41 protein-coding genes and 2 pseudogenes (1 of these 43 only partly in view) are annotated in these 51,693 nt (G+C 61.5%); 21 read left to right on the top strand and 22 right to left on the bottom strand.

Features of this window, described 5'->3' with window-relative positions; genetic code table 11:
• From J7E82_RS05850 to J7E82_RS21155, 3 genes and pseudogenes are all read left to right on the top strand, one after another.
• Window positions 1-315 (top strand): annotated as a pseudogene (locus tag J7E82_RS05850) (magnesium chelatase domain-containing protein) (its annotated part extends 369 nt beyond the left edge of the window); the annotation flags it as partial.
• Between the two features lie 562 nt (window positions 316-877).
• On the top strand, window positions 878-3,817 hold the full coding sequence (locus J7E82_RS05855; protein ID WP_214861421.1) for a CHAT domain-containing protein: 2,940 nt from the start codon (window positions 878-880) through the stop codon (window positions 3,815-3,817).
• Complete coding sequence (locus J7E82_RS21155; RefSeq protein WP_214861423.1) at window positions 3,814-5,283, top strand: alpha/beta hydrolase; 1,470 nt, start codon at window positions 3,814-3,816, stop codon at window positions 5,281-5,283. Before J7E82_RS05855 ends, J7E82_RS21155 begins: the two co-directional genes overlap by 4 nt.
• A gap of 97 nt (window positions 5,284-5,380) precedes the next feature.
• Here J7E82_RS21155 and J7E82_RS20980 read toward each other — a convergent pair whose 3' ends face one another.
• Both J7E82_RS20980 and J7E82_RS05870 read right to left on the bottom strand, forming a co-directional pair.
• On the bottom strand, window positions 5,381-6,064 hold the full coding sequence (locus J7E82_RS20980; RefSeq protein WP_308113636.1) for a Mov34/MPN/PAD-1 family protein: 684 nt from the start codon (window positions 6,062-6,064) through the stop codon (window positions 5,381-5,383).
• Window positions 6,013-7,806 (bottom strand): E2/UBC family protein, encoded by a 1,794-nt coding sequence (locus J7E82_RS05870; protein ID WP_214861427.1) that lies wholly within the window; start codon window positions 7,804-7,806, stop codon window positions 6,013-6,015. Before J7E82_RS05870 ends, J7E82_RS20980 begins: the two co-directional genes overlap by 52 nt.
• Window positions 7,807-8,436: 630 nt before the next feature.
• Here J7E82_RS05870 and J7E82_RS05875 point away from each other — a divergent pair.
• Entirely contained in the window at window positions 8,437-8,985 is a 549-nt protein-coding gene (locus J7E82_RS05875) for a hypothetical protein (protein ID WP_214861429.1), read from the top strand.
• A gap of 192 nt (window positions 8,986-9,177) precedes the next feature.
• Here J7E82_RS05875 and J7E82_RS05880 read toward each other — a convergent pair whose 3' ends face one another.
• From J7E82_RS05880 to J7E82_RS05895, 4 genes are all read right to left on the bottom strand, one after another.
• Window positions 9,178-10,476, bottom strand: a complete 1,299-nt coding sequence (locus J7E82_RS05880; RefSeq protein ID WP_214861431.1) for a hypothetical protein — start codon at window positions 10,474-10,476, stop codon at window positions 9,178-9,180.
• Window positions 10,477-10,581: 105 nt separating this feature from the next.
• The gene (locus J7E82_RS05885; RefSeq protein WP_214861434.1) at window positions 10,582-11,142 is read right to left on the bottom strand and encodes a hypothetical protein; all 561 of its coding nucleotides are present in this window, start codon (window positions 11,140-11,142) and stop codon (window positions 10,582-10,584) included.
• 198 nt (window positions 11,143-11,340) lie between these two features.
• The gene (locus J7E82_RS05890; RefSeq protein WP_214861436.1) at window positions 11,341-12,348 is read right to left on the bottom strand and encodes a GTP pyrophosphokinase family protein; all 1,008 of its coding nucleotides are present in this window, start codon (window positions 12,346-12,348) and stop codon (window positions 11,341-11,343) included.
• Window positions 12,345-13,406 (bottom strand): hypothetical protein, encoded by a 1,062-nt coding sequence (locus J7E82_RS05895; protein ID WP_214861443.1) that lies wholly within the window; start codon window positions 13,404-13,406, stop codon window positions 12,345-12,347. Before J7E82_RS05895 ends, J7E82_RS05890 begins: the two co-directional genes overlap by 4 nt.
• Before the next feature lie 861 nt (window positions 13,407-14,267).
• Here J7E82_RS05895 and J7E82_RS05900 point away from each other — a divergent pair.
• A complete protein-coding gene (locus tag J7E82_RS05900) occupies window positions 14,268-14,864 on the top strand; it encodes a hypothetical protein (protein ID WP_214861446.1) in 597 nt (198 codons plus the stop codon).
• Window positions 14,865-14,963: 99 nt separating this feature from the next.
• Here the strand turns inward: J7E82_RS05900 and J7E82_RS05905 are convergent, their stop codons facing one another.
• Window positions 14,964-15,956 (bottom strand): DUF4238 domain-containing protein, encoded by a 993-nt coding sequence (locus J7E82_RS05905; RefSeq protein WP_214861448.1) that lies wholly within the window; start codon window positions 15,954-15,956, stop codon window positions 14,964-14,966.
• 838 nt (window positions 15,957-16,794) lie between these two features.
• Window positions 16,795-17,532, bottom strand: a complete 738-nt coding sequence (locus tag J7E82_RS05910; RefSeq protein WP_214861449.1) for a hypothetical protein — start codon at window positions 17,530-17,532, stop codon at window positions 16,795-16,797.
• Between the two features lie 142 nt (window positions 17,533-17,674).
• On the opposite strand from J7E82_RS05910, the gene J7E82_RS21160 reads away from it, so the two are divergent.
• The 3 genes from J7E82_RS21160 to J7E82_RS05925 all read left to right on the top strand — a co-directional run bounded on the left by J7E82_RS21160 (window position 17,675) and on the right by J7E82_RS05925 (window position 22,897).
• Window positions 17,675-18,610 (top strand): TIGR02391 family protein, encoded by a 936-nt coding sequence (locus tag J7E82_RS21160; protein ID WP_214861451.1) that lies wholly within the window; start codon window positions 17,675-17,677, stop codon window positions 18,608-18,610.
• 6 nt (window positions 18,611-18,616) lie between these two features.
• The gene (locus J7E82_RS05920) at window positions 18,617-19,888 is read left to right on the top strand and encodes a hypothetical protein (RefSeq protein WP_214861458.1); all 1,272 of its coding nucleotides are present in this window, start codon (window positions 18,617-18,619) and stop codon (window positions 19,886-19,888) included.
• Window positions 19,889-20,101: 213 nt separating this feature from the next.
• Entirely contained in the window at window positions 20,102-22,897 is a 2,796-nt protein-coding gene (locus tag J7E82_RS05925) for a DUF4365 domain-containing protein (protein WP_214861460.1), read from the top strand.
• A 1,158-nt stretch (window positions 22,898-24,055) separates the two neighbouring features.
• On the opposite strand, the gene nhaA is transcribed toward J7E82_RS05925, so the two are convergent.
• From nhaA to J7E82_RS05950, 5 genes are all read right to left on the bottom strand, one after another.
• Window positions 24,056-25,390: a Na+/H+ antiporter NhaA gene (nhaA, locus tag J7E82_RS05930; protein WP_214861462.1), complete on the bottom strand. Its 1,335-nt coding sequence runs from the start codon at window positions 25,388-25,390 to the stop codon at window positions 24,056-24,058.
• A 73-nt stretch (window positions 25,391-25,463) separates the two neighbouring features.
• Window positions 25,464-25,853: a CBS domain-containing protein gene (locus tag J7E82_RS05935; protein ID WP_214861468.1), complete on the bottom strand. Its 390-nt coding sequence runs from the start codon at window positions 25,851-25,853 to the stop codon at window positions 25,464-25,466.
• Window positions 25,854-25,884: 31 nt separating this feature from the next.
• Window positions 25,885-26,235: a P-II family nitrogen regulator gene (locus J7E82_RS05940; protein ID WP_214861470.1), complete on the bottom strand. Its 351-nt coding sequence runs from the start codon at window positions 26,233-26,235 to the stop codon at window positions 25,885-25,887.
• Window positions 26,232-27,716, bottom strand: coding sequence for a DUF1538 domain-containing protein (locus J7E82_RS05945; protein ID WP_214861471.1), 1,485 nt, complete (start codon window positions 27,714-27,716; stop codon window positions 26,232-26,234). The genes J7E82_RS05940 and J7E82_RS05945 overlap by 4 nt, the downstream gene beginning before the upstream one ends.
• Window positions 27,717-27,836: 120 nt before the next feature.
• Window positions 27,837-28,109, bottom strand: a complete 273-nt coding sequence (locus J7E82_RS05950) for a hypothetical protein (protein ID WP_214861473.1) — start codon at window positions 28,107-28,109, stop codon at window positions 27,837-27,839.
• Window positions 28,110-28,279: 170 nt separating this feature from the next.
• On the opposite strand from J7E82_RS05950, the gene J7E82_RS05955 reads away from it, so the two are divergent.
• The 3 genes from J7E82_RS05955 to J7E82_RS05965 all read left to right on the top strand — a co-directional run bounded on the left by J7E82_RS05955 (window position 28,280) and on the right by J7E82_RS05965 (window position 31,313).
• Window positions 28,280-29,299 (top strand): sensor histidine kinase, encoded by a 1,020-nt coding sequence (locus tag J7E82_RS05955; protein WP_214861475.1) that lies wholly within the window; start codon window positions 28,280-28,282, stop codon window positions 29,297-29,299.
• Between the two features lie 4 nt (window positions 29,300-29,303).
• Window positions 29,304-29,957: a response regulator transcription factor gene (locus J7E82_RS05960; RefSeq protein WP_214861477.1), complete on the top strand. Its 654-nt coding sequence runs from the start codon at window positions 29,304-29,306 to the stop codon at window positions 29,955-29,957.
• A gap of 507 nt (window positions 29,958-30,464) precedes the next feature.
• Window positions 30,465-31,313 carry a hypothetical protein gene (locus tag J7E82_RS05965; RefSeq protein ID WP_214861479.1) on the top strand — a complete coding sequence of 283 codons (849 nt, stop codon included), beginning with the start codon at window positions 30,465-30,467 and terminating at the stop codon, window positions 31,311-31,313.
• A gap of 19 nt (window positions 31,314-31,332) precedes the next feature.
• Here the strand turns inward: J7E82_RS05965 and J7E82_RS05970 are convergent, their stop codons facing one another.
• A complete protein-coding gene (locus tag J7E82_RS05970) occupies window positions 31,333-32,661 on the bottom strand; it encodes a hypothetical protein (RefSeq protein ID WP_214861481.1) in 1,329 nt (442 codons plus the stop codon).
• A gap of 278 nt (window positions 32,662-32,939) precedes the next feature.
• Here J7E82_RS05970 and J7E82_RS05975 point away from each other — a divergent pair, with 278 nt between their 5' ends.
• A complete protein-coding gene (locus J7E82_RS05975) occupies window positions 32,940-33,851 on the top strand; it encodes a hypothetical protein (RefSeq protein ID WP_214861483.1) in 912 nt (303 codons plus the stop codon).
• A 227-nt stretch (window positions 33,852-34,078) separates the two neighbouring features.
• Here the strand turns inward: J7E82_RS05975 and J7E82_RS05980 are convergent, their stop codons facing one another.
• Window positions 34,079-35,602, bottom strand: a complete 1,524-nt coding sequence (locus J7E82_RS05980) for a SulP family inorganic anion transporter (RefSeq protein ID WP_214861484.1) — start codon at window positions 35,600-35,602, stop codon at window positions 34,079-34,081.
• Between the two features lie 178 nt (window positions 35,603-35,780).
• Here J7E82_RS05980 and J7E82_RS05985 point away from each other — a divergent pair, with 178 nt between their 5' ends.
• On the top strand, window positions 35,781-36,161 hold the full coding sequence (locus J7E82_RS05985) for a MerR family transcriptional regulator (protein ID WP_214861486.1): 381 nt from the start codon (window positions 35,781-35,783) through the stop codon (window positions 36,159-36,161).
• A 241-nt stretch (window positions 36,162-36,402) separates the two neighbouring features.
• On the opposite strand, the gene J7E82_RS05990 is transcribed toward J7E82_RS05985, so the two are convergent.
• On the bottom strand, window positions 36,403-36,558 hold the full coding sequence (locus tag J7E82_RS05990) for a hypothetical protein (RefSeq protein ID WP_214861488.1): 156 nt from the start codon (window positions 36,556-36,558) through the stop codon (window positions 36,403-36,405).
• Window positions 36,559-37,308: 750 nt separating this feature from the next.
• Here J7E82_RS05990 and J7E82_RS05995 point away from each other — a divergent pair.
• From J7E82_RS05995 to J7E82_RS06010, 4 genes are all read left to right on the top strand, one after another.
• A complete protein-coding gene (locus J7E82_RS05995; protein WP_214861490.1) occupies window positions 37,309-38,835 on the top strand; it encodes a hypothetical protein in 1,527 nt (508 codons plus the stop codon).
• A 5-nt stretch (window positions 38,836-38,840) separates the two neighbouring features.
• Window positions 38,841-39,290 (top strand): hypothetical protein, encoded by a 450-nt coding sequence (locus J7E82_RS06000; RefSeq protein ID WP_214861492.1) that lies wholly within the window; start codon window positions 38,841-38,843, stop codon window positions 39,288-39,290.
• Window positions 39,291-39,344: 54 nt separating this feature from the next.
• Window positions 39,345-39,995: a hypothetical protein gene (locus J7E82_RS06005; RefSeq protein ID WP_214861494.1), complete on the top strand. Its 651-nt coding sequence runs from the start codon at window positions 39,345-39,347 to the stop codon at window positions 39,993-39,995.
• A gap of 128 nt (window positions 39,996-40,123) precedes the next feature.
• Window positions 40,124-40,330, top strand: a complete 207-nt coding sequence (locus tag J7E82_RS06010) for a hypothetical protein (protein WP_214861496.1) — start codon at window positions 40,124-40,126, stop codon at window positions 40,328-40,330.
• Between the two features lie 107 nt (window positions 40,331-40,437).
• Here the strand turns inward: J7E82_RS06010 and J7E82_RS06015 are convergent, their stop codons facing one another.
• On the bottom strand, window positions 40,438-41,709 hold the full coding sequence (locus tag J7E82_RS06015; protein ID WP_214861498.1) for a hypothetical protein: 1,272 nt from the start codon (window positions 41,707-41,709) through the stop codon (window positions 40,438-40,440).
• 510 nt (window positions 41,710-42,219) lie between these two features.
• On the opposite strand from J7E82_RS06015, the pseudogene J7E82_RS06020 reads away from it, so the two are divergent.
• The 4 genes and pseudogenes from J7E82_RS06020 to J7E82_RS06035 all read left to right on the top strand — a co-directional run.
• Window positions 42,220-43,092: pseudogene (locus J7E82_RS06020) on the top strand (YifB family Mg chelatase-like AAA ATPase); the annotation flags it as partial.
• A gap of 47 nt (window positions 43,093-43,139) precedes the next feature.
• A complete protein-coding gene (gene dprA / locus J7E82_RS06025) occupies window positions 43,140-44,363 on the top strand; it encodes a DNA-processing protein DprA (RefSeq protein ID WP_214861505.1) in 1,224 nt (407 codons plus the stop codon).
• A 59-nt stretch (window positions 44,364-44,422) separates the two neighbouring features.
• Window positions 44,423-45,364, top strand: a complete 942-nt coding sequence (locus J7E82_RS06030; protein ID WP_308113638.1) for a tyrosine recombinase XerC — start codon at window positions 44,423-44,425, stop codon at window positions 45,362-45,364.
• A 246-nt stretch (window positions 45,365-45,610) separates the two neighbouring features.
• The gene (locus J7E82_RS06035) at window positions 45,611-46,114 is read left to right on the top strand and encodes a DUF3145 domain-containing protein (RefSeq protein WP_214861507.1); all 504 of its coding nucleotides are present in this window, start codon (window positions 45,611-45,613) and stop codon (window positions 46,112-46,114) included.
• Between the two features lie 152 nt (window positions 46,115-46,266).
• On the opposite strand, the gene J7E82_RS06040 is transcribed toward J7E82_RS06035, so the two are convergent.
• The 5 genes from J7E82_RS06040 to J7E82_RS06060 form a co-directional block, all read right to left on the bottom strand.
• Window positions 46,267-47,502: a beta-ketoacyl synthase gene (locus J7E82_RS06040; protein ID WP_214861508.1), complete on the bottom strand. Its 1,236-nt coding sequence runs from the start codon at window positions 47,500-47,502 to the stop codon at window positions 46,267-46,269.
• 138 nt (window positions 47,503-47,640) lie between these two features.
• Window positions 47,641-47,886: an acyl carrier protein gene (locus J7E82_RS06045; RefSeq protein WP_208748976.1), complete on the bottom strand. Its 246-nt coding sequence runs from the start codon at window positions 47,884-47,886 to the stop codon at window positions 47,641-47,643.
• A 166-nt stretch (window positions 47,887-48,052) separates the two neighbouring features.
• On the bottom strand, window positions 48,053-49,102 hold the full coding sequence (locus J7E82_RS06050) for a beta-ketoacyl-ACP synthase III (protein WP_214861510.1): 1,050 nt from the start codon (window positions 49,100-49,102) through the stop codon (window positions 48,053-48,055).
• A complete protein-coding gene (locus J7E82_RS06055) occupies window positions 49,099-50,028 on the bottom strand; it encodes an ACP S-malonyltransferase (RefSeq protein ID WP_214861512.1) in 930 nt (309 codons plus the stop codon). Before J7E82_RS06055 ends, J7E82_RS06050 begins: the two co-directional genes overlap by 4 nt.
• Window positions 50,029-50,116: 88 nt before the next feature.
• Window positions 50,117-51,361 carry a CdaR family transcriptional regulator gene (locus tag J7E82_RS06060; protein ID WP_214861514.1) on the bottom strand — a complete coding sequence of 415 codons (1,245 nt, stop codon included), beginning with the start codon at window positions 51,359-51,361 and terminating at the stop codon, window positions 50,117-50,119.
• Between the last annotated feature and the right edge of the window lie 332 nt (window positions 51,362-51,693).

The raw sequence follows: 51,693 nt of genomic DNA on the forward strand, positions 1-51,693 counted from the left end.
GTAATGGCCGCGGTCCGTGCAGGCTATCCCGAAATCATCGTGGCTCAGGCCAATGCCGCGGAAGCCTGCCTTGTCCCGGGGGCGCGAGTGCGCGGATACAGGACACTGGCGCGCCTGGCCTTCGACTTCGGGGCTGATCCTATGGAGCTCGCACTTGACTACGAGCCGGAGGACGACGTTCCGGTGGACGAGGAAGGTGTCGGACAACTTGCCGTCCCCGATCTCTGCGACGTCTCCGGCCAGGCAGAAGCACGACGAGCATTGGAGGTTGCCGCGGCGGGAGCACACCACGTCCTGCTGACCGGTCCTCCGGGAGTGTGTCCTTAAGTGTTCTGGTGATGTGTTCCCTGCAATGACGTGAATTTGACCTGTTGGGAAGCAGGGCTGACCACAAAACGCAGCGCGTCCCGAGACAACTCGAAAGGCTGTCGGCACCCGCCATGGGCGAGGAGGGTATGCACATTCTGCAGTTTCGCCTCAGGAGCCGCGACACGCGCACACATATGACGATGAGTACAAACCGTTTACGCGTTTCGTGACTATCGATCATGTATCTACGGAACTGGACAAAGGCCGATCTTTGGTTCGCAGCCCGCTGAATAGCGGCAACTTCGCGCCTTTAGGTTGGCTGGAACGTACACGCGTCGGTGCCAGCGACTCGCCCTTGCTATGGCGAACCTGTCACCCTGATGGCCCGCTTCGAGGGTGTGGCAATTGCGTGTGGGCGTGACCCTTGCCGTCATGATTGAGGACTCGTCAAAGTGCGGCCGGAAAGGTGTATTACGCTGGGCTCGACATGTCATCCCGTGAGGACTGACACCTGCATGGTTCCGGAGAAGCGGCCGCTTAGATCGCTTTGGCAGGATCTCACAAAGATGTGGAGAAACTTTTTGTGGATGACTTTGAGCGCGGCGTGAGCGCGTGGGATGAATTCGAACTGACCGGTGAGGTTGCCCTGCTTGTCGAGGCTGTGGGCTTGCTGCGTCGTGCGGTCGGCGCCGCCACGGCTGACCGGGTCCAAGAGCGAACGGGCCAGCTGGGCTTGGCCCTGGGGCGGCTGTATGACCAGACCTACGACCTCGGGGCACTTCGGGAGTCCGTGGCGTTGCTTGAGACGCGAACGGGACCCTTCGTGCCCGACGAGTGCGAATACGGCTACGCCTGCGCGCTGCAGAAACTCGCCGCCGAGACTGAAGATCTGGAGGTTCTTGACCGGGCGATCGGCCGGCTTCGATCCCTTTCGTTGCATCTGGACACGGATCAGCCTTTGCGGGCCAGGGCGCTGTCGGCCCTCAGCACGGCCTTGCAGGACCGTTATGAATACGCCTCGGACGAAGAAGCGCTGGTGCTGGCGGTGGAGCGGGCACGTGAAGCGGTGGAGATAACACCACCTGATTCCCCTCGCCAGGGCCCGCATTTGTCCCATCTGGGTCTTGCCTTGCGGATGACGTTTGAGAGCACGGGCAGCATCGACGCCTTGGATGAAGCCATAAGCGTCAGCCATGCCGCGGTTGATGCCATCGAAGACGAAGTGCCAAGCAAAGACATCGAGATGAGCATGCTGGCGCTGGCGCTTCGGTTCCGCTATGAAGCCTTGGGAGATCTGGAGGCACTTGAGGATTCTTTTGTATGGCAGCGCCGGGCCATAGACCATCTTCCCGTAGGTCACGGACGACTCGCCCCGCATCAATCAAATCTTGCCCTTGCCCTCTGGACCCGCGCTGAACGAACCGGCGACATGGCAACAGTCGACGAAGCGATCCAGGTCGCGAAGAAGGCGGTGGCATCAACCTCCCTAGAGTCATCCGATCGACAGCTCTATGCCAACAACCTTGGCCTGGCGCTCATGACCGCTGCGCGGGTTCGGACCGAATCCAACGAGCTCGATGAAGCGATCCGGATCTTTGAGGGAATCATCTCGAGCACCACCACTGACCGGGCCTTGGTGCACGAAGCTGCATCCAACCTCGCTGTTGCCCTGCGCCAGCGTGGACGCGACACCCAGGACCTGCGTGAAGCGCTCGTCGCAGCAGAAGCGGCCGACCAGGCGGCACCTGAGGGGCATGTAGCGCGGGTACGCTACCGGACGTTGGCAGGAATTCTCCACCGGGAAACAGCCGCGCACGAACCTGACCCCGGGGCCGGGCTAGCAGCTTCTGTCACGGCACTGCGCAACGCAGTTGCGGCAGCGGGCATGGAAAACCCGGACAGGGCCACGGCGCAATTCGAGCTTGCCACCTCGCTGCTGGCGGGCCCGGACACTCCGGCGGTCCAGGCCGAGGCCCTGCGACTTGTCACCGAAGCGTCCGCGATGGCCACGGCCGCGCCCCGCACAACCATCGACGCAGCACGGACCGCCGCACGGCTTCTGGCCCAAGAGGGCAGGCTTGAGGAGGCTGTGGAGTTCTATGAACAGGCCATCCACGGGCTCTCCCGTGTAGCCCCGCAAACCGCGGACCTGGTCGATCGCGGCAATCAACTGGAAAGCTTCCTTGGCATCGCCTCGGAGGCGGCCTCAGCTGCCGTTGAACTGGGGGACCCCGTGCGAGCCTTGAGGCTGCTCGAACGTGGGCGGACGCTCCTGTTCGGTGCCTTGCTCGATGATGTGTCCCTGTTCGCCGAGCTCAAACTGAAGCACCCGGAACTCGCAGATGAATTCCAGGGCCTGCGGCGGTTGATCGACATCGGCGGGGTGGACACCTTGTCCGTCCCTGACGTTGAGGACCGGCAACGGCACCGACGGAAATGGGACGACGTCATTGCACGCATCCGCGCGCACGAAGGCTTCGAGGACTTTCTGGTGCCAATTGTGGAGGTGGAGAAGGTCCCCGGTGAGGACCCTGTCGTGGTTCTGCTGGTCGGGCCGGAGCGCTGCGACGCGCTCGTCCTGATCCGGGGAACGGTGACCCCGGTCCGGTTGGCCGGCATCGACCCGGACGAAGTGCGAGCTCGGGCCCATTCCTTGCGGGACTGCATGGATGACGTCGCTGACGCGACCAGCGCCGGACGGACAGCGGCCGAACGACGGTTCACGGACTTGTTCACCCAGACTTCAGCATGGATTCGTGATGAGATCATCGGCCCGGTCCTTCCTCACATCCCGGGCGAAACCAGGATCACCTGGGTCCCTACCGGCCCGTTCTCCGGGATTCCTCTGCACGCCGCCGGAGACGGCAGGGCAGGGGAGGGCTTCGTGTCCAACTACGCGGCAACCCTTGCTTCCCTTTCACATCCCGATTGGAACTCCGCCCGCACCTCAGTGGCCGTCATCGGCGGGGAAGACCTGTCCCTGCAAGGGGCTGACCGCGAAGCAGTCCACGTGGCCGAACGCCTCGGCGCTGAGGCCCGGCTGAGCTCGGTCGAGGCAACGGCAGAGGCTGTGCTGGCGAAGTTCCGGTGCAACAGCGTCGTCCATGTCGCAGTGCATGGCTTCACCAACCCCCGGAAGCGCTTTGAGGGCGGCCTCGCCCTGGCTGACCGTGACGCGCACACCATCGAGGTTGCACGCGCAGGGGCCGGGCTGAAACTGGCGTACCTCTCGGCCTGCGACACAGCCTCCGCAGACGACCAGCTCAGCGATGAACCGCTCCACCTGGCCGCGGCCTTGCGGGCTGCCGGTTGCGCCCGTGTGGTCGCGGCGCTCTGGCCACTTGACGACAGGGCCGGGGCACTTCTCGCCGAGGAATTCTACGCCGAGGGGGTTGTCCCCTCCGACACCGCAGCAGCCCTGCATCGGGCGCAGCAACGCCTGCGGGATCTCCACCCCGACCGTCCTTCGACTTGGGCAGCACTGACGCACTGGGGACCGGTCAGGTGAAGATTCGACGCATTGTCCTGGACAATGACACCCCCGCAGTCGGCGAGCCTGGCGGGCCGGCTGCAATTGGCTCGGACGCTGCTGGGGCACCGACTTCGACCGGTGAGCATGAAGCAGCACCGGTGTCGGTACTGCATGTCGTGGGGGAGGACACCGAATTGCGCGCACTCGAAGGATTGCGGGCCGATGAATGCGAACGCCTCATACAGCAGCTGGACGAGTTCCCCATCGAGACGATCGTGCTGGATTCATGCTGGACCCCGGCCGTTGGGAAGCTGTTGGCCACCCGGTTCCAAACCGTGATTGGTATTCCTGCCAGGATCGGCAGTTCCGACGCCGAAGAGTTCATCTCAAACTGGTCCGACGCAATAGCTGCCGGCGCCGCGGGCGTTGAGGCTTTCGAACGTGCCTTCTCGGCCATCGCGGCCGAGGAGCTTCCCGAGGACATCCAACCAGTCTTCATCCATGACGAAGCCGAGGTTCTTGGCTTCCGGGCACCGCGCCGCAGCAGCACCGTGGAAGTGGCATTCGGTACCAACCGCACAATCGATACCGGGAGCGGGAGGTTCACCTCCGGCACCGGCAAGACACTGACAGGGACCTGCGAGGTCACCGTTTTCTCCGACGCGCCGGTCGGCCGGCGCCGAAGAACCCTGGGCCGGGACGACGCACCCGTGCTCATGAACCATACGATGCTGGACGGCCGGGCCTTCGCTGCGGCCATGACATCAGCTCTGGATGCCGACACGTCAAACCGGCGCGCCGTCCTGGTCTACGTTCACGGCTTCAATACCAGTTTCCGTGAGGCTGCCCAGCATGCCGCGCAGTTCCACGTTGACCTGAACATACCCGGGGCAACCCTGCTATTCAGCTGGCCCTCCCGCGGAAGCGGCCACCAACTCGCCTATCATGCCGACGAAGACTCCATCATCGCCGCCGAACGCCCCCTCTACGACTTCCTGACCACCCTGCACGACCTACCAGATGTCGGACCGGTTCATGTGTTGGCACACAGCATGGGCTGCAGAGCTGCTCTCCGGGCCGTGGTGAGGGCAGCCGACAACGGCACGGCACCGTTCGAACTGGGTGAGCTGATCCTCGCTGCGCCCGATGTCTCCGAGACTTATTTCGCTCAAATCGCACCGGCCCTACCGGGCATCGCCCGGCGCACCACCATCTACACGTCCCGACGCGACCGTGCCCTGCGCGTCTCCGAACTCCTGCACAGCACCGCACGCATAGGAAGCGGCAAACCCGTCGTGCGCATTCCGGAGGTTCCTGACCGGATGACGTTCGTCGACGCCGGAAAGGTTGACATTTCATTCCTCGGCCACGGTTACTACGCGGCGGCAGCCCCGGTGCTCCGGGACATCCACTGGCTGGTGTACGGGCTGCCGGCCGGATCGCGTTTCGGCATGGAACGCCACAATGATCCGGGAAGGCTCACGCTGCGCGCCAGCACCTGACCCCGAAGCCACAAGATGCCGATCGGGCTTATGCATGCAATTGTCCCCAAATTCAGGGCTGTGAGATGTCCGCCCTTGGCCAATCCTGCGCGGATTACTATCCCTGTTGCTTAGCTTCGCTGCTCGACATCGAACAGCCGTGATGTTGGGTCGGATGCGGAACGCGGCCGGCGGTGACGGCCCCAGAGCGTGGGCGGGCTTGGCTGTGTTCGCAGTCAATAATGGGCGCTGCCTGCTCTTGGGACGCTTCGGGCATGAGGTGCGGGGCGATTTGCCGGATCTGCCCGGCGGCCACGTGTTGGCAGACCGCGATTTTCCAGTTTTGGCCGGGCGCTTCCTTGCCCAGGATGGCCATCAGAGGCTCCGGGCAGCGCGCAGGGGAGTAAGCAGCTATCACTCCGAGGGTTTCCAGGTCGCGGAAGCTTGGAATTGGTTGAGCGGTAGGATGCGTGTGCCAATCTCCCAAATAGGACACACGGCGGTCCCGCTCGGCATAGATTCTGGCGAGCTCGGTTGCTTGCCAGGCCGTATCAGGTTCAAAAGAAACCCGGGACCTGGTGGCCGCAGGTCCGGGCCCTATGACGTCTGTGATGACAGCATCGCGCGTTCCGTTGCTCTTGGTCACCGTGTAATGGCCAACAAGGATCCCTCCGGTCTCCTCGGGCTCGTGCAACCGCCCTTCGTCTGCCAGAGCAGAAAGCAGGGACCTGGGAAACCAGACGAATTCGGTTAGGGGTGCGCCGTGCATTCGGCGTGCCGGGTGAGGTTGTAGCCGTTCCATGTTGGTAATGTCCGTTCACCTGCTTCGTTCCGGAGTTCCATAACAGCGACATCAAAACCGGGCGTAGCAGCGGAACCGTCACCGGCTGACAGCTGCGTCGCAGCTGTTCTTACTGCCTGAAGGCTGACCTCTTCGAGGTCGAACGACGCGCCGGTGAAAGTCGGTTGGGCGCATCCCACTGGCTGCGTGTAGGCCACTGGTGAATTGGCGGGATCGGGAATGGTTTTATCAAAACGGAACCATTCAAGACACGAATGACACCACGATGAGTCCTGGCCGATATAGGCAACCATTCCTCCCCAGGCTCCATTCGTGGCTTCAAGAGACAGGTACGGGATGCCTATCTCCCTGGCGATCGTGGCCAAGATCCGTTGGGTGCCCCGGTCGGCGCTGGCATCGATCAGCAAATGGTAGGAACGAAGCTCTTCGCTGATCTGCCGAAGGGGATCCGGTTCTCCTTGTGGACGGGATCCCCCGACATAAGCCGGGTTGAATACGACCTGGGTGTAGGGAGCAACGGATCGGACCAGCCTGGCAACGGCAGCTGCCTTGAGCAGTCCGACACCATCAAAGGAAGCAGAGTGTCGGACAAGGTTTCCGGGTTCCAGAACGTCTGCGTCAATAACAAATAAATGACCTACGCCGGCCCGGCCAAGATGGACGGCGACAGCACTTCCGATGGCCCCCGCACCGATTATCGCCACTTTCTTCGTTGCCAAGGGCAGGTGCTCCGGGACTCGGGCACGGATGTCGGATCGGCCCGCTCGGCCTGTTCGAAGCAGATGATACTGATCTGCGCCACCGGAAACAGACACGGGCCGCGGGGCGCCGCCGCGGCGGTTCTTGTTCTTGTTGTTTTGCTGTTGTGCGCCCCGGACTTTCAGGACAAAAGCCCACCCGTCAGAGACCTTCCTTGGACCGGTCTCTTCTGGGAAGAGCACCGCACGGACTTGTATCCGACACCCCTGGTAGGACTCCTCTCGGGTGCTGCCGCTGCTGTCTGCTTTTTGTCCTGCGTCCCATATGGCCCGGGCGTCATCGACGTTCACCGCGGACGTCAACCTCGACCAGCGGCCGTGAACCAACTGGCCCTCCAGGAGCTCTTGCAGCTGGTTGTCCAGGGTCGCATACGTTTGGCCCGTATCAGACCCGACGGCAACGACACCGCCCAACGTCCTCGCGGCGGTCACATCAGGGCCGGGCAGCGGCCCGGCCAACCGAATTTCGATTGGTCCGTGGACAGCGTCCTCTGGAATGGACCAGGAGCCGTCGACAAGGACCATAGCTGCACTGGCGTAGGTGGTGTAGTAAGCACCGTATGGTTCCGCCTGCGGCTTCTCGTTCCACTCCGCGCCCTCATGGTCGTCGGATAAGCCTGCCCTGATGGCTTCCGGTAGCTGGTCCCGTAGAAGCTGCGCCAGTGAGCCATTTGTGCCCCACTCTTCCGAGGGAGTGCCCAGGAGGCACACCTCCTTGCTGAACGGATTCAGGTGATGCGGCATCTCAAGGTCCGCGGCGAAGACCTTCGGGGGAACGAGCGGATAATAATCCGGAAAGACCGCTGTCATGTTCAGCTCGGCCGTTCCGGTCAGCACTCCTGGTACAGAGAGTTCCATGACCACGGTCTGGTTTTCCGTACGTTTTTCTTCGTCGACACGGCAGACCACTCCGAGCGCCTGCAGCTCGGAAATCTCCCACTGCAGGCGCTCGGGGTAGCGTTGCCACCAGGGCAGGAATGACATTGACTCAGCCGACCGGCCGAGGACCGGGAGGAACCGGCGGGTTAGGGGGACCTTGTGGGGTGTTCGGGTGTTCGGGATGCTCCGGGTGTTCCGGGTGTTCCGGGTGTTCGGGATGTTCCGGCTTTTCAGGCTTAGGCGCCATTTCTGCCTCCTTGTTGTTAAGCGGCCGCGATTTTCACGTCCTCGGAAAGTGTGCCATGACGGTCGGACACTTTTAGGGATGGCTAGCTGGATGCCTTCTGCGTCGCTGCATCCATCGGCGTTAGTCAGCAGCCTGACCGTAGGATGTGGAGAGCGCTTAGGTCGCCCGCACAATCCAATGCGATTGGACGTGCGAAATGTTTTGGCCCGGAGCCGCTGAATGCCTGGGCTCGCCGCACCAGTACCGACCCTCCTTCTGGAACCGGCACGCGTTCTGTTGCTCACCGAGCAAAGTGATGTCTTTGTCTTCGAAGCTGAGAATGGACCGTTGCATCATCAGCGCCGGGAATCTTCTCCGAGAGAGACATCATCGGGCAGATTTCAATCGGGGAGTACATTCAAACCATGGATGGATCTACGTGTGACCCTTCGCCGACGCATCAACGACCTGGGTCATTCTCTCCGGATACGCCGGGGCAGAGGTTGGAGATGTTCCTGGCCCTGTCCGGTCAGTTCATCGAGTCTGTAGATCTATTTGGGCCTATGCCAACCATTCCTAGAGGCGCGCACGGAACTCCAGATTATCGGCGGCATCTATGGTTGACTCGATTCAAATTAATTTTGCTGAGGAAGTTTTTTGCACCGCAGGATCAGGTTCACATCCCTCGAGTGGTCAAGGCCCTGCGAGAACTCAATCAGGATTATCAGTTCGAATCTGTTGAGACCGTGGCCCGGTACATTGAGGAAGCTTGGAACTCACGAAACCCGGAAGATCTTTGGAAGGACCTTCAGTCGGTCCTCCCCAGAATAGATGGAAAGGATCCCTTGGAAGTTCTGTTGTACGGGGAGCTGGTTCACGCTGACGCCGACAAATTTTATGCGCTCAAGGAACTCGATGACCGTGACTGGTTCATCCTCCAGCTCATCTCCGGCGCGCAGCTTGAACAAGTCGTCAGGCTGGCTCGCCTGAACATCTCGGGTTGCTTCGATCCGGTCACCCACGAACTTCACGGAAGCATTGATTTTCCCTCGGCGTAGGTCGGCTCTTGCTGAACTCCGACCGGCAAGCGCGTCGCATATCGGCGTGCCGCGTTCAGAGCGGCCGGAGCGTCTACGTGGCCACTGACTCACACGAGTCCGCACGGCGGCGGCACGTTGTTCGTCAAGTGCGGTGCCTTGGAAGGCTTCGTAGCCGGCACGAAACAGCCCCTACTCAAAGGTACGACGCTTCTACCTCATCCCATGGGGGCCGTGGGGGCTCCAGCCGTCGAGAAACGGCACAAGGTCTTCGTCGCGATAGTCTGCCAGGACGGGAACCTCGATGGCGCGAAGCAGTGGATCCTTGGCGTTGATGTAGTCGCGAGCCCATGTCAGCCAGTCCAGCCCGCGATTGACCAGTGCTGCGTCGCGTTCTGAGGACAGTCTTGCCTCGAGGGCGTCCACGTACTGGCGCAGCATGGTGGCTTCCGCCCATGCATCTGCCTGGCTCTTTAGCTGCTGGGCCTTGTGGTGGTCCTGGATTCGTACCCGGGCGCGCTCCATGGCCTCTTCCCATCGTCGCTGGGTTTCCTCCTCCTTGAGGCATGCTTGCTCGCGCTTCCACTCGTTTTCCAGATGCTGAATTTCGATCTCGCGAAGTATGGCGGGCAGGGCGGTGTCGAGTTGCTGTCGCTTGCCGTCGCGGAACCGCTCCTGGCGCCCGTTGGGTGAGTATTTTTGTGTCAACTCCAGTTGGAGTCGCCCTGTTGATACGAAAGCGGTGTTGTTGACAAGTGTCCAGGACTGGTTGCGGGAGTTGTATTTGGGGATGTATGGCCTTGCGGCGCCCCCGTTCGGCGGGAGCTCCCGAATTTCCAATGCAACGGTGGTTGTGCCAATCGTGATGGCGATGTCGCCGTCGAGAGTTGTGGGTCTCCGAGTGTCGGTGCGTTTGTGGCTCGACGGCAGCGTGACCTCATAGCCGCGGGCTGTAGCTTCCGTGGCCAGTGCGTGGAGCAGTTTGGCTGCACGCGCGACGTGCTCATTCGACACGCCCTTTGTACTGTCTCGGAACACTTTGGCGATCGGGTGATATTTGCCCACCGAGTCTGGTACCGGGACCGGCCGCTCGTCGACATCATCGGGGAAATGACGGGCCCAACGTGCCTCGTATCGTGGCCGCTGCCACGACCCAACGCTCGCTATTTCAAGCTTGTAGCCCCTCGGGCGCAGAGCTGACTTCATGACGCCACGGACCAGGGCATCGTTGGCAGCGGCGTGCGAATATCCGCCCTCGACCTCAAGGACTCCACCAGCGGCAGTGAGCCTCTGTATAAAGTTGTCCGCTTCAGATTCGTGGGTGTCGTTGTTGGTATCGAAGCCATCGATACCCTCGAGGAGCTCCTTACCCTGCTTGGTGATCCTGGCAGTCCAGCTCGGACCTTTGCCTGTGATGGTGATGTAGCGATCGTCTGCCAAGGCTCTTGCGGCTATCCGATGTGAGTAGCCTTCGAAGGTGTCGCCCGGGCAGCCGTCGTTGACCCATTTCAAGACTTTGGACTGTAAATCGCTGAGTGGCTTAGGTTGCTGTGGCAAAGGATTGTCCAATCCGAGTCCGTCCATGGCGCATAGTAACGTCCAGAACCAATGATCGACTCAGTCTTCAATGCGTGCGACTGCCGGCTTTTGAGAATAGCCGGCTCTGGCAGCGTCGTCTTCGTCGCGCCGCCAGAGATAGTACGGATGAAGCCGCATCTGGCGGTTGCGGCGGTCGTCTATCAGCCAAGTACCCAGGCAATTCCTTGCGTGTTCCAGATACGTGGTGCCGATGTCCCACCAATATCTGTCGAAAGGACGCACCGGCTTTTCTGCAGCAGTCGGGTCGATGGCTCCGCATGCAGGAGGACCGAAAAAATGGGCCATCGCTTGCCGCACACTGACTCGGAGGTGCCTCGCACCGGTGGGGAGCATGGGTTCCCAACGTAGGCATTCACGCTCGAAGTTCTGCATGACAGCGCTAATCTCGGGGCTCGGCGGCATCTTGGTGTCAGCATGCTCGATGAGGGCCACGACGGCACCTAGGGCTTCCGCCGCGTTCTCCACGGCACGTCGCCGGGCAGCCTCAGGCCCTCCACGGCGCTGGAGAATCTCCCCGCGGATCAACGCAACTACCGACATGACGACAGCGGCCACCGCAACCCAGAACCCAGCATCCATGAGGCGACTGTAATGTACGAAGGGCTACGGGCCGTGGACGCGCCCAGAAATCCGCGCAGAGCTTTAGGTAGCGATAGATTCGAGGACATCAGGAACTTTGCGATCCGTTCCGCCGAATCCTTGATTGGAATCGGCGCGAGTTCATAGCTGCCAGTGTCAGGTCAGGGCGCACTTCTGACTAGCCACGGGTGGGCCAACCTACTGGAACTGTGAACGCTTCCCCATGACGCGAGCAATCGGGATAATCTGCTGATAGAGATCGCTCTGTTCCATGTCAGTCGCAAGCTTGTAGGCGTTATGGTCCAAAAGCGCCGCGACAAGGAGCGCTTCCGGTTGACCCGCCAAAAGGTGCACTCGGACATCAAAAGATGCCGCCTTTGGGCCAATTTTGCCTTGAAGCGCATCGAGGTGAGCTTTGCTATTGGAGATGAAGCTTGCAGTCATTTGCTCAAGATCTTCAGGAGGAATTGACGTGCGGCGGCATATCTCCTCGACGTTCTGCAGCGATAGATGATGGCTGCCGCGCCCCCAATTCAGGTCGTGAGCTGACTTGGATAGAAACCTGGTTAGCCGCAATATGGAATATGATTCGAGTTCAGACACGCTTTTCACGCCCCTATCGAGTTCGATATCCATCAGTTCAACTAAGGCGAGAACTCTTGCAAACTGCCTTTGGGTTTCTTTGGGTATGAGTCCTGGGCCTTTATATATGTACTCATGCTCGGTTTCGGCCCAAGTATGCTCAGCAACAGTTCGAATCTGAACTTCACATCGTAGCGACTCGGAGAGCGATGTTGAGAGTTCGCCACAGTGAAGGTCGAGATGCAGTCCTGCATATGCGAGCTCGCGATAGTCCCGCTCAAGCTCTTTGTCATCGATTTCTAAGATGTCAAAGTGTTTTGATCGTTCGATGGCGTGGAGAACCTTGGTCTTTTCTGAAGCAAGTTGAACTATTACTCTCACGCCCAACAGGTCGGAACAATCAGCCCAGGGTAGGGGATACTTCTTCTTTTCCTGTTTTACGAAAAGGCTTAGTGGATCCTTGCATCGGGTTTCAATCTTGTGCGGCTTTATCCCGCATTCCGCGAGAGCCGCCTCGATTCGTTTCTGAATCTCTCGAATTGCTGATTCATATTCCTCCTGCGCAGCCAGATATGAAGTGAACGTTCGTTCGGGAGTCCATGTCCCGGTCTCTGGAGCACTCATCGCGGGCGGGAGTTGGTGACGGACTCCAAGGGAACACCTTTAATGGTTACGTCGTATAGTTCGCCATTTGATGAAGATGGATCACGTTCCACGCGAACTTGGCCTTGGCTTCCGATCTGGTGAGGTGGTGCAACCAGCGAGATTTCTGTGCCCAGGTTAATGCGCAAGTTGTTAAGCCGGGCGCTGATTCGCTTAGGATCCTTGGTGAAGCTCATCATGGGCACGCCGCGAGCAGAGGCCGCAGAGCGGATGTCCTGCTGGTGGCTGGGCGGAATATGAGTGCGAATGAAGGCTTCGGCATCTACGAACGATGAATTACTCTTGATGTCGACGGCAAGTGCCGCTTGGGCCTCGATCTTTTCGTCAGCACCAAGGCTGCTCTGATGAATGGCTTCTGTCATCTTGTCCAGGAAGCGCTCTGTAAGTACCTCCGGCTCGTCCGCCAATTTCAGCCCCAAGAATTCACCCAAAAAGTAGTTGGCGAAGCCACCTCCGTTCTGAATATCAGCCAAGAATCCTTGAATGCCTACTGGATTCTTATCAGTCGCCTGCAGCACGGCGATCTTATAAATCCTGGTTTGCTCCCCGAAGACGAGGTCAGGAATTCGCTTTATCGAGATGCTCCTGAGGCCACCTTCGAGAGTTGTCGCTTCGGCCTGCATGGCTTCCTGGTGTTCCACTTTGGCGATAAGCACCCCTGGCGTGCCGTCCAGGACCGCGTCGGCCACGACGAGCAGACCGGTCTTGGCATTCAGTCGTTGGGATTCCACCAGACGTCCAGCGAGAAGTTGACTTAGGGTCTTGAGATCGGCTGTCCGGAGGTGGGAGACAACTGCACCCGGGGAAGGGCTGTCAACGTGCTCGCTGGGAACGACGTTGAGCGCCCGCTTTTCGAGGGCATCACTGAACCTGTCCGTCAGGAATCCCAGATCACGGGCATCCAACTCAACCGGGATATCTGTCAGCAACGCATTGAACTTCTTTTCACCGTTGTGTTCATGGAGCGCAATTTGATGCATGAACACAGATGCCAAACTGAGCGTGCTGTAGTTAGGCAACGCAGTAACCCCCAGAGATGAAGTTGTTTCTGCCTATCTTCACCTACTGTTGACAAGTATCCAACTTGAAGACGGGCTCGTCTCGTAGTACTCGAGACGGGCCCGATGACCAAGGTGCCCTCAAAATTGATGCCGTGCTGCTTATCGCCGCGGCGTCCACATCGCTGGACACATTGCACACGTCGAGCAGGCTCAGGTACAAACATGGTGGCTACAAGAAGATCCTCCGGAAATCTTCGAACCGATCCGGTAGCAACGCCGCATTCGGATGAGATCGCCCACCAGGTTCGCACGCAGGCCGTCCCGCGTCTCATCACGGGCACTAAGCCGCCGAAGCCTGCACTTCCGACGCGCTACGATCCCCGTCGGACATGAGTTCGCACGGCAAGCTATCTCGGGCGGGCTCGACGACGTCGGCCTCGGTACTCGAAACGCAGTGGCACACCCGCCGCTGTCGTCTCCACCAGTACCATTTCCACTCATCTCTTTTACGGCTCTGCCGCGGCAGCCCCGACGGAGTCTCGTCTCTAGCTGAACCTCGAATCCAGCTTGTACAGCACGGCCGTGTAGGCCCCATCTTCCGTCTCTTGCCAACTCCCAGAGCCCCCGTATGCGTAGCCCCTCGGGATCCAAGAAACCACGGAGTTCAGTCCATGACTGTAGAAGGTACCGTCACCCTTCCAAGAGATTGGCCCTCGGTTCTCTACGTTGCCCTGATCGTCAGTGAGACGCACCCACCAGGTTCCGTCTGGTTTCCGGTAGACGGTCATGCTGATTGGTTCGGTTTCATTGTTCATGTCCCCAAGCTACACAGCCGGACTATGCGAAGGTGAGTGAACCATCTACCTGGGGGAGATCACCATGCCAGCTGTGCCCGATGAACTGCAGATGAGATTCGAGAAGTGGAGCGCGAATGGCCGCCCGCCACAGGCCTCGTTTGAGTGGAACAGACAGAATTGGCAAAGGTATCTCGGCGGCCGGAGCGTCCTGGATGCGCTGCCTAACCCTATCGACCGCGCCGGAGTCCTGGAATCGTTCAAGCTCATCCATGACCCCGCCACGACCCTCGACGCCTACATCGCCAGCTACCTCTGGGGCTACGCCAGGACTGGCTTCGGCCCCTACCGCGCCGAAAGAGTCATTCGGCTGAACACGGACCCCGAGAGCGGCAAGGACTTCGCCGCTGATCTGTACAGGCTCGCGCGTATCGCGATGAACGACGGCGGGAACGCTGCGTTCGAGCACATCGTCATCAAGCGCAGCAGCGACCGTCACTTCTTCAAGCAATGGGGACCGGCCTTCGCGACGAAGTTCATCAGCTTCGCCACCAAGGCCTCGGACCAGGTGGCCACGACGCCGATCCTGGACAGCATCGTCGCAACATGGTTCCGCAACCAATGCAAAGAGACCGGCCCGCTCTGGCTGAACTGGAACAGCGCCGGCAGTTACCGCAGGTAAACCGACTGCTTGACCGAATGGGGTGAAGAGCTGGGCAGCGAACCCGAGCAGGTCGAGCAGCTTATCTTCGGAGCAGACTGAGTGCCTGGGCCCGCGCGTCTAGCCCGAGATCACTTCGGACTCCACTTCCTTGTCGCGAGGTCCGGGAAGCTCATCCGGAACCAGAGCTGCGTCATCGGGATGATGGAAGACCCAGTCACGCGCGTTGTTGATCGTCGTAGCGTTGAAGAACCGGACGACCTTCGTCGACGCGTTCAACGTCTGATCCTCCCTGCCGCTGAGAACTTCCTCCAGAAGACTTTCCATGGACCCCTGACCGGAGCCGTCCTCTTTGTACAGCGACATCGGATCGCTCAGAAGAAGACCGATCTCTCTAGTGAGCGGAACCGAGATTCCCCAAGCATTCATTACTCCGACGCCGGCGTAGAATCCCTCCAGTTTCGGATCCCGAATAAGCGCAACCGGGGTATCGCATGTTAGAAGCTTCTGACGGCTGAACCTGACAAGATTCCAGGGGCGCCCGACGAAGAAGCGCACTACGACCGGAACAAGTTCAAGCAGATGATCTATATGTTCTGCCGAAGAAGCATGTGTGGCGATCCCATCCGGCTTTGTGGCCTGTTCCACGAGCTGCAACAGCTTCTCGTCGCTGACCTGTTTCCCGGACGTCGCAAGCATGGATTGAAGACCATCCATCCCCATTTGTCTCACTGCCTTAGACAACACAGTGCTCTGCATTTGGCTCATCATTGCCCTGGTATCAGGGCCCCTGAGGAATTGAAGAGCCAGGAAGGTCCCGAGGATCTCCCTGTCATCACCGGACAGAGGCCAGGTACCTTCCACGATCTTCCTGACTACTGTCGCTGCATCACCTTCAAGATTGGACAGCTCCTTTTCAAAGACATCGTCTCCATCAGGATGGCCAGGCAGCGCATAGAAATTCGTCTGGACCGTCGCATCTTTCGTCGGCAGGACAAAGCGCTTCCCGTCACTGAGACTGACTACGCCTATCTGAGGCTTGCTGTTATCGGAGGCGAAGCCTTTCAGATAGAAGTTCGGAACTGTGTGGTGCCGCTTGCTGACTTCCCCCATGCTTATTGTGTCCTTTCATTCCGTGGTTTGCCGCTCGATGCCTATTCTCCCTCTCCAGAGGGATCAGATTGTCCGTAGCGTCGGCGGGGACTGTGTGTTCTCGTGAGCGAGGGTGATGCACTGAACGCTCCCAGCACGGTCCTGGTCCGGCCTAAACGAAGTAGTCCGGCGCCAGGAAGCATCGGTGTGCAGCGGGACTGGTGCCGGTCAATCCCAGGTCTGGCCGCACCAGCAGCGGCTGTCCTGGTGTTCCTGGCTGACGAGGACTCGTTCCTCTCCGAGCAGGATGACGTCTTCTTAGCTGAGCATGGCTCCAGTGCAGCATCAGCGGCCGGCTGCCGATAGGGGAGTCGTGGTGTCTGTGGAAAACCGATGGGCTCGCAGTTCCTGCGGGCGGGCGCTGGCGATGGAAGCGTGCTATCGACTGTACAGCAGGGACTTCGGCTGTCCTTGTTCCATGTCGTGGTCGCGCGGCCGCCGCAGGTAGGTGCGGTGCCGTAAGTCTGGCCATGCCATCGGGGCCCCTTTGCGTGAGAGCGGGGATCGCAAGACGCGTCAGGCGCGCCCCTCTCTTTTCCATCGCGGGAACTGAGCTCGCCAACCAGTGTGTATGTGGTAATCGCACCGGAATGGGCCTGTTTGTGCTGATTTAGCAGGGATCTTTTGGCCTCATAAACGAGCACATCACGTCTATGATTCGCATTCCCCCGGGGGTATGTCCTAAAGTATGCTGGTGATGCGTTCCTTGTGAGGACGGGATTTCCTTCCGACTCAGCCACGTCGCCATGCTCTTCAGAGGAGCCAGACGACGGTGCGGCGAAACCGCCCACTGCGATTCCTAATCCTCAGCGTCTGCATCGTCGCCCGATGCCAGCTTCTGCCGCAGATAGTCGATGTAGTCGGCACGGAGCACATGCCGGGCTCGCGGGCGCTTCCCGCTGTTGATGTCCCGGACGTACTGCGCGAGCCGCTCCGGGTTCTTGCCGGCCCACCCGTGAGCAAGGGCCCAACCCTGCATGGCGTCGGCGTCTATCGGGATTCTGGCGTCGCGCAACGCCAGGAGGACGCCGACGACCCGATCCTTCTCATAGCCTGCCGATATCGTGTTGTTGTGGTTCACCGTAAGCGTCAGGCTCCTCAGAGCCTCTATGACGATCGGGTCGAGATCGGGGGAGAAAGTTTCCCAGTCCGACCCGTCGCCAAGAATGTCCGGTTTCATCGCCGTGACCCACGGGCGGATCTGGTCGGCATTCCCGGTGATGAGGCAGATGGCCCGGATCCCGCGGCCGTAGCGCACCAGCTTCCCGATGTCTTCCATGTCCGGCCAGGCCATCAACACCGGACCATTACCTCGTGGAGTCCCACCACCGCGACCGGTGATGTGTACCACATTGCTGTGCCGCTGCACGAGGCGCTCCAAGGCGTCGCAGTTGCTGAGGTTCGACTTGAGTGACGTCCAGACCGAGAATGTATCGCCCGTCTGCATTTGTTCGACGCACCAGTCGATCGCTGCGCCGACGCCCTCGTCGTCGTAGCTGGCGACGGCTGTTGGGTAGTGGCTGTCTCGGTCGAACATGTGTCCCCCTATGAATTGTGTCGTCGGGCTTAACGCTAACTTGGAACTCCGACACGAACCGGGCCACCAGTTCGGGAAAGTCGGCGCAAGTCCGGCAGACTTGTGGCAGGTGACTTATGGGCCACGGGAGACGACTTGAGGCGTGACCGCCACAACGAAATCTGGGGGAGAGATGGACGTCCGGACGGACGGCGAGTACTTGGACTTTCTTGCGAAGCGTCTCGACGAGTTCTCGAGGACGTTCGAGGAGTTCATGACGCACCACGTAGAGAACTCCGGGTTCGGGGCTATGGCCGTTGGGATGGCTCCTGCTGTCCTACCGAAGGACAGCGCTGACAAGGCACGCGTCCGGGTGCTCACTGATGAGCTGAACCGCCTCGCCGGCGCGCTCATGGATCTCAGCGGCGTCACCGGCGTCCGACTCGCAGTCCAGGGAGCCGGGGTACTCGACCCCTTCGTGAACTGGCAGAGGATGCTCGAACCGAAGCCGCTGCTCGACGCCCCTGTCGTCCGAGGCTGCTGCCTCCAAGCCGCAGGTCGGCTGGAGGGTCTCAAGGCGAAGGCCGAGGCGCTCTCATCGCCGACGATCGAGCCTTCGCTCTTGCATCCTCTGGTGTGGGCCGCAGCCCAACGTCTCTGGAACGATGGCCACCTCCGGCAAGGAGTTGCGGCTGCCGCGGAAGCCCTCAGCGGCCAAATGAAGCAGCTCACGGGTCGGAACGACGCAAGTGACACTTCTCTGTGGCAGCAGGCGTTCGCCGCCGCCGAGCCACAGGAGGGCAAGCCCCGGCTGCGCTGGCCTGGCGACCCAAACGACCAAGACGTCAAAACTATGCAGGCCGGACTGCTGAGCTTCGCCCCCGGTGTCAACATGGTGATCCGGAACCCGGCGACACACGTCGCAGAAGACTTCACCGAGCAGGATGGACTCGAACAGCTCGCGACACTGAGCATCCTCGCCAAGTTCCTGGACCGGTGTGTAGTTGTGTCCGTCGACGGCGCGACCACCTCTCCGGCCGAGCACGTATTCCCGGAGCCTGCAGGCGAAGCCAAGGTTTTGACCAGGGAAAACGGCTAGATCGACATGGCTGCAAAAGAAGACCTCTCCGCTTCCGCGCGAGGGATGCTGAAGAAGGTGAAGCGGCGCTACATGGAGTCGCGGGACTTCAACGGGCTGCATGTAAGCACCACCCGAAACTCACGCGACGAGATCGAGGCAGCGGTCGAACTGGCAAATGCCGGTCTGATCGAAGTCGTTGGCCCAAGCGACTACATGAACATCCACATCCGTCCCTGGCCTTCGCGGAGGACCATAGCCGAGCAGATCAAAGAGCTTCGCGAGCTCTCCGATGACGATTACGGGGTCTGTCTCTACCCCAAGGTGAAAGCATTGAAGCGGATGAAGCTGCCCGTGAAGTTCGAGGACGCCCCATTCGCCAGGGCCATGGCGCGCGGCAGGTCCACGCTGGAGCTCGCGTTCTTCAGCTCGGACGTGCTCGAGGGCTACCGCAACGATGCCCGCTACCGGTTCGGCATGGGCGACTTCGGAATCAACTTCGGGCTGTCCGACGAGGCGTACGACGACAAGGACCAACCGAAGAAGGACAGAGTCGGGCTTATGCACCTGGGCTTCGCTTACGACATGCGCCAGTACGACCCGGAGGTCTCGGACTCCCCAATAGTCCGACGCGTCGCCGCCTTCTACGGCGACTTGGACGACCTGACGCCCGAGCACCAGCAGCGCTGGGCGAGCTTCCAGGTCCACGAAGAGGGCAACACGCCTCACCCTGTTTGGTACGCCTCGCAGATGGGCCACTGGCCGGACGGCATCGGACCCTTCGCCCGGCTCGCCCAGGAGCTCAAGGCCATCAGTGACCTCTTCGAGAACGTGTGGGCCACGCGTCTATTCCGGTCCCACGAGCTGCCCGACGACTTCGGGTGGATCCTCCGGGCCGACCAGCGGGAGTGGGACCACTTCATTCACTCGTTCGACAAGCTCCTGTCGGACAACATCGACGGCGCGGCACTCGACAAGGCCAAGGTTCCACGGGTCAACGAGAAAAAGGAGCGTCTCGGAACCCTAAGCCGGCTTGAGCTGTTCATGACGATGAACCATGTGAAAGCGGATGCTGCGAAATGGGCGCTGAAGCCTCTACGGGAGGTTCGCATGGCGCGGCAGAAACCCGCCCACGCGCTGCGCACCAACGTGACAGACCGCACCTTCATCCGCAAGCAACGGGACCTTCTACACGAGGTCAACGAAGTCCTGATCAACATCCGCCAATGGCTATCCAGCCACCCGGAGAACCGAGACTGGAAAGAGCCCTGGCCCGACGCCAGGGACTACCCGCTCTGATGGTGACGACTTCGTTCCCCGGTGTCGGCGAGCTGAATTCAAACGCTCCGCTGCATCCAAGATGATTTCTCGGATCGCGGCTTCCGTTAGGCAGTCTTCGACATAAGCGTGCCCCACCGGGCCGCCCATTTTTGCATGCGCGTCATGGGCGACTGCTGTTCCGCCGTTATGTAGCCTTAACAGGAGCCAAATGGCCAAGGACCTAGGGGAGAAATGCGCGCCGGTAAGACTGAAGTAATCGGGACGCCGGGCCAGTCCGCCGTCAAGGGTCAGTTCGAAAAGCTTCGCTGGGGTGCCAACCCTAATCCCGATCACGATCTGGGTACGGACCTTTGGTTGCAGCCGCGAGACGAACGAAGGTTTGAACTCAACACGGTCGCAGGAGCACAGGTCAAGACCAGCGAAACCAAGGGTCCAAACACTTATTTCGGCAGCCCGGAGAGGGACGCCGACGGGAAAATCCTTGGGTGGTGGTACTACGAGTCGGCCAAGAAAGACCACTTCGACTACTGGACTCGGCACACCGCTCCCCATTTCCTGATTCTTCATGACCTGGAAACAGCGGAATCGTACTGGGTGCATGTAACGAGTGAAAGATTGGTAGCGGCAGGCTCAGGCAAGAAGATCCTTATCCCTGTGCATCAGCTTGTTGACGAAGCGCATAACAGGGAACTGATCGAGGTCGCTACGAGCGGAAGGCCGCACATTCCATGGGAGGGGAGCGCCTGGGGTGGTGCGCAAACGCTCGCTGCCGGCGATCTTCTCCGGCACGCACTGATAGTGCCCAGGCTGGTGGCACCGCACCGAAATGACCTCCCGAAGGCCTTCCAGCCAGAGCAGGCGGTTGCTGCCCTTGTGCTACTCAGACAGACAGATCTTGAGAACAAAATGCCCGATGCCAGCGCGCGCAATAAGTCGAAGTTGTGGGGTTGGGCGTTCGTCACGGCTCTCGAATCGTACCTGAGGACCGATGAGCCGGCAGTGTTCAAAGATGCGTTGGACTCGGCCGAAAAGGCTTCTGACAAGGTGGCTGCGGTCTGCACATGGGCCTCAGCTCTTTTGGAACGTGCAGAAGCGTCTACTGCCCTTGCCTTGCTGAACAAGGTCCTCGCCGACGACGACGCCTCACCGCAGGACCATGTTTGGCTGTTAGTCCAACGTGCAAGGTGCTTGAACGAACTGGGTCGGCGCGACGAAGCCAAAAAGGTCGCACTGGAAGCACTCCAGGGCAGGAATTCCGCGCCCGATGACCCAACCTTGACTGCGCTGTGTGGGGCAGCTTCCTGGATCGTCTTCTCGTCTTCGCCGTTTGGCGCTAGGAGCTTCTCAGACGTCATAACAGGAAGCGATAACATCGCATCTTGGTGGAGGACACAGGTTACGGCTTGGGGGCTGTCCTCGAACTTTGAGGAGCAGTTCAGCACATGGTCCCGAGACTCAACCCGTAGAGTCGGCTTCGAAGACGCAGCCTGGAGTCACTTGCGCGCCAGCTCTCTCATCGCGGGCCTGATCGGCGACCAATCAAGCTGGACCCATTCATACGCCAGACTTGCGAAGCTTCAGTTAATGCGCACGGGCAACAAATCAGAGGTATCTGAGGTGGCCCAATCACTGACGATGCTCCGCTGGGCAGGCGATCACAAAGCCCTCACGGATGCAATTCATCGAGTCGTCCTTGAAGGTCCCGCGGAAGCGGCCCGGTCAGCCAGTGAGGCCGTGAAACTGGCAGAATCAACAAAGACGACCATACGGTCCAACATAGCTCTGCTGAAGTCAGCCGCAGACGTCCTGACGCCTGATACTGCAGACTCGACCGCTAAATGGTGTATGAAGTTCCTTTCGGACTTGCCTGCCTTTGGCGAGTTGTATTCGCCGGGATACCACGTCCCCATCGAGCTTCTCGGACTTTTAGCTCCAGTGGTCCCCGCCCTAAGTGAAACCGGGCGAAATGAGCTCCTGGAGTGGCTTGCTGCATTGCCGGAGCAGCCCGACCATTTGATTGCCCAGACTTATGGGTCAGTTTTTCGCGCTGTTGCCGACAGAGTCGCGGGTACAGCAGACATCGAAAAGCTCGTTGCACGGCCGGCCGGCGACCACGCAGCCCTCACTCAGGTGGTCGACAAGCTTCGTGCACGAGATGACACTAACTACCGCCTAAGCCTACTGAAGGACATCGAGAAGGGTGATCACACCGCACTCAACAGGTTTGGCGACGTGGAGTCACTAACCGAACCCGCTGTCCGAGGAATGCTCGAAACTTTGGCCAGCGAGGTCAGGCACGTTACTGCTATGGCCGGCGGGCTGGCGTACGCCGATGGCGGGAACTCCGTCCGCACGCTCGTTCTACTCAACCTCTGGCACCCCGAGCTTGCCCTGTGGGAACCATTCTTGGAGTTCCTCGAAGAGTCCCGTGTGTCCAAGGACGATCTCGTGGGCTGTTTGTCCGTGCTAGGCCGTGCACCACTCAAGATCACGGCAGACAGCGAACGGCTCGCCGCGTCCCTTCGCCGCCTCATGACGGAAAAAGGCGGGGAGGGTGAATGGCTCTTTGGAGAGTGGGCGGATGTTCGTGGTCTGGCCGCTGAAGCCCTGTTTGCGGTTGATCCAGATTCTGTGACTGAAGAAGACATATGGGCGCTCATGCGCGGCAGCTCCGGGCAGCAGCACTCCGCCGCACGCATCATCGCTCGGCGGGAAAAGGCCGAAGAATTTGGACTGCTCGTAGCGCTATCCGCATCGGATGACACAAGTATTAGGGCTATTGTGGCAAACAGACTTGCCGGCTGGGTTTCTCGTGGCATCGCAGGGGCCAGGGCTTCTGCTTTGTTGAATACAATGCTGGACAGCCGTGGGACCGAGTTGCCCCGGGCCGTGGTCGCGCACGCTCAAGGGGCTCCGAAGGATGAAGGCATGACGCAGATCATCGATCGCTATAAGGACCATCTCTCGGCGACGGTGCGAAATTCGATTCGTAGTATTCAGGAGCGGGCCGAACCGGAAGTGAGCTAGGGCCTGGCGAGAGTGCCGTCGGCCCTTATGTCCGTATCCGGGAATTCACGAAGTGCAGCCGCTACGGCTCTGACGGCTGCCGGATCTTCTGTCCAGGGCCGGCCTGTCCGTGTGCAGGCGTGGAAGTTTGTCACTTTTGAGGCCTTGGCGGGCTCAGTAAGTTCTGCCCACACGCTACCCGCAGATCCTCCAAGAGCTCCGGTGACATCGGCGCGTCCGCGACAGGGACTGCCGCCCCAACTGGACTCACGCGTGCCGCGGTTACGGCTTTTCGCTGAAGAAAACTTCTAAGGCCCATTTCTTTGTTCCCCCTTTCCCCCTGCACGGAGTATCAAGGCCCCCTTAACGCGTCTGGGACCTTCAGCTCGGAAGACGGCAGCCATGGCCCCCGGCCAGCCATATAGTTCAGCCTTGCTGCATAGCACGCAGAGTCCGCGTCGTTGGCTTGGAAAAGGTCTCGTAGATCCGCGATGCAGTAAGGCTTACCATTTCCGCCCGGTTCTGAGACACCGGAGCGTCACAGATCTCTTCTCTCCTTCCATCACGGAATGGGATCGCCAATTAGTGAACATGTGGTGATCGCATTGGGATAGGCCTTTTCTGCTGATTTCGCAGGCAATTTCTTGTCTCGCAGATGAGCGCACCACCGCACCGATACACATTCCACCGGGGGTAGTCCTTAACCATGTATGTGTGAAGGCATTCGAGCGGTGGCTGGCTTACCGTCAAACATGTGCGCGGAAGCAGCGCCTGCCCCACGCCGAATGGCTGCCCAAGCTCGTCGTTGGTGCGGACTCTGACGATCTTCAGGTTATGCCTATGCACCGCGGGGTGAGATGGGTTCACGACTCAGGTCCAGGCGGGTCACGAGGTCGAGGCCATACCAGGTGTCCGTCTACGACGTCGCGCTTACAGTCGGCCCCCTACCGGTACAGCGACACTGGCGTCGCCCGAAGTCCGCCCGAAGGCCGGAACGCGCTGTCGGAGGAGTACGCGCAGGCGTTGGCTGTCTGGCTGACGGTCCTGCCCTCGGCGAGCAACGCTAGACCGCAAGATGGCAGTGATGGTTCTCTTCCTGCTCCATGATTGGTGCAGCGGGTTGCCGTGGCAGGTCGGCCAGCAGCCTTGCTGCGTGCAAGGCCCGCTGCGTCGAAGAGTTCATGCAGCCGAATGCGAAGACTCTCCGGGGCCTGGGCCTGCCGCGCTGGAAGGCCGGGAGGAGTTGGTGTGTCGGTAGTGGCGGTTCCTGGGCAGCAGGACTGCACCAGCCAGCAGTGAGGCGATGAGGGACGCCGCCAGGATCCCTGTCGTCGCCTGGTCACCGTAGCTGTTGCCGTGGCCGAAGCTGAGTTCCGCGACCAGCAGGGAAACGGTGAAGCCGATCCCGCCGAGGAGCGAAACGCCGATAATATCGATCCACTTGATGGAGCGGTCCAGTTTTGCCCTGGTGGCCTTGGTAAGGAGCCAGACCGTTCCGAGAATTCCGGCTGGTTTGCCCATGACCAAGGCGATGATGATCCCGAGTGTCACCGGGTTCGCGAACAGGGATCCGACCCCGTCCCGGCCGCCCACCTGTACACCTGCTGCAAAGAAGGCAAACACCGGCACGGCGATACCAGCTGAAACGGGACGGAGCCGGTGCTCCAGGATCTCGGCCAACCCCCCGCCCGGCTGCGGTCCGCCCTTGGAGTGAGCGAGCGGGACAGCGAAGCCCAGCATGACTCCTGCTACAGTCGCGTGGATCCCTGAATTGTGGACCAGAACCCAGGCGGCAGCGCTCAGGGGAAGCAGGATCAGCCAGGCCGCTGCCCGTGTAGAGAAGAACCGCCGGTACCGGTGTGCAAGAAAGGTGTAGGAACCCAAGGCGAGCAACACCAGCAGCAGCGGTTCCGCACGAATGTCCTGCGAATAGAAGAACGCGATGATGCCAATTGCGATCAGGTCATCAACCACGGCTAGTGTCAGGAGGAAAATCCGCAACGCACCCGGCAGGTGCGAACCGATCAGGGCCAGAACAGCGACGGCGAAGGCGATGTCCGTCGCTGTCGGAATCGCCCACCCCCTCAGCGTTTCGGGACTGGCCAGGTTGACCACGGAGTAAATGATGGCGGGAACAGCGACCCCACCGGCGGCAGCGGCAACCGGCACGACCGACTTGCTGGGCTCGCGCAGATCCCCGATCAGGAACTCCCGCTTAAGTTCAAGGCCGACGAGGAAAAAGAAGATGGCCAGCAGACCGTCCGATGCCCACTCGCCCAGGCTGAGTTCCAGATGCCACGGCCCGTATCCGACCCGGATATCCCTCAGCTGGAAGTAGCCGGCAGACAGCGGGGAGTTTGCCCAGATCAGCGCGATGATCGCAGCTGCTACGAGCAGCGCGCCGCCGACAGTCTCTTTGCGCAGGATGGAGCCGATGCGCAGTAACTCAGAAGGACTTTCCCCTCCGAGCAGGAAGGAGCGGGGGCGGGCATCCGGTGAGTTCTGGTCGTCCATTCGGTGAGTCCTCGAGCAGTCCCGACAAGACAATGTCACCTGCCAACGTAGTGGTCAGCGGAGCGGGTGAATGTCACGTTAGTTCCTCCATGAGCCGGGCGAGGATGTCATTCATTGCGAGAAGTCCGACGAGCTGATTGCCTTCCACCACGACGAGCCGGCTGAGGTGATAGCGGCTCATCAAAGCGGCGGCCTGGCGGACGGACAACTGTTCGTTCACGGTGATGGCCGGAATCGTGGCTGCGTCATAGACGTTCAGGAGGTCTACATCGCCCTCCTGTGCAACGACGGTGTCCAGGAGTTCTCTGTAGCTCAGCATGCCGTAGGCGTCGTGGGCGTGCTGCCGCTCCACCACCAGACTCTTCACCTGGCGCTCTTTCATCATCGACAGCGCCTCCCGCAGGGTGCTGTAAGGGGAGATCGTGACGACCTCGGGGACCATGACATCTTTGACAGTGAGCATCTCTTTCCTCCTTGTAAAGTGCTGGACCGGCTCAGGTGTCCTCGCGGCGCAGGTGTTCCTCGAATCTGACGACCTGGCGCATGTCGATCCCGGTCAGGTGCTCGATGGGGATCGCGAAGGCCAGGCCGCGGGATTCCGTTCCTTGAACCAATGTCGAGTGCAGTTCCTTTAGGATCGGCGCGGTCAGGTGTGCCCCCACGACCATCAGCAGCACGGACTGGGTCCCTTCGAAGGTGAGCCCGAAAAACGTCTTCCTGGCCTTGCCCCCGATGCCCTTGCCCGGCAGGATGGTCACACCGGTGGCCCCGGCCCGTTGGGCGTGTTCGATCACCTTGTCTTCAAGCTCGTCCGGGGCGATCACGATGACTGCTGTGAATTTCATGCCGGCTCCCTCCTTAGGCGGGGAAATCTTTCCATCACCATGGCATACACGATGACGGAGATGACAGGGAAGATGGAGGCATACGCGATCAGGCCAAACCCGTCGATCAGTACGTTCCGGCCCTCCACGGCGGCCGCAAGGCCGATCCCGAGGGCGGTTACCAGCGGCACGGTGACCTCTGACGTCGTCACCCCGCCGAGGTCGAAGGCCAGCGCGATGATGTACTTCGGCGCGAAGAACACCAGCACGAGCGCGACCGCGTAGGCGGCCATGATGAAGTAGTGGAAGGGCCCTCCCACCAGAATGCGGTAGACGCCGAAGCCAATCCCGAGGGCGACGCCAACGGCGACAATCACCCGGACGGCGAACGCGCTGATCTTGCCCGGAGACGCGTCCTGCGCCTGTTCTCCGATGGCCACCAGGGCAGGTTCGGCCATCGTGACCGCAAAGCCGATGAGCAGCGCGAAGAGCAGGATCAGCGCCGGGACGCCCTGCTCGATCAGTTGCTCCGCCATCAGGGTCCCGAGCGGGAACAGCCCGAGCTTGAGCCCCACCACGAACGCATACAGCCCCACCAGGACCATGATGAAGCCTGTGACGACCCGCAGGGGGTGGGGCAGCCTGCGCCGCAGGGCGACCCATTGGAAGAAGAGAACAACGGCCACAATAGGCAGGACTTCCCGGACCATTGAGGCGAGGCCAAGGATCATGCCGACCACCCAACCCGTTGGCTCCTCCCCGGCGTCGGTGACCGGCGGGGCCGGCCCGGCCTCGCCGAAGGTGTAGACCCAGATGCCGTAGAGCTGGACCCCGATCATGGGCACCATCACGCACAGCGCGACCAGGCCAAAGCCGTCGGCGAGCAGGCTGCGTCCCCTGATGGAATTGGCCAGGCCGAGACCGATCGCCGCGATCAGTGGGACACTGACGATGTTGGTAGTGACCCCGCCCGAATCGTAGGCAAGACCAATGATCTCCGGCGGGGCGATATACGTCAGTCCCAGCGCCATCGCGTAGCCCGCAATCAACAATTTGTACACCGCCCAGCCCCGTAGGACCCGCAGGATGCCCAGGATCAAGACCAGCCCCACCGACACAGCGATGACGAAGCGCAGCACCAGTGCATTGATCCGGCCCTCGCTGACCAGCTGGGCCTGTTCCGCCACCGCGATCACGGCCGGCTCCGCGATGGAGGCGGCGAAGCCAATGGCAAACCCAAAGGGCAGCAACAACCCCAGTGCCCCGCTCCGGACGAACTGATTTGCCAGGTTCTTGCCGACTGGGAAGATACTCAGATCCAGGCCATACAGGAACAGGGCAATGCCCACAGCCACGATCAGGAGCCCCGCCACCAGCTCCAGTGGGTCATCGGGCATGGAGCGGAACACCAGCAGTTGGAACAGGACAACGACGAGAACGATGGGCAGAAGGTTCCTGAGCGCCTTGAGGAATTCGCGGGCGAATCGGCTGAGGTGCTCCATCGGGTCCTCTCCCGGAATGATCCTGCGAGTACCTGGCTTTTCAGTTCGCCGATCCAGCCAAGTCGCGTCTACCAACCGAGCCTCCGGTATGAATGGACGACACGGGCGGGTCCGCGATCGTCATTGCCCGCTCCCTGCGAGTCGGGCGACCCGGCGTTCGAGTTCGGCTATGCGATCGGTGATCGGCTGGCTGTGCAGGAGCTCGGCGACCTGATCGGCTTCGTCCTCCTCGAGCACGATCCGTGCCACGGCCCGATCGGGCTCCGCCGGGTCGTAAACGAAGATTTCGCGTCTGCCGGGACGCGTGACGAGGATGCGGAATTGCTGGCCGTCGCGGGTCTGGCAGTCGTGCAGCAAGCCGGAGCCGGGAACGGTGGAGTGGGTGGTCTCCATTGGGCCTCCGTTCCGTCGGTTCTAGGTGTAGATCCAGTCTCTACTTGCGGTCAGGGAAGGTGCCATTGGGCCTGACACCCATTTCTGATGCGCCGCGCGCATGGGTTTCAGCCGCCCGTGGGTGCGAGCCCTCATGGACAAAGGACGCGGGCCGCGCAAGGCTAGTACGCATGCGGACCGCGCTCGAAACCAGGGCCGCCGGAAAGGCACGCGGCGTGCCTTTGAAGGGACCGGCACAGTTGCTGTTCTGGCGACTGTTCATCATCAACGGATTGCTCTTCGCGGTGGGCACGCTCGTGTTGGCGCTTTCGCCGGCGACGGTGTCGTCGCCCGTCCTGCTCACCGAGGTACCGGTCCTGCTCATCGGGCTGGCGCTCATCCTCGCGGCGAACGCCGCACTGGTGCGGGCGAGCCTGGCACCGCTTGACGCGTTGACGACCGTGATGCGCCGGGTGGGCCTGTTGCGGCGCGGTGGCGACCGGGCGATCGAAGCCGGAAACGGCGACCTCGAGCATCTCATCCGCACGTTCAATGAGATGCTGGATCGGCTGGAGGCGGAGAACAGCGCGAGCAGCGCCCTCGCGCTGGCCGCGCAGGAGGGGGAACGTCAACGGATTTCGCGGGAACTGCACGACGAGATCGGCCAGAGTCTGACCGTCGCCCTCCTCAGTCTCAAGCGGGTCGTCGACCGGTCTCCCGACGATCTGCGCGAGGAGAGCCTCGTCGCCCAGGAGGCGGTCCGCGCGAGCCTGGAGGAGGTCCGCCAGATAGCGCAGCGTCTTCGCCCGGGCGTTCTCGCGGACCTTGGCCTGCGGAGCGCGCTGAGTTCGCTGGGCTCGGAGTTCTCCCGCTCGAGCGGGATCCCGGTGACCTGGGAGCTCGATGACGAGTTCCCCGAGCTCAGCGGGGAGGTCGAGCTGGTGCTTTACCGCATCGCGCAGGAAGCGTTCACTAATGTTGCCCGGCACGCGCACGCGACACGGGTCAATTTCGCGCTCATCTCGACGACGGAAGGGCTGACGCTGCGGATTCTCGACGACGGGAAGGGTGGCGACCTCCGGGAGGGCGCGGGCATCCGCGGGATGCGCGAACGCGCCCTGCTCATCGGTGCCGAGCTGACGATCGCCGCACGGCGTAGCGGGGGGACCGACGTTCGCCTCGTCGTTCCCGGCGTCGAGGCGGGGAGCTGAACTGATGGGCGAACCTATCCGCATCCTGCTTGCCGATGACCACGCCCTGGTCCGCCGCGGCCTTCGCCTGATCCTTGACGCGGAACCGGACCTCACCGTCGTCGCCGAGGCCGCCAACGGCACAGAGGCCGTCGCCGCCGCGACCGCGGGCGGGGTGGACCTCGCAGTTCTCGACATCGCAATGCCCCAGATGACCGGGATCCAGGCGGCACGACAGATATCGCGGAGCGCACCCGACGTGCGGATCCTCATCCTGTCCATGTACGACAACGAGCAGTACTTCTTCGAATCGCTCCGCGCAGGGGCCTCGGGCTATGTGCTCAAGTCAGTCGCAGACCGCGACCTCATCGAAGCATGCCGCGCAGCAATGCGCGGGGAGTCCTTCCTCTACCCCGGCGCTGTCACCGCGCTCATCCGCGACTATCTGGAACGCGACCGCCGTGGTGACCGTATGCCCGACAGCCTCCTCACTCCCCGCGAGGAGGAGATAACGAAGCTCATCGCAGAGGGAAACTCCACCAAGGAGATCGCCGAGATCCTCATGATCAGCATGAAAACCGTCGATCGCCACCGGGCCAATGTCCTCCAAAAGCTGGGGTTGCGCGACCGGCTGGACCTCACAAGGTTCGCCATCCGCACCGGACTCATCGAGCCGTAAACGGTCCCTCCAACATCAGGGAAGGCATTATGGAAATGGCAGGGCCGCCCGCGTTTCACCGAAACAGTCATAATGCGCTGGCGACTTCAACTCAAGCCGCCGGAATGCAGGTAGGCGTCAAAATGCGACAAATCCTCGGATGGTGCAACTCTGGTCGAACACTGATATCTAACGACATGCCTTCGGTCGAGGCCATGGCCTGACAGCACAACCGATTCATGAATAGTGTTTGCAACACGCACGAAAGGAGAGAGTTGCAGTTCAGTCCTGCAGCCTCACCGGGAAGGACCTGAAGATCGCCCCAGCACGATCATCCCCTGCACCTCAACCCAAGGATGCTGTTTGTTCCAAGGAGGCTGGAGCTCGCGACGAGACGGACGTGCCCTCACCGATATCTGATGGCGACAGCCCCATTGGGTCCAACAGAAGCCGGCGTTCCTGCATGTGCCGGAGCGATTAGCAGACCCGAGTACTGGCTCGGCCGGGCAGGTGGGAGATGATCACCGTATGGAACCCGGTGAGTCATGGGCCTACCGCGCCCGAGGTGTCGACCCCTTGGTGGAAGTGCGAGTCGTGCGACAGGGAGCACAGAAGCCAGCGCGGGTCCTGGTGTCCTTCCTTGCTGACAGGTTCGAGGGCAAGGAGGAATGGGTCCCGCCGGCCCGCCTCAAGGTGCTGTGGAGCCAAGCTGCAGAATTCGAGGCGCGTGAAGAGCGCTGGGCGCGAGTGAGCGCCGTCGGCCCGGACCAAGAGGACCCTCGGGAATACGCCGCCAGCGAGATCTTGGAGGCGTACGTGGACGCAGAGCTCGCCACGATCAACTACCGGGACGGGGCTTCGATCACGATCAGGCAGCCAGAGGTGCTGGCTGCTCGACTCGGCCTTCGGGCAAAACAACTGACCGACCACCCGGAGGCGTTCATTGAGGACGGAGCTGTGATCGCGCCCTGGCCGGCTACCGAGCTCGTCGCCCGCACCGTCGCCGAACAGAACGCGGAGAAGATCCTCCAGCGGGTGCAGACCGAGGAGAAGAAGGCGAGATACGCCGCGATCCACGGTGAGTATCAGTCTGGGGGACGAGGGGACGACTATATCTCACCCGAGATCTCTGAGGAGGTAGACCGCGAATTTTCCGCGCCGATCCGTGAAGTGCTGAGAGGTTGGTGCGGTGCTGAGAACGTCGAGCGATTCGATGAGCTGGTCGAGCTACGCAAGGAGATCAAGCGAGTCGGTGAAGTCGCCCAGAGCGCGATCAACGCCTTGCGCGCTCACGGTCACCCGGCGCTCGCCTCCCAGTTTGAGAGCGAGCTCGGCACGCCCGTCGAAATGCTGCGCGCCGACCAACCACCCAGATGAGCTCAGCGCCTGGATCCCTCTACCGGGGAGGAGGACGCCAAACGCTCATCCCGCGCGGCATGAAGGCCTCCAGATCGCTGTCTTTGATGTCCTCCGCCGGCTTGACGTAGACGAGATCCGCCGGGCGGTGCAGAGGATCGGTGCGGTCGGCCTCCGACTTGGTCCATGCTGCCCAATGATGGGCCTGGAGCGAAGCCTCGGCATCGTCCATGGCATCGGCTTGGCGGTCGATCCTGTCTGCGTAGCGGCGGAGGTCTTCGGCCCGGCGGGAGGCGGCGAGTTGATCGTCGAGCCGGCGGCGGTTCAGGTCGGTCACGTAGAGCTGTTTCGCCCGGTCGAGTGCCTGTTCCCATGCCTGTCGGCGTTCGATGCGTTCGCGCTCGTCACGTGCGCGCTTTTCGATGGTCTCGATCGTGGACTGCTCGACGTAGGCAAAGAGGTCCGGCAGACGATCGGCGAGGCTCCAGCGCTTCCTATCCGCCCATGAGACGGGGGAGTTGCGCGAACCGGTTTGGATGGCCAGTCTTCCTGAGCGGACCTTCTGTACAGTCGACCGAACCCGCTGCCAGGGGTACTTCGCCTCTTTGAGCTCGTCCTCGCTTACTACGGGGCGGTTCTCGTATTCCTCGAACATGAAGAAGCCTGTGGAGACGCCGTCCACGCTGATCTGGAAGGTCGGTGCGTTGTCAGGACGCAGGTTGAACTCGTAGCCTCGTCGGCCGCACTCGTCCGCGATGGCCTGCAGCACCAGCAGGGCCCGTTGGCGAGACGAGTCCGCAACGTCGAGGAGCTCGGGGCGCTCGTCCCGCAGCGTCCGCACCGTCTCGTCTACGGTCTCTAGGGTGGTGGGGGCAGGTATGGGCGGAAGCTTCTCCTCGCTCTGACCGGCGTCATAACGCGAGATCAGGCGAATCACGAGGTCGCCGCGATCACGGCCTGTATGGCGCAGCAAGTAGCCCTCGGGCGCTGCGCCCGCGGAGATCACTTTGCTGATCGCCGAGCGGTACAGAGCGCGCGTGTTCGGCGCAGGATCGGGGATGGTGAGGACGCCGTCGCGGGCTTGAAGCTCGGCAATGAGATCAACCGAGGAGAGCTCGACAGCGACACGGCTATTCTTGCGCTGCTCCGCAGCCGCGGAACGTGGGCCCCCTCCTTCGGGATTCGGCCGGTACTGACGATGCTCTAGGTAGTAGCGGCCGTCGTCGGTCACCTGCGCCGACCACGAGTTTCGGCGACGGTCCACGGTGACTAGGCCCCGATCGTCCAACGCGTAGGTCGTGCGTTTGTAGGAGTAGTCCTCCCACCACCCGTCCGGGCACCCGTCCACCACCCACTTCAGGACTCTCATCTGGCGCTCCGACAATGGTTGATAGCGGTTGACCATGCGCATCATTGTCTCTTGGGAGGTGTGCAAGAGCTAGGTACGTTGAGGACAACGGGACGACGGAGGAACAGCTGATCCCATCGGCCCGGACATTCCTGAGGCGGGTTAAGCAGGACCTGAATTTCGTGGGTAACGGCCACAAGTGGTGTGGAAACCTAAGTGGTCAAGCACCGTCGTCTCATGCTTCGGCCGTAGCCCCGTATCCCCTCGACTTGACCGGAGCTTTGGACAAAGATCGAGGAATGCACGCCGCCGAGAACCGCGATCCAGCCGACCAGAAACCTGCGCCAGGGAGCCTGCTGACACGAGTACCGGGGCGGGCGCGGCCTCAGAAGGAGGCGCTCCAGGAGTTCGAGAAGGCTGTGGCCGAGCTTCGGCAGCAGTACGAGCCAGTGTTCTGGCCACTCTTCGTCCCGGAAGCCAAGGAAATGTTTCGCTGGCGCGTCGAGTTGGAGTGCGGCTGCACGCATGAGGTCTTCACGCACGGGGAGGACAAGTACCCGGACGATCGCAGCAACCTCGACCCCATCACCCGACGCCGGCTTCCCGTCGGCGAGTACTGGTGCCCGACCGAACACGGCCCTATCCAGAAGCCGTATCGCGACATCGTCGAATGGGTCGATCGGAAGATTATGGAGTTCCCGGCGGACCCTGAGGAGCCGGAGTACGACTGGATGGACGTCGAGATTTGGGCGAAGATCCGGAAGCCCGGGCCACACTTGTCGGCGTTCTGGCGGGTCAAGCTCGCCTGCGGGCACTATGACCAGGTCTGCACTGACGTTGATTGGAAGCCCGAGGACGGGCCCAAGATAGTGTCCGAAGAGCGCATCTCGGAGATCCGGCGAGACTTCGAGGAAAGTTGGGCAGCAGCGGATAACACTGGATGGCCTGAAAAGGGCTCCGAGCGAGACCACATCCGGAAGATGATCGACCTGCGCTGGCCGCGCCCCGAGCCAGAGAGGGACTGCTTCGCGTGTACGCAGGTAGGGCGGATCACCGGCTACCAGCGGATCGGCTGGCTGGTTTCGAAGACGAGTCCGGCACCGGCCTCGTCGCCGGGCATCGACCGGAAGAAGATTGAGGCCCGGCTTGCCGCGGCAGAGGCAGAGGTCCAGCGGCTGCGCAAGCAACTCGACAACCCCAACGACGCCTGACTCCGCATTCGTTTTGCTTTGGCTGGACCCATCTCCTAAGTCATCGATCTCTGGCGAAAGTTATGCCATGGGCGTCGTTGACCTACCGCGCCGCGTTCCCGATATCGATTGTCGAGGCGACCAGCTGGCCGGAAAGATGAATCTAGCTCTTGGCCTTGATCTGCACCCCATATGTAAAGAGCTCCCCTTCCAGTTGCAAGGGGAGCTCTTGAGGATCACGGGTTGGTTCAGTGTCCGCCGCCGAGTTTGCCGCCGAGGCGTTCGCGCATGAGCACACTGGCGTCGTTGAGGCCGATGATCTTCACATCTTTGCCGTGGCGGTGGTACTTCTCGGTGATGGCGTCCAGCGCTGCGATGGTGGAGGCGTCCCAGAGGTGGGAGGCGTGCATGTCGATGATGACGTTTTCGGGGTCGAGTGCGTATTCGAACTGGGTGTAGAGGTCGTTGGAGGAGGCGAAGAATAGCTCGCCGTCCACGACGTAGGTGGCAGTTTCGTGGCCGCCAATGGTCTTGACGGTCCGTTCGACGGTGACGAAGTGTGCGACCCGGCGGGCAAACAGCACCATGGCAACAATGACGCCAACCCCGACGCCGATTGCCAGGTTGTGGGTGGCGACTGTGCCGACAACGGTAGCGACCATGACGAAGGTTTCGCTCTTGGGCATCATTTTCAGGGTGCGGGGGTGGATGCTGTGCCAGTCAAACGTGGCCCAGGAAACAAAGATCATCACTGCAACGAGCGCCGCCATAGGGATCACGGAGACAACGCCGCCGAGGACGACGACGAGGATCAGCAGGAAGACGCCGGCAAGGAAGGTCGAGATCCTGGTGCGTGCGCCGGAGGCTTTGACGTTGATCATGGTCTGGCCGATCATCGCGCAGCCACCCATGCCGCCGGTGAACCCGGTGACGATATTCGCCACGCCCTGACCCCAGGCCTCACGGGTCTTGTAGGAGCGGGTGTCGGTGACGTCGTCAACGAGCTTGGCCGTCATCAGAGATTCGAGCAGTCCCACGAAGGCCATTGCCAGGGCGAACGGAAAGATAATCTGCAGCGTTTCGAGGCTGAACGGCACATTCGGGATGAACAGTGTCGGCAGGGAATCGGGCAGGTCGCCCTTGTCGCCCACGGTCGGAACCGCGACGGCGGCGAACACGGTGATCAGTGTCAGGACCACGATGGCCACCAACGGGGCAGGCACTGCCTTGGTGAGCTTTGGCAGGCCGAACACGATCGCCAGGCCCAAAGCGACGAGGGGGTAGACGAGCCAAGGGACTCCGAGGAGTTCCGGGACCTGGGACATGAAGATCAGAATGGCCAGGGCATTGACGAATCCCACCATCACCGAGCGGGGAATGAACCGCATCAGTTTCGCAACGCCGGACAATCCCAGGATTACCTGGAAAATGCCCGCAAGGATCACCGCGGCAACGAAGTAGTCCACGCCGTGGGACTTCACCAGCGGGGCGATAACCAAGGCGATCGCACCGGTAGCAGCGGAGATCATGGCAGGGCGGCCACCAACAAAGGCGATGGTGACGGCCATGGTGAAGGAGGCGAACAGCCCGATCCGAGGGTCGACGCCGGCGATGATCGAGAAGGCGATGGCCTCCGGGATCAGGGCCAGGGCAACGACGAGCCCGGCGAGCACTTCGGTCTTGAGCCGGCGCGGTGACATCATGGTGCCCCGGACCGACTGCAACTGTTCGGGTGTGTAGGCCGGGGCTTCCCCGGCGGTTTTGACGGCCATTGCTGGCTCCGTTCGTGGTCAAGAAGACACGCTGATGCGGCTTCGTTTTTGCGAATGCATGTGGGGGCGCAGCGCCGCGCCGGGAAGTGGAGGAAGTAGTCTGCAAGGTCTCACCCACTATCAAAACTCTACCCTAACGTGATGGTAGAGTTGCAATCAGAACAGGACGGAGGCACTGATGACTGCCAAGATCAGCAGCACCAACACCATGCACATCGGCGAGCTGGCGGAGCGGACAGGTCTGTCACTGCGTACCATCCGGCACTATGACGACGTGGGGCTGCTGCCTGCTACTGCCCGGACGGAGGGCGGGTTCAGGGTGTTCTCGGAGGACGACTTCGAGCGCCTCATGGTCATCAAGCAGATGAAGCCTTTGGGATTCTCGCTGGAAGAAATGGCTGAAATCCTTGCCCTCCTTGGAGCGCCGGACAGCGCGTCGCCGGACGGATCCGTGGCGCTGGCGGAATTTCTGGAGAGGGCTGTGCATCAGCGGGCCAAGATGGCGCGGAACCTGGCTCAGGCCGATGAGTTCATTCAAAGGCTCAGCGCCCGGTCCTGAATAGTCGTCCAGGCAGTGGGCCTAGCCGCCTCCCGGCGGTGTCTGGCGAAAAGTTGTGAGGTAGGTGTTGCAGCCCTGCCGCGCCCCACGCCTAAGCAAAGCAGCCGTTCAGGTGGAAGTTTCGCGACCCATCCCGGACTTGAGAGTTGGTGCGGATTCTGGCGATCCTCCAGGCTGTCCCTATGCATAACGGGGCGAGATGGGTTCACGACTCCAGGCCCAGCGGGCCCCCAGGTCGAGGCTATTCCGGATGTCCGTCTACGACGTCGCGCTGGCCGCCGCCCCTACTGGTGCGGGTCAATCCCAGGTCTGGCCGCACCAGCAGCGGCCTTCCTTGTGATCCTGGATGACGAGGACCCGTTCCTCCGAGCATGATGATGTCTTCGTGGCTGAGCATGGCTCCAGTGCAGCATCAGCGGCCGGCTGCCGGGTAGGGGAGTCGTTGAGTATGTGGAAAACCGATGGGATTGCAGTCTCTGCGGGCGGGCGCTGCGATGCAAGCGCGCCATCGAGTGCGCGGCAGACTCTTCGGCGTGTCCCGTGTTCAAGTCGTGAGTGCCGCCGCCGCATGTGGGCGCGGTGCGGTAAGTCTGGCCATCTCCGCTCGGGTTCTTTACGTGAGCGGGAGATACCAAGGCGTCAGCATCTCCTCTCTTTTTCCTTCGCGGGGTCAGAACTCGAGAGTTGGTGAACATGTGGTGATCGCAGTGGGATGGGCCTGTTTGTGCTGATTTAGCAGGGATCTGTTCACCCCGTCTTATCACCGCAAAACATACCCCTTACATAGACCCCCGGGTCCCTGTCCTTAACCATGGGGATGACGATGCACTCGTATACGAGGCATTTCGGGCGTCGACACGGTTGCCGCGGACGTCCTGGAACCGGGTGATCAGCCGTCGAGTCTGGGGGCCCATGAATGGTCTTAGGAGCGGCCGCCACGCAGCCTAAGTTCTCGAAGACGAGCGTCGCACTCGGCTGCGTGTACCGGACAGGCACTCCGGTAGGCGGCTTCTGCGCGGTAACCCGTTGCCTTCGGCACTAACGGGCCCCAGCTGGCCGTCGGCGGCTTCAAGGTCATTTTCTGGCCCGCCGCCGTGGCAAAGGGCCAGCGTGAGCTCAGGTCAGTAGCGTAGGCAGCAGGGACAACGTGGATGGTCTGCCGCATTCGAGAGCTTGGGGAGAAATGGGAAGCGACACGGGGCATATGGGGGACCTGCGAGTCCTGATGGACACAAACATTGTTCTCGCCATCGAGGGTGATGAGGATGCAGATCACGTCAACCACCGGTCGGCGTCGAACGTTTATCGCCTAGTTCTGGACGCTGGGGGCAAGATCTCCATCGTGGAGAATCAATTTGACGACATCTCGCGGATTCAAGATCGCCAGCTAAGGGACCGCCGGCGCCGTCAGTTGGAGAAGTATCCGCGGTTGGGACGTGTTGAACTCACCACAGGATTCCTGAATGAGGCACGTTATGCACCGTATCTGGGGGCCCGCAGTAACGACGGTGTGGACGCCGCGCTGCTTCTTACACTGCAACGTAACGCCGCCACCTGGCTGATAACTGAGGACCGAAAGCTCCACGCGCATGCTCGTCATGCGGGACTTCAAGAGCGCGTGATGATGCTCGATGACGCCCAAGGGGTGTTGACGGCACTGTCGGGGCAGCTGCCAGTTCATTATTCGGTCGATGACGTCCAGCCTCACACCATAGATCCCGTCCAACCGTTCTTTGATTCACTCCGAGCTGATTATGGTGACTTTTCCAGCTGGTGGGAGAAGGTGGTTGCCGAAAGACGGAGCTGTTTGGTCATAGGGGGCGGTAGGGACATCCGTGGCCTGGCGGTCCTCGATCGTCAGGAACCGGAAGTGTCCGGATTGACCGGGAACAGCGTGAAGATCTGCACGTTCAAGATTGCCGAAGCCAACCAGGGCAAGAAACTGGGAGAGACACTGCTGGAAGCCGTCATAGCCCGTATCCGGTCGATGCGGGCTGACACCTGCTTCATCGAGGCTTCCTTGGACAAAGAGCCCTTGCTCGCGATGCTGAGGGAGTTCGGCTTCTTCGATTTGGGGCCCAAACCCGGGGCGTCAGGACAAATTGTGCTTGGCAAGATCCTGGAGCCCAGCGTCGACCAAGAGCCGCCTGAGCACCCACTCGAGTACAACAGGCGCTACGGCCCTGGAAAGCGACGTGTGAACAGGGCATTCCTCGTCCCTATCATTCCGGTATTCCATAGCATGCTCTTCCCTGCGTCCGAGCCACAGCAGTCCTTCTTCGATTCGACCTATGGAAACGCGATCCGTAAGGTATACATCTGCCACTCGGGTATAAAAACGTTGGAGCCGGGCGACACCCTTTTCTTTCTCCGGACGCACGAAAGGCGGGCTGTGCACGCTGTCGGCGTCGTTGAAGAAACACGACGCACCAGCGTCCTGGCCGACGTGCTGAGCTTCGCCGGAGCACGCACCGTATACCGTGCCGAGGAACTCCAGAAGATGTGCGCAAAGGAAGTACTGGCGGTCAAATTCAGGCTTGACCAAGTGCTCGACGCGCCAGTGTCGCGCGAAAACCTCAAAATGCTGGGAGTCATGGAAGAGTCCCCGCAATCCATCGCCCAAATCAAATCAGAGGAAGGAATTCAGTGGGCAAGAACGCTCCAGGAAGGGTAGCCCTGATGTCTATCAGGCCGGAGTTTGCCAATGCGATTCTCTCCGGCGAGAAGGTTGTGGAGTTCCGCAAGCGGCCCGTCGCCGATGACGTCAGCCACGTTCTGATCTATGCCACGATGCCTGTTGGCTCACTTCTTGGGTGGTTCGCTGTCCGCGGGCAGAAGACCATGTCCCCGAAGAGGCTCTGGTCCACATTCCGTGCAGTTGGTGGGATCTCAAAGAGCAGGTTCTTTGACTACTACGACCAGCGGGAGCACGGAACAGGCATCCTGGTCGAGACCGTCGGCCGATTCCCTAAACCGGTTCCCCTGTCTGAACTCGGCACGACCCTTCGTCCCCCACAGAGCTTCCAGTATCTGACCGCAGCGCAGACAGAGACATTCTTCAAGATGGTGCAGCCCCAGCCCAATGTTGAGTTGGACTCCGAGCTGCATCCGCTGGCTCGCGTTGGCTGATGTTCCCGGCGAAGCGTGAGCGCCCAACGCCATAACGCACCATAGGCTCAGGGCATGAGGAAGAATGAGCCGGCACTGGTTTGGCACTATACCGATGGTGCCGCTTTGATGAATATCCTTGCGAAGAACGAGCTGTGGGCGGGTTCGGCGGCGTTCATGAACGATACGAACGAACTACTGAGTGGCAGCATCCAGCTTCGAAAGCATTTTGAGGATCAGCGGGCAGCGCTGCCGGCGGACGTCATCGAGGGGTTGGAAAGATACATTCCCGAAGTGAGGGAGAGATCGCGGCATTCTTTTGTGCTTTCCGCCTCCTCTGACGGCGACAGCCTGACCATGTGGCGCTACTACGGCCGCGATCAAGTCCGCTTCGCAGTCGGGCTCGACCGAAACGAGCCCCTGGTTCCGCTGGCACGTCTGAAAGAGGACACCCACCCGAATCCGCCGGTGGGCTACTGGGACGATATGTATGACAAGGAAGCCGATGGGCAGATCGCGACCCACCCTGACGGAACCCCCGTGGTCATTTTTGACCCGGATTCCTTAATGATTGAGGGCGGTGACTGGAAGCCCGTGGTCTACGATCCGGCGCAACAGACAAAGATCATCGCCGAGATATTCGAAAACCTTCGTAAAGGCGTTGAGAGGCGCATTTCGCCTCTCGAACCTGGCCGTCTCCGGTGTGGCTCTTTCCCTACCTCATGAATGAGTCCTTAGACCTAATCAAAAACGCAGGCTTTCTCGATGAACGGGAAGAACGGATCATTATGTGGCCCAACCCCGATTGGAAGTTTGTCTTCCACCGCCCTGGGCCCTTTGGGCTAGTTCCCTACGTGAAGCTCACGTCTCTGGGCGGCGACAACGATGACATGCATGAAAATCGCTTCGCCACCGAACCGGGACGGCTGCCGATACGGGAAGTTCGTATAGGCCCAACTCCATATAGTTCCGAGGCCACCGCCAGCCTGAAGCAGCTGCTGGACTTCCACGGCCTACATGACGTCAAGGTCTCCTGCAGCGAGATCCCCTTTCGCCAGTAGGAAGGCCTTAGTTGGCTCGGGCACGCCGCCGCCGCAGACGGAGCAAAGCCGGTGATCCTAGCCCCGGCGGTGTGGCACGTGCGGAAACTCGAGTCCTCATTGGTCTGCTAGCCCCGCCTGAAGGCGCTTCCCAGGGGAAGCTGGTTGAGCGCGGCGAGGACCGGACGCCATTCTGCGGTGAGGCGGCTATAGGTAGTGATTCCACCGAGCGTTGGCCATCCGTGCTCGTCTCGGGTGAATTCACGGAGCATCATCAGCCTTCGGCCATCGCGGGTGGCTGCAACAACTGCGAGGGCTTCGTCACGTTCGGGCTTGAGATCGTAGAAGGTTCCGTCGTGTTGGTGGATCTTTCTGGTTCTGCCGGCCCGGCGGGCGGTCCAAAGCTCTGACGTGAAGATGAACCCGTCGGCCTGAGTCACCCGGATGCGCTCGGCCATTTGCTGGAACAGCGCAATCTTCATGGTGCCGCCGCCAGCCGCCGCAATCTGAAAGGCGCCGATGTACTGGCTGCCCTTGTACAGCATCATCCAGGGGAGCGCTTCGCTGTCGACGGTGAGGAACAGCGAAGCGCGTCGTAGCTGTCGGGGCGCCACGTGGATGGGGTCGCCTTTGAGCTCGAAGTAGTCTCCGTAATGCTGACCCAGTTTGTCCGGCGTCATATCCGGGTCTCGTTCGATTGAGGCCACCTTTATGGCAAGGCCTTGACGGGTTTCTATGTCAGCGCTTTGCATCAGTGGTGCCTGGGGCATCCACGCCATGCAGTCCGGAAGGCTAAATCCGCGGGCGTCGCGATGGCAGCTCCTTTCGGGCAGCCCCAAACCGCTGCAGTCGTGGTCTTCGTCAGAATGGAAGGACCGCACCAGTTGCGCAACGTTGCGGTACAGATGGGTTCCGGCTTCCAGGAGCTCGGTGTCCGGAAGGGTGTTGGCGACCCACTTCCTGGAGATCCTGATCAGCCCCGTTCGGATTCCTTCGGGGGTGCCCATAAGGAAGGCGGTAAGCAGGTCTTCGTTGCTTGTCTCGGGATTCGCGTCTATGCGGCGGGTCACTGTGTCATGGCGCGAGCTGGTGTATTCCATCCAGGCGACGCTGTGAAGTGAAAGGTCTGCCTCATGGATGACCAGGTTCCGAGACTTATCACCCCACCGGTGGTACCGGTCGGCGGCTAAGGACGCTTTCCACTCGTTGATCTTTTCTTCCGCTCCGGGGATGACCCGTTTCTTCCTGCTGATCGTGTCGATGGTGCTTTGGACTGCGGTGAGGAAGGAGTTATAAGTGCGTCGGAACTTATGCACGTCGAAGTAGGCATCGAGTGCGTCATGCCACTCGGCATGGACGTCATCCAGGCGCCGGTGGCTGTCAGGAACGGGACAATGCATGCGTTCAGGTTACGGCCCGCCCGGGTTGGGGTGCGTACAGAGGGTGGAAAAGCGCCTCCGTCGGCAGTCCGGATGACGAGGACTCGTTCCTCTCAGAGCAGGATGATGTCTTCGTAGCTGAGCAGGGGTCCAGCGCAGCATCAGCGGCCGGCTGCCGGTACGGGAGGCGTGGCGTCTGCAGAAAACGCCTGCGATTGCAGCCTGCGGGCGGGCGCTAACGATGGAAGCGTGCCATCGACTCCGCGGCAGCCTCTTTAGCGTGTCCGCTGGTCAAGCCGTGGTTGCGCGTCCGCCGCAGGTGGGCGCGGTGCGGTAAGTCCTGGTGATAACCATCGGGCCCCTTTGCGTGAGGGGAGATGCCAAGGCGCCAGGCGTCTCCTCAGCTTTCCATCGCGGGAACTGAGCCTCGCCAACCAGTGTGTATGTGGTGATCGCACTGGGATGGGTCCGTTTGTGCTGATTTCGCAGGGATCCTTTCTCCTCGTTTGGTGAGCACAAAACCTACCCTTCACATGGCCCCCGGGGGCCGGCAAAACGATGCTGGCGGAGCGACTGCCAGGACTCTTGCCCGACCTTGGCGACCACGAGGCCATGGAAGTCACCGCGATACATTCTCTGAGCGCCGTGCCATCCTCGGCTGTGTCCCTGCGACGACGGCCTCCCTTTGAAAGCCCACACCACAGCGCCACTGCCGCTGCCATCATCGGCGGCGGTTCCGGCCTTCCCCGCCCCGGCGCGGCATCGCGGGCACATAGGGGCGTACTGTTCCTCGACGAGGCTCCCGAATACGAGCGACGTGTCCTGGATGCGCTGCGACAGCCCTTGGAAAGCGGAGAGCTGGTGATCCACCGCTCCGGTGGAACGGCGGCCTATCCCGCACGGTTCCAGCTCGTCCTGGCAGCCAATCCGTGCCCCTGCGGAAAGGCTTCCGGCAAGGGAGTTGACTGCACCTGCACGCCAACCATGCGTCGGCGCTATTACGGCAGAATGTCCGGCCCACTGCTGGACCGCGTTGACATACAACTCCAGGTGGAGCGGGTGTCACTGTCTGCGTTCGGCCAGGGCGGGACCGAGGAGGATACGGGAACCGTGGCGCGCAGGGTCGCGGCGGCGCGTGCTCGTCAATTGGAGAGGCTGGGTCCGTTGGGCATGGAGACCAACTCCCAGGTCCCGGGACGTGTCCTTCGGGGGCAATTGAAACTGCCTCCGGCCACCACCCGGATTCTGGATGCCTCCTTGGAACGGGGAATCCTCACAGCACGCGGCTATGACCGCGTCCTCCGTCTCGCCTGGACTTTGGCTGACCTCGACAGCCACGAACGGCCCGATGGGAATCATGTTGGACAGGCCCTGGGCCTGAGGCAGGCCGCTGCGGCGGCGTGAAAGGACCATCAATGATGGAATTAGCAGATTCTCCCCAAACGCCAGCAATGAGCAAACAGGCGTTCAATAAACAGGCGTTCAACAAACAGGAACAGGAACGGTTTGCGCGGGCTGCCCTTTCCCGGCTGCTGGAGCCGCAGGATTCCATAGGACTCGCGCTGGTTCGTGCCGCCGGCGCGATCGATGCACTAAAGATCGCGACAGGTCGGCTCAAAGCGGGTCCTCAACTCGAGCAGGAAATGACGGCCCTTCTCAGCAACGGCGGGGCTGCCTCTTCCTGGGGAGGGATTTCCGCCTCATTGAAACGATGGGCACCCCGGGTTGACGACCTGGCTCCAGAACGGGACCTTGCCACCATGAAGCGTCTTGGGGGACGCATGATCGTACCGGGCGACCCACTCTGGCCCCGACAGTTGGAGGACCTTGGCCTGCAGGAACCGCTTTGCCTCTGGTGGCGGGGGCATGAGGACGAGTTCCCGGCCGCAAGCTCCACTGTCGCGCTAGTGGGCTCCCGTGACAGCACCAGCTATGGGGCGTCCGTCACCGGTGACTTGGCCCATGGCCTTGGCCAGCGGGGCTACACCATAGTCTCGGGTGGCGCCTATGGCATCGACGCCCACGCCCACCGCGGAGGCCTGAGCGGAGGGGCAGGGACCATGCCTACCATCGCTGTCATGGCCGGGGGAGTGGACCGCTACTATCCTTCAGGGAACGAGGACCTGCTTCGGGCGGTGGCCAACCAGGGTGCTGTCATAGCGGAGGTGCCACCGGGATCAGCACCCACCCGATACCGCTTCCTCCAACGCAATCGAATAATCGCCGCTCTTGCCGCCGTTACTGTTGTTGTCGAGGCCCGATGGCGTTCCGGGGCCCTGAACACGGCGCATCATGCAGAAAGTATCGGGCGGACAGTCGCCGCGGTGCCCGGTTCAATCCATAGCGCGAACTCTGCGGGCTGCCATCGCCTCCTGAGAGACGGCGGAGCAGTGTGCGTCACCGACGTGGGCGAGATCGCTGAACTTGCGGGCCCGAGCGGAACAGCACTCGTCTCCGAGCGGAGCACCGACGGCGCTGACCACGACGGCCTAACTTTGGAAGATCTGATTCTCCTCGACGCACTGCCGCTTCGGTCTGCCAGTTCCGTGGAGAAGTTGTCGGTGGTTGCGGGGCTCAGCCCTGAGGCCGTCAGGGCAGGCCTGGGCCGTCTGGGACTACTGGGACTCGCCGTGACAGTTGGCGGAAGCTGGAAGAGGGCACGCAAGGGAGCCTGAAACCAGTGCTGACTATGTTGCTGACGTACTATCTTGCCCGTCACTGGCAAAGTTGGACTGTGGAACAAAAAAACACGGAAGCAAGCGTTGAGTCGACGGAGCTGCACGGCAAGGTCGACGGCTTCCGCAGGCATCTTGAGGGCGAGCGGGCAAGGTCGGCGCATACTGTCCGGGCCTATCTCTCCGACGTGAACAGTCTTCTGGAATTTGCGGCAGCCGAAGGAGCAGGCCGCTTGGAAGATGTGGACCTCGGCACGCTGAGGCGTTGGCTTGGTGCACAGAGTGAGGCAGGACTTTCCAGAGCAACGTTGGCCCGCAGGGCTGCGACCGTCAGGTCCTTCATGGCATGGGCTGTCCGCGAAGAGTTGCTGGCCACAGACCCTGCGCTCCGCCTTCAAGCCCCCAAACGCACAAAGTCGCTTCCGGGAGTGCTCCAGCAGCAGCAGGTGACAACAGTTTTCGACCGGCTGGCGCAGGCCGCCAAAGAAGGCGATCCGGTCAGTCTCCGGAATCGAGCCATGGTTGAACTCCTCTATGCCACGGGCATTCGCGTGGGCGAACTGTCCGGACTGGACGTGGATGACCTGGATGCCGACCGGCGCTCACTGAGGGTCATCGGCAAGGGCAACAAGGAACGGACGGTTCCGTATGGGCTTCCCGCCGCTCTCGCCGTCGACGATTGGCTCAGGCGTGGCCGAGGCCATCTGGCCCGCTCGTTCAGCGGTCCTGCACTTTTCCTGGGGCTGCGTGGGAAGAGGGTGGATCAGCGGCAAGTGCGCAGCGTCGTCAAGGAGCTGCTCCTCGCGCTTGGCGATACTTCAGCAACCGGGCCGCACGCCTTGCGGCACTCAGCGGCCACACACCTGCTGGATGGTGGTGCCGATCTTCGCGCAGTGCAGGAGATCCTGGGCCACAGCAGCCTGGCCACCACGCAGATCTACACTCACGTTTCTGTGGACAGGCTGCGGAAGAGCTATCAGCAGGCCCATCCGCGTGCTTAGTTACGTCACTGACGCTTGATTCGATCTCCTGTAGAAATTGCACTGGCGTAATTTCGCAGGGTGGGGCAAAATAAGACAAAAGTTCGGGAACATTCAAGCTGTGCTTGAAGCCGACCCTTTCCGGAGAGTGTTCCGGATCAACTGAATAACTGGTGGTTAGCCGGACAAGCGGAAAACGCAGGCAACTAATTTCATCCAGAGGTAGAGGTCGTTGGGGAAGACGTACCTACAGCTATGGAGGATGGAATGTCTGTTGCAATGACTCGCGGTGTCCTGTTTGTTCACTCGGCCCCCACCGCGTTGTGCCCTCATGTTGAGTGGGCCATCGGATCGGTCGTGGACAAGCGAACCGATCTTGAGTGGACCGCTCAACCCGCTGCGCCCGGAATGTATCGCGCCGAGCTGTCCTGGACCGGTGCGCCGGGCACCGGCGCACAGCTTGCCTCCGCGCTCCGGGGCTGGACGCATCTTCGCTATGAGGTCACAGAGGAGCCGAGCCAGGGCGTCGATGGCGCACGCTGGTCCCACACCCCTGAACTGGGGATATTCCATGCCGTTACCGATGTACACGGCAACATCATGGTTTCGGAGGACCGCATCAGGTACGCCTACGAAGCCGGCGCCGGGGACCCGGCAGCCGTATACCACGAATTGTCCCTCGCCCTTGGTGAGGCCTGGGACGAAGAGCTGGAACCTTTCCGGCACGCAGCCGAGGGTGCACCGGTGCGCTGGCTGCACCAAGTGGGGTAGCGAGCGCCAGGAACCCGGGCGCAATTCCATAGCAAGTGCCCGACAAAACAGCCAGCCACTGCGCAAACAACAGGAGGGCCTCCACCATGTGGTGGAGGCCCTCCTGTTACCCACTCTCTTTGCCGTGTTCAGTGGCGTAAGGGAGTTCGAGCCTAGACGTTGCGAACCGCGATGACTGCGTTGTGTCCGCCGAAGCCGAACGAGTTGCTGAGCGCCACGATGTCGCCGCCCGGCAGCTGACGCGGTGCTGTGACGACGTCCAGCGGAATCTCGGGATCCTGGTTTTCAAGGTTGATAGTGACAGGTGCCTGGCGCTCGTAGACTGCGAGAACCGTCAGCACGGCTTCTACGGCGCCCGAAGCGCCCAGCAGATGGCCCATCTGGGACTTGGTGGCCGATACCGCCACACTGTCCACATGGGTCCCCAGGGCGGCGCGGAGAGCCGTGTATTCCGGCTTGTCACCTACGGGAGTGGAAGTAGCGTGGGCATTCACGTGCACCACGTCCTCCGCCTGGATCCGCCCGTCAAACATGGCGGCCTTGAGGGCACGCGTCGCGCCAAGGCCCTCCGGATCGGGAGCCGTGATGTGGTACGCATCGGCGGTCACGGACGTGCCCGCGAGTTCGGCGTAAATGCGGGCGCCGCGGGCCAGGGCATGTTCCTCGGCCTCGAGTACCAGCGCACCGGCGCCTTCACCCATGACGAAGCCGTCACGGTCCACGTCATAGGGCCGGGAGGCGCGCTCGGGTTCGTCGTTGCGCCGCGACAAGGCCTGCATCGACGAGAACGCTGCCAGGGGCATCGGATGGATTGCCGCTTCTGCGCCGCCGCACATGACGACGTCGGCCTTGCCCGAGCGGATGAGCTCAAGGCCCTGGTGCAGCGCCTCAGTGCCGGAGGCACAGGCGGAGACAGGGGTGTGGGCGCCGGCGCGGGCGCCCAGGTCCAGGCTGACCGCGGCGGCGACACCATTGGGCATCAGCATGGGAACTGTCATTGGCAGCACTCGGCGGGGGCCCTTGTCGCGCAGGGTGTCCCAGGCGTCCAGGAGGGTCCACACGCCACCGATGCCTGTTGCAAAGGCGACGGCCAGCCGGTCGTGGTCGATTTCGGTAATTCCGGAGTCGGCCCATGCCTCGCGGGAAGCAATGACGCCGAATTGCGTGGACGGGTCCATGCGCTTGGCCTCAACGCGGCTGAGGACATCCAGCGCCGGAGTCGAGCAGCGTGCAGCAAAGGTGACCGGAAGTTCGAATCGGGCCACCCACTCGTCCTCGAGCGTGTGGGCACCGGAAACCCCTTGCAGCGCGTTCTTCCACATCGTGGGTACGTCGCCGCCAATGGGCGTTGTGGCGCCCAGGCCGGTAATGACTACTTTGCGTGCCATGCGATCACTCTCTGTCGGATCAGCCGTCTCCGCTGCGGTTCCTCGCAGGGATCGGCCGTGAAAACTTTGGGTGTTTTTGCGGCTGTGCCGGGCCGGGATGCGTTTGCACATCCCGGCCCGGCACAGCGGGAGCCAGGATTAGGCCTGGGCGTTCGAGATGAAGCTGACAGCATCGCCGACGGTCTTGAGGTTCTTGACCTCTTCGTCCGGGATACGGACGCCGAACTTCTCTTCGGCATTGACCACAATGGTCATCATGGAGATCGAGTCGATGTCCAGGTCCTCGGTGAAGGACTTGTCCAATTCCACGGCCTCGGGGGCAAGGCCGGTTTCCTCGTTGACGATTTCAGCCAGGCCGGCCAGGATTTCTTCGTTGCTAGCCATTGTTGGCTCCTTTTCTTGTTGTTCCGGCACCAGGACCGGAAAGGGGGCAAACCGTGATTACGGCTTGGATTTTGAAAAGACTTGTTTCATATGTAGTTGTCTCTGGCTGAAACGCCAGTCCCGCCTTCAACGCCACGCCACGGCTTCAGCGCCAGGTCCCGCCTGCCTACGGCAGGACGACGACCTGAGCCCCGAACACCAGTCCGGCGCCGAATCCGATCTGCAGCGCCAGTCCGCCGCTGAGCTCGGGGTTCTCCTCCAGAAGGCGATGGGTAGCCAGCGGAATCGAAGCGGCCGATGTGTTGCCGGCTTCCGCAATGTCGCGGCCCACCATCACCGTTTCCGGTAGCTTGAGCTGCTTGACCATCTCGTCAATGATCCGCATGTTCGCCTGGTGCGGGACGAAGGCTGCGAGGTCGTCGACCGTGATGCCCGCAGCATCCAACGCCCGCTGGGCCACCTTGGCCATTTCCCAGACTGCCCAACGGAATACCGTCTGGCCGTCCTGGCGGAGGGTGGGCCAAACCGCGGCGGCCGCCGCTACGGCACCCTCCTCGTTGGCGTGCGTGGCCGCAGCATGATCGCGGACATCCAGGAGCGAGTGCGTCATCCCGATCGCATCCCACTTGCTGCCGTCGGAACCCCAAACCGAAGGACCGATGCCGGGAGTGTCCGAGGGACCGATGACAACGGCTCCAGCTCCGTCACCAAGAAGGAAGGAAATGGTGCGCTCGGAGTTGTCGATGACGTCGGAGAGCTTTTCGGCGCCAACCACGAGGACGTAGTCTGCGGCGCCGGAGCGGACCAGGGCATCACCCTGGGCTATTCCATAGCAATAGCCCGCACAGGCCGCCGAGATGTCGAAGGCAGGGGCCGGAGTAGCTCCCAGCCGGTCCGCCAGGTTTGCTGCAGCCGATGGTGTGGCGAAAGGATGCGTCACCGTGGAAACAATGACGGCTCCAAGCTGCGAGGCGTCGATCCCGGCCTTGTCCAGTGCTTCGCGTGCTGCGCCCTCCGCCATGTCGATGACGCTGATCTCGGCGGGAGCGCGGTGACGCGTGACGATGCCGGTCCGTTGGCGGATCCACTCATCCGAGGAATCGATCCACTGGCAGACGTCGTCATTGGTGACGATCACGTCCGGGCGGTAGGCGCCCAGACCGACGATGCGGGAGTGTTCGTGAACGTTTGACTGCTTCAGGGACGGGACGCTCATGCCTGTCCCTCCAGCTCAGCGAAGAGGGCAAGCGCCGCCGACAGGTCCTCGGGTGTCTTCACCGCGACAGTCTTGACGCCAGGCATGCCACGTTTGGCCAGTCCGGCCAGTGTGCCGGCTGGCGCCAGCTCGATCAGGCCGGTCACGCCGCGCTGCACGAGGGATTCCATGCAGAGGTCCCAGCGAACGGGACGGGATACCTGGGCAATCAGGCTGTCGACGACGGCGGCGCCCTCGGTGACTTCTCCGCCGTCGTAGTTCGACAGCAGCGGAACCGACGGGTTCTTGGGGTTCAGGGAAGGCCGCAGGGCCTCGAGCGCACTCACTGCCGGAGACATATGGGATGTGTGGAACGCGCCTGCAACCTTCAGCGGAATGACGCGAGCCTTGGCAGGCGGGTTCTCGGCGAGCGACTTCAACTGCTCGAATGTCCCGGCGGCCACAGTCTGGCCGGCACTGTTGACATTGGCAGGTGTCGCGCCGGCGGCTTCGATCGCAGCCAGAACCTCCGCAGGCTCTCCACCAACGACGGCGCTCATCCCGGTGGGCGTAACGGCAGCGGCGGCAGCCATGCTGTTGGCGCGTTCCCGGACGAAGGTCATGGCGTCGTCCTCACTTAGGACGCCTGCCAGCGACGAGGCCGTAATCTCGCCAACCGAGTGGCCCGCCAGGATGACGGGAAGGGTGCTGAGTTCGACGTCGAACAGTGACTTTGCGGCAACCAGGCCGGCGGCGACGATCAGGGGCTGTGCGACAGCCGTGTCCTTGATGGTCTCCTCATCGGAGGTAGTGCCGTGGGCCTTGAGGTCGATGCCCGCTATTTCGCTCAGGGCGGCCAGATGGCCTTCTACGGAAGGAAGTTCCAGCCACGGGGCGAGAAATCCAGGGGTCTGGGAGCCCTGTCCAGGGCAGACGATTGCGAGCACGTATCCAGCTTTCCAAATGCGCGAGTAATCCAACGGTGTTTTCGTACACCAAGCTCGCCGGGTCAGTTTGTAGGAAGTCTACAACGGTTCAGGGCTGTGACCGGGTCGGTTGACGTTCGGGCGGGGCCTTGGGCTGGGCCGAGAGACGGCCCACCACCAAGGCAGTTTGCAGGACAAAAGCCTCCCGCGGAAGGAGCGGATCCCACCCGGTGACGTCGCAGACACGCTTGAGCCGGTACCGGACAGTGTTCGCGTGCACGAAGAGCTCCCTGGCCGTGGCTTCCAGGGAATGGCCCAGCTCCAGGTAGGTCCCAAGCGTCTCCACCAGGCCATTTGAAGCGGCGAGCAGTGGCCGGTAGATGTTCTTGATCAGGGAACGCCGCGCCGCGTCATCGCCTGAGACCACCCGCTCAGGAAGCAGGTCGTCGGCCGCGACTGGTCTGGGTGCCGACGGCCAGGCCTTTGCGGCGGTCAGGCCCGCGAACGCCGCTTGGGCAGAGCTGCTCGCTTCCAGCAGCGAGCCGGCCTCCGGGCCGTAGACCACCGCTCCGGGCGCAAAGAGCTCGCTGAGCTTCAAGTAGGCCGTGTCACGGTCCTGGACTCCGCCAAGGATCAGGATGAGCCGATCGCCCTGGATTCCCACCAGCGCATCCTCGGCATAGCGGCCAGCGGTCCTGCGCAGCTCGCTGACATAGCTGGCGCTGGGTTCCGACGGCGAATTGCCCACCATCACCGTGAAACGCTCCTGGGCCTTCCAGCCAAGTGCCGCAATCCGCGATCGCAGGGCGTCAGTGTTTTCCCCGCGGAGGATGGCGTCCACGATGAGGGCCTCAAGCCGCGTATCCCAGGAGCCACGGGATTCCGCAGCCCGTGCATACACATCTGCGGCCGCGAAGGCTACTTCCCGCGAATAACGCAGGACAGCCTCCCTCAACGACGGCTGGTCAGACTCCGGGGCAATGACGGGAACCTGGTCTTCTACCACCTCCACCACGATGCGGATGAGCTGAAGTGCCTTCTGCAGGCTGATGGACCGGGTCAATTCAGTGGGGGCGTTGCCGAAGACATCAGTGAGGATCCACGATGGAGAGCTGGGACGCTCATACCAGGTAACGAAAGCGGCGATGCCGTTCTGGGCTACCAGCCCAAGGGCAGAGCGTTCATCAGAGCTCAACCGGCTGTACCACGGCAGGGACTTTTCCAGCTGGCGCATGGTGGATGTGGACAATTGCCCCACGTTGGCGCGAAGCTGCCTGAGGGTTTCCGCTTTCTCAGGCGAGAGCGCACGCGATGCTGCCTTGCGCTTGGTTGGGGTGCTTGTCGGCTCTGCCATGCTTTGAGCATACGGGTCATCTCCCAGGACCTCCATTTGTGCGAAGGCTACAACTGGCCTTGTCGCCGGTCACAGGGTCCGAACCGCCGCCTGACAGGGGAATCTTCTGGTGGTTGAGCAACCGCCTGGGATGTTAACGGCCGACGGCGGTCCCGCCTGTTGTGCGGAACCGCCGTCGCTTATTGCCTCATGCTTTAGGTTCGGGACGTGCTGTAGGTTCGGGACCTATGATTCGCCACCCGCGTTGCCGGTGGTACCGGCATTGACGTTGAGGAGCCGATACTTCTCGATTGCCTGCGCCGGTGCCTGGACATCGACTTCGCCGCGGCGGG

The organism is Arthrobacter sp. ISL-30, assembly GCF_018613855.1.
In the GTDB taxonomy this organism is placed as follows: Bacteria; Actinomycetota; Actinomycetes; order Actinomycetales; family Micrococcaceae; genus Arthrobacter.

Coding starts and splice junctions, on each gene's coding strand:
- J7E82_RS20980 (WP_308113636.1), bottom strand. CDS start 6,064: ATGGAACGGCTACAACCTCACCCGGCACGCCGAATGCACGGCGCACCC.
- J7E82_RS05870 (WP_214861427.1), bottom strand. CDS start 7,806: ATGTCATTCCTGCCCTGGTGGCAACGCTACCCCGAGCGCCTGCAGTGG.
- J7E82_RS05875 (WP_214861429.1), top strand. CDS start 8,437: ATGTTCCTGGCCCTGTCCGGTCAGTTCATCGAGTCTGTAGATCTATTT.
- J7E82_RS05885 (WP_214861434.1), bottom strand. CDS start 11,142: ATGGATGCTGGGTTCTGGGTTGCGGTGGCCGCTGTCGTCATGTCGGTA.
- J7E82_RS05890 (WP_214861436.1), bottom strand. CDS start 12,348: ATGAGTGCTCCAGAGACCGGGACATGGACTCCCGAACGAACGTTCACT.
- J7E82_RS05900 (WP_214861446.1), top strand. CDS start 14,268: ATGCCAGCTGTGCCCGATGAACTGCAGATGAGATTCGAGAAGTGGAGC.
- J7E82_RS05905 (WP_214861448.1), bottom strand. CDS start 15,956: ATGGGGGAAGTCAGCAAGCGGCACCACACAGTTCCGAACTTCTATCTG.
- J7E82_RS05910 (WP_214861449.1), bottom strand. CDS start 17,532: ATGTTCGACCGAGACAGCCACTACCCAACAGCCGTCGCCAGCTACGAC.
- J7E82_RS05920 (WP_214861458.1), top strand. CDS start 18,617: ATGGCTGCAAAAGAAGACCTCTCCGCTTCCGCGCGAGGGATGCTGAAG.
- J7E82_RS05925 (WP_214861460.1), top strand. CDS start 20,102: ATGCGCGCCGGTAAGACTGAAGTAATCGGGACGCCGGGCCAGTCCGCC.
- nhaA (WP_214861462.1), bottom strand. CDS start 25,390: ATGGACGACCAGAACTCACCGGATGCCCGCCCCCGCTCCTTCCTGCTC.
- J7E82_RS05935 (WP_214861468.1), bottom strand. CDS start 25,853: ATGCTCACTGTCAAAGATGTCATGGTCCCCGAGGTCGTCACGATCTCC.
- J7E82_RS05940 (WP_214861470.1), bottom strand. CDS start 26,235: ATGAAATTCACAGCAGTCATCGTGATCGCCCCGGACGAGCTTGAAGAC.
- J7E82_RS05945 (WP_214861471.1), bottom strand. CDS start 27,716: ATGGAGCACCTCAGCCGATTCGCCCGCGAATTCCTCAAGGCGCTCAGG.
- J7E82_RS05950 (WP_214861473.1), bottom strand. CDS start 28,109: ATGGAGACCACCCACTCCACCGTTCCCGGCTCCGGCTTGCTGCACGAC.
- J7E82_RS05955 (WP_214861475.1), top strand. CDS start 28,280: ATGCGGACCGCGCTCGAAACCAGGGCCGCCGGAAAGGCACGCGGCGTG.
- J7E82_RS05960 (WP_214861477.1), top strand. CDS start 29,304: ATGGGCGAACCTATCCGCATCCTGCTTGCCGATGACCACGCCCTGGTC.
- J7E82_RS05965 (WP_214861479.1), top strand. CDS start 30,465: ATGGAACCCGGTGAGTCATGGGCCTACCGCGCCCGAGGTGTCGACCCC.
- J7E82_RS05970 (WP_214861481.1), bottom strand. CDS start 32,661: ATGAGAGTCCTGAAGTGGGTGGTGGACGGGTGCCCGGACGGGTGGTGG.
- J7E82_RS05975 (WP_214861483.1), top strand. CDS start 32,940: ATGCACGCCGCCGAGAACCGCGATCCAGCCGACCAGAAACCTGCGCCA.
- J7E82_RS05980 (WP_214861484.1), bottom strand. CDS start 35,602: ATGGCCGTCAAAACCGCCGGGGAAGCCCCGGCCTACACACCCGAACAG.
- J7E82_RS05985 (WP_214861486.1), top strand. CDS start 35,781: ATGACTGCCAAGATCAGCAGCACCAACACCATGCACATCGGCGAGCTG.
- J7E82_RS05990 (WP_214861488.1), bottom strand. CDS start 36,558: ATGCTCAGCCACGAAGACATCATCATGCTCGGAGGAACGGGTCCTCGT.
- J7E82_RS06000 (WP_214861492.1), top strand. CDS start 38,841: ATGTCTATCAGGCCGGAGTTTGCCAATGCGATTCTCTCCGGCGAGAAG.
- J7E82_RS06005 (WP_214861494.1), top strand. CDS start 39,345: ATGAGGAAGAATGAGCCGGCACTGGTTTGGCACTATACCGATGGTGCC.
- J7E82_RS06015 (WP_214861498.1), bottom strand. CDS start 41,709: ATGCATTGTCCCGTTCCTGACAGCCACCGGCGCCTGGATGACGTCCAT.
- dprA (WP_214861505.1), top strand. CDS start 43,140: ATGAGCAAACAGGCGTTCAATAAACAGGCGTTCAACAAACAGGAACAG.
- J7E82_RS06035 (WP_214861507.1), top strand. CDS start 45,611: ATGTCTGTTGCAATGACTCGCGGTGTCCTGTTTGTTCACTCGGCCCCC.
- J7E82_RS06040 (WP_214861508.1), bottom strand. CDS start 47,502: ATGGCACGCAAAGTAGTCATTACCGGCCTGGGCGCCACAACGCCCATT.
- J7E82_RS06045 (WP_208748976.1), bottom strand. CDS start 47,886: ATGGCTAGCAACGAAGAAATCCTGGCCGGCCTGGCTGAAATCGTCAAC.
- J7E82_RS06050 (WP_214861510.1), bottom strand. CDS start 49,102: ATGAGCGTCCCGTCCCTGAAGCAGTCAAACGTTCACGAACACTCCCGC.
- J7E82_RS06060 (WP_214861514.1), bottom strand. CDS start 51,361: ATGGCAGAGCCGACAAGCACCCCAACCAAGCGCAAGGCAGCATCGCGT.